The organism is Thioclava sp. ES.031 (assembly GCF_002563775.1).
GTDB lineage: Bacteria > Pseudomonadota > Alphaproteobacteria > Rhodobacterales > Rhodobacteraceae > Thioclava.
Genome location: NZ_PDJO01000001.1, coordinates 2,404,772 through 2,461,350, shown reverse-complemented (window position 1 = coordinate 2,461,350; position 56,579 = coordinate 2,404,772). Strand labels below are relative to the sequence as shown.

Annotated in this window: 50 protein-coding genes, 1 tRNA gene and 2 pseudogenes (2 of these 53 running past the window's edge); 31 read left to right on the top strand and 22 right to left on the bottom strand. The window is 60.9% G+C overall.

Going from position 1 to position 56,579, the window contains the following annotated elements; translation table 11 throughout:
- Window positions 1-174 carry the start of an aromatic ring-hydroxylating dioxygenase subunit alpha gene (locus AXZ77_RS11720; RefSeq protein ID WP_098411290.1) on the bottom strand. 1,056 nt of this gene lie to the left of the window's left edge, so only the first 174 of its 1,230 coding nucleotides appear in the window; the start codon lies at window positions 172-174; its stop codon lies off the left edge, out of view.
- A gap of 144 nt (window positions 175-318) precedes the next feature.
- Between AXZ77_RS11720 and AXZ77_RS11715 the strand changes: the two genes are divergently transcribed.
- On the top strand, window positions 319-1,215 hold the full coding sequence (locus AXZ77_RS11715; protein ID WP_098411289.1) for a LysR family transcriptional regulator: 897 nt from the start codon (window positions 319-321) through the stop codon (window positions 1,213-1,215).
- Between the two features lie 143 nt (window positions 1,216-1,358).
- The gene (locus tag AXZ77_RS11710) at window positions 1,359-1,826 is read left to right on the top strand and encodes an N-acetyltransferase (RefSeq protein WP_098411288.1); all 468 of its coding nucleotides are present in this window, start codon (window positions 1,359-1,361) and stop codon (window positions 1,824-1,826) included.
- Between the two features lie 90 nt (window positions 1,827-1,916).
- Here the strand turns inward: AXZ77_RS11710 and AXZ77_RS11705 are convergent, their stop codons facing one another.
- From AXZ77_RS11705 to AXZ77_RS11690, 4 genes are all read right to left on the bottom strand, one after another.
- Window positions 1,917-3,122 carry an ABC transporter permease gene (locus tag AXZ77_RS11705; protein ID WP_098412530.1) on the bottom strand — a complete coding sequence of 402 codons (1,206 nt, stop codon included), beginning with the start codon at window positions 3,120-3,122 and terminating at the stop codon, window positions 1,917-1,919.
- Window positions 3,122-3,826 carry an ABC transporter ATP-binding protein gene (locus AXZ77_RS11700; RefSeq protein ID WP_078541903.1) on the bottom strand — a complete coding sequence of 235 codons (705 nt, stop codon included), beginning with the start codon at window positions 3,824-3,826 and terminating at the stop codon, window positions 3,122-3,124. Before AXZ77_RS11700 ends, AXZ77_RS11705 begins: the two co-directional genes overlap by 1 nt.
- A complete protein-coding gene (locus AXZ77_RS11695) occupies window positions 3,823-5,040 on the bottom strand; it encodes an efflux RND transporter periplasmic adaptor subunit (RefSeq protein WP_255266486.1) in 1,218 nt (405 codons plus the stop codon). The genes AXZ77_RS11700 and AXZ77_RS11695 overlap by 4 nt, the downstream gene beginning before the upstream one ends.
- 223 nt (window positions 5,041-5,263) lie before the next feature.
- Entirely contained in the window at window positions 5,264-7,336 is a 2,073-nt protein-coding gene (locus AXZ77_RS11690) for a [FeFe] hydrogenase, group A (RefSeq protein ID WP_098411286.1), read from the bottom strand.
- Window positions 7,337-7,499: 163 nt separating this feature from the next.
- On the opposite strand from AXZ77_RS11690, the gene AXZ77_RS11685 reads away from it, so the two are divergent.
- On the top strand, window positions 7,500-8,348 hold the full coding sequence (locus AXZ77_RS11685; protein WP_098411285.1) for a hypothetical protein: 849 nt from the start codon (window positions 7,500-7,502) through the stop codon (window positions 8,346-8,348).
- 59 nt (window positions 8,349-8,407) lie between these two features.
- Here AXZ77_RS11685 and AXZ77_RS11680 read toward each other — a convergent pair whose 3' ends face one another.
- A complete protein-coding gene (locus tag AXZ77_RS11680; protein WP_098411284.1) occupies window positions 8,408-9,253 on the bottom strand; it encodes a hypothetical protein in 846 nt (281 codons plus the stop codon).
- Window positions 9,254-9,584: 331 nt separating this feature from the next.
- Here AXZ77_RS11680 and AXZ77_RS11675 point away from each other — a divergent pair, with 331 nt between their 5' ends.
- A complete protein-coding gene (locus AXZ77_RS11675; protein WP_098411283.1) occupies window positions 9,585-10,514 on the top strand; it encodes a hypothetical protein in 930 nt (309 codons plus the stop codon).
- 47 nt (window positions 10,515-10,561) lie between these two features.
- Here the strand turns inward: AXZ77_RS11675 and AXZ77_RS11670 are convergent, their stop codons facing one another.
- Window positions 10,562-11,482, bottom strand: a complete 921-nt coding sequence (locus AXZ77_RS11670) for a LysR substrate-binding domain-containing protein (RefSeq protein ID WP_098411282.1) — start codon at window positions 11,480-11,482, stop codon at window positions 10,562-10,564.
- A gap of 76 nt (window positions 11,483-11,558) precedes the next feature.
- Here AXZ77_RS11670 and pcaD point away from each other — a divergent pair, with 76 nt between their 5' ends.
- Genes pcaD through AXZ77_RS11630 form a run of 8 tightly spaced genes read left to right on the top strand, consistent with a single transcriptional unit; the run spans window position 11,559 to window position 19,038 of the window.
- Window positions 11,559-12,344: a 3-oxoadipate enol-lactonase gene (gene pcaD / locus AXZ77_RS11665; protein ID WP_098411281.1), complete on the top strand. Its 786-nt coding sequence runs from the start codon at window positions 11,559-11,561 to the stop codon at window positions 12,342-12,344.
- Complete coding sequence (gene pcaC / locus AXZ77_RS11660) at window positions 12,337-12,711, top strand: 4-carboxymuconolactone decarboxylase (protein WP_210402154.1); 375 nt, start codon at window positions 12,337-12,339, stop codon at window positions 12,709-12,711. The genes pcaD and pcaC overlap by 8 nt, the downstream gene beginning before the upstream one ends.
- Window positions 12,712-12,758: 47 nt before the next feature.
- A complete protein-coding gene (locus tag AXZ77_RS11655) occupies window positions 12,759-13,601 on the top strand; it encodes a 3-keto-5-aminohexanoate cleavage protein (protein ID WP_098411279.1) in 843 nt (280 codons plus the stop codon).
- A complete protein-coding gene (locus tag AXZ77_RS11650) occupies window positions 13,598-14,917 on the top strand; it encodes a lyase family protein (protein WP_176536032.1) in 1,320 nt (439 codons plus the stop codon). Before AXZ77_RS11655 ends, AXZ77_RS11650 begins: the two co-directional genes overlap by 4 nt.
- A complete protein-coding gene (gene pobA / locus AXZ77_RS11645; RefSeq protein WP_098411277.1) occupies window positions 14,914-16,083 on the top strand; it encodes a 4-hydroxybenzoate 3-monooxygenase in 1,170 nt (389 codons plus the stop codon). Before AXZ77_RS11650 ends, pobA begins: the two co-directional genes overlap by 4 nt.
- Window positions 16,084-16,130: 47 nt before the next feature.
- Entirely contained in the window at window positions 16,131-17,180 is a 1,050-nt protein-coding gene (locus AXZ77_RS11640; protein WP_098411276.1) for a TRAP transporter substrate-binding protein, read from the top strand.
- A gap of 20 nt (window positions 17,181-17,200) precedes the next feature.
- Entirely contained in the window at window positions 17,201-17,683 is a 483-nt protein-coding gene (locus AXZ77_RS11635) for a TRAP transporter small permease (protein WP_098411275.1), read from the top strand.
- The gene (locus tag AXZ77_RS11630) at window positions 17,683-19,038 is read left to right on the top strand and encodes a TRAP transporter large permease (protein WP_218000485.1); all 1,356 of its coding nucleotides are present in this window, start codon (window positions 17,683-17,685) and stop codon (window positions 19,036-19,038) included. Before AXZ77_RS11635 ends, AXZ77_RS11630 begins: the two co-directional genes overlap by 1 nt.
- Before the next feature lie 328 nt (window positions 19,039-19,366).
- Here AXZ77_RS11630 and AXZ77_RS11625 read toward each other — a convergent pair.
- A tRNA-Ser gene (locus AXZ77_RS11625) sits at window positions 19,367-19,456 on the bottom strand.
- Between the two features lie 281 nt (window positions 19,457-19,737).
- Here AXZ77_RS11625 and AXZ77_RS19370 point away from each other — a divergent pair.
- The 3 genes from AXZ77_RS19370 (at window position 19,738) to AXZ77_RS11610 (ending at window position 23,878) form a co-directional block, all read left to right on the top strand.
- Window positions 19,738-20,247 (top strand): hypothetical protein, encoded by a 510-nt coding sequence (locus AXZ77_RS19370; protein WP_141536266.1) that lies wholly within the window; start codon window positions 19,738-19,740, stop codon window positions 20,245-20,247.
- A gap of 150 nt (window positions 20,248-20,397) precedes the next feature.
- Entirely contained in the window at window positions 20,398-22,230 is a 1,833-nt protein-coding gene (locus tag AXZ77_RS11615; RefSeq protein WP_098411273.1) for a hypothetical protein, read from the top strand.
- A complete protein-coding gene (locus AXZ77_RS11610; RefSeq protein WP_098411272.1) occupies window positions 22,220-23,878 on the top strand; it encodes a hypothetical protein in 1,659 nt (552 codons plus the stop codon). Before AXZ77_RS11615 ends, AXZ77_RS11610 begins: the two co-directional genes overlap by 11 nt.
- Before the next feature lie 834 nt (window positions 23,879-24,712).
- Here the strand turns inward: AXZ77_RS11610 and AXZ77_RS11605 are convergent.
- Together AXZ77_RS11605 and AXZ77_RS19685 are read right to left on the bottom strand one after the other, a co-directional pair.
- Window positions 24,713-25,741, bottom strand: a complete 1,029-nt coding sequence (locus AXZ77_RS11605; RefSeq protein ID WP_098411271.1) for a serine/threonine-protein kinase — start codon at window positions 25,739-25,741, stop codon at window positions 24,713-24,715.
- Complete coding sequence (locus AXZ77_RS19685; RefSeq protein ID WP_218000484.1) at window positions 25,734-26,015, bottom strand: hypothetical protein; 282 nt, start codon at window positions 26,013-26,015, stop codon at window positions 25,734-25,736. The genes AXZ77_RS11605 and AXZ77_RS19685 overlap by 8 nt, the downstream gene beginning before the upstream one ends.
- A gap of 554 nt (window positions 26,016-26,569) precedes the next feature.
- On the opposite strand from AXZ77_RS19685, the gene AXZ77_RS11595 reads away from it, so the two are divergent.
- The 5 genes from AXZ77_RS11595 to AXZ77_RS11570 all read left to right on the top strand — a co-directional run bounded on the left by AXZ77_RS11595 (window position 26,570) and on the right by AXZ77_RS11570 (window position 33,107).
- Window positions 26,570-29,560, top strand: coding sequence for a UvrD-helicase domain-containing protein (locus tag AXZ77_RS11595; protein WP_255266485.1), 2,991 nt, complete (start codon window positions 26,570-26,572; stop codon window positions 29,558-29,560).
- Window positions 29,561-30,049: 489 nt separating this feature from the next.
- Window positions 30,050-30,475, top strand: coding sequence for a transposase (locus tag AXZ77_RS11585; RefSeq protein WP_098410087.1), 426 nt, complete (start codon window positions 30,050-30,052; stop codon window positions 30,473-30,475).
- Window positions 30,472-30,822 (top strand): IS66 family insertion sequence element accessory protein TnpB, encoded by a 351-nt coding sequence (gene tnpB / locus AXZ77_RS11580; RefSeq protein WP_098410086.1) that lies wholly within the window; start codon window positions 30,472-30,474, stop codon window positions 30,820-30,822. Before AXZ77_RS11585 ends, tnpB begins: the two co-directional genes overlap by 4 nt.
- A gap of 60 nt (window positions 30,823-30,882) precedes the next feature.
- Window positions 30,883-32,508, top strand: a complete 1,626-nt coding sequence (locus tag AXZ77_RS11575) for an IS66 family transposase (RefSeq protein ID WP_098410085.1) — start codon at window positions 30,883-30,885, stop codon at window positions 32,506-32,508.
- Window positions 32,505-33,107 (top strand): plasmid pRiA4b ORF-3 family protein, encoded by a 603-nt coding sequence (locus tag AXZ77_RS11570; RefSeq protein WP_098410084.1) that lies wholly within the window; start codon window positions 32,505-32,507, stop codon window positions 33,105-33,107. Before AXZ77_RS11575 ends, AXZ77_RS11570 begins: the two co-directional genes overlap by 4 nt.
- A gap of 375 nt (window positions 33,108-33,482) precedes the next feature.
- On the opposite strand, the gene AXZ77_RS11565 is transcribed toward AXZ77_RS11570, so the two are convergent.
- The 4 genes and pseudogenes from AXZ77_RS11565 to AXZ77_RS11550 all read right to left on the bottom strand — a co-directional run.
- Window positions 33,483-34,790, bottom strand: coding sequence for a peptidoglycan-binding protein (locus AXZ77_RS11565; protein WP_255266484.1), 1,308 nt, complete (start codon window positions 34,788-34,790; stop codon window positions 33,483-33,485).
- A 522-nt stretch (window positions 34,791-35,312) separates the two neighbouring features.
- Complete coding sequence (locus tag AXZ77_RS11560) at window positions 35,313-37,421, bottom strand: DUF262 and DUF1524 domain-containing protein (protein ID WP_098411268.1); 2,109 nt, start codon at window positions 37,419-37,421, stop codon at window positions 35,313-35,315.
- A 130-nt stretch (window positions 37,422-37,551) separates the two neighbouring features.
- Window positions 37,552-37,965, bottom strand: a complete 414-nt coding sequence (locus tag AXZ77_RS11555; protein WP_141536265.1) for a DUF6804 family protein — start codon at window positions 37,963-37,965, stop codon at window positions 37,552-37,554.
- Between the two features lie 237 nt (window positions 37,966-38,202).
- Window positions 38,203-38,355: pseudogene (locus AXZ77_RS11550) on the bottom strand (transposase); the annotation flags it as partial.
- Window positions 38,356-38,471: 116 nt separating this feature from the next.
- Between AXZ77_RS11550 and AXZ77_RS19365 the strand changes: the two are divergent.
- The gene (locus tag AXZ77_RS19365; protein ID WP_141536264.1) at window positions 38,472-38,678 is read left to right on the top strand and encodes a hypothetical protein; all 207 of its coding nucleotides are present in this window, start codon (window positions 38,472-38,474) and stop codon (window positions 38,676-38,678) included.
- 413 nt (window positions 38,679-39,091) lie between these two features.
- Here AXZ77_RS19365 and AXZ77_RS11545 read toward each other — a convergent pair whose 3' ends face one another.
- From AXZ77_RS11545 to AXZ77_RS11510, 8 genes and pseudogenes are all read right to left on the bottom strand, one after another.
- Window positions 39,092-39,787, bottom strand: a complete 696-nt coding sequence (locus AXZ77_RS11545) for a helix-turn-helix domain-containing protein (protein WP_098411266.1) — start codon at window positions 39,785-39,787, stop codon at window positions 39,092-39,094.
- A 54-nt stretch (window positions 39,788-39,841) separates the two neighbouring features.
- Window positions 39,842-39,985, bottom strand: a complete 144-nt coding sequence (locus tag AXZ77_RS19595) for a hypothetical protein (RefSeq protein ID WP_176535923.1) — start codon at window positions 39,983-39,985, stop codon at window positions 39,842-39,844.
- Window positions 39,986-40,207: 222 nt separating this feature from the next.
- A complete protein-coding gene (locus AXZ77_RS11535; RefSeq protein WP_141536263.1) occupies window positions 40,208-40,573 on the bottom strand; it encodes a hypothetical protein in 366 nt (121 codons plus the stop codon).
- Window positions 40,548-40,898: a hypothetical protein gene (locus AXZ77_RS11530; protein WP_098411263.1), complete on the bottom strand. Its 351-nt coding sequence runs from the start codon at window positions 40,896-40,898 to the stop codon at window positions 40,548-40,550. The genes AXZ77_RS11535 and AXZ77_RS11530 overlap by 26 nt, the downstream gene beginning before the upstream one ends.
- Before the next feature lie 298 nt (window positions 40,899-41,196).
- Window positions 41,197-41,610, bottom strand: a complete 414-nt coding sequence (locus tag AXZ77_RS11525; protein WP_098411262.1) for a hypothetical protein — start codon at window positions 41,608-41,610, stop codon at window positions 41,197-41,199.
- Between the two features lie 566 nt (window positions 41,611-42,176).
- On the bottom strand, window positions 42,177-43,175 hold the full coding sequence (locus AXZ77_RS11520; RefSeq protein ID WP_098411261.1) for a tyrosine-type recombinase/integrase: 999 nt from the start codon (window positions 43,173-43,175) through the stop codon (window positions 42,177-42,179).
- Window positions 43,176-43,415: 240 nt separating this feature from the next.
- A pseudogene (locus AXZ77_RS11515) lies at window positions 43,416-44,607 on the bottom strand (IS3 family transposase).
- 585 nt (window positions 44,608-45,192) lie between these two features.
- A complete protein-coding gene (locus AXZ77_RS11510) occupies window positions 45,193-46,191 on the bottom strand; it encodes a GntR family transcriptional regulator (RefSeq protein ID WP_176536031.1) in 999 nt (332 codons plus the stop codon).
- Between the two features lie 297 nt (window positions 46,192-46,488).
- On the opposite strand from AXZ77_RS11510, the gene AXZ77_RS11505 reads away from it, so the two are divergent.
- From AXZ77_RS11505 to AXZ77_RS11455, 10 genes are all read left to right on the top strand, one after another.
- A complete protein-coding gene (locus tag AXZ77_RS11505; protein WP_255266483.1) occupies window positions 46,489-47,559 on the top strand; it encodes an ABC transporter ATP-binding protein in 1,071 nt (356 codons plus the stop codon).
- Window positions 47,559-48,491, top strand: coding sequence for an ABC transporter permease (locus AXZ77_RS11500; protein ID WP_176536030.1), 933 nt, complete (start codon window positions 47,559-47,561; stop codon window positions 48,489-48,491). Before AXZ77_RS11505 ends, AXZ77_RS11500 begins: the two co-directional genes overlap by 1 nt.
- Before the next feature lie 2 nt (window positions 48,492-48,493).
- Window positions 48,494-49,339 (top strand): ABC transporter permease, encoded by an 846-nt coding sequence (locus AXZ77_RS11495; RefSeq protein ID WP_075777462.1) that lies wholly within the window; start codon window positions 48,494-48,496, stop codon window positions 49,337-49,339.
- A complete protein-coding gene (locus AXZ77_RS11490; RefSeq protein ID WP_098411258.1) occupies window positions 49,336-50,064 on the top strand; it encodes an SDR family NAD(P)-dependent oxidoreductase in 729 nt (242 codons plus the stop codon). The genes AXZ77_RS11495 and AXZ77_RS11490 overlap by 4 nt, the downstream gene beginning before the upstream one ends.
- Window positions 50,065-50,072: 8 nt before the next feature.
- Window positions 50,073-50,825: an SDR family NAD(P)-dependent oxidoreductase gene (locus AXZ77_RS11485; protein ID WP_088726393.1), complete on the top strand. Its 753-nt coding sequence runs from the start codon at window positions 50,073-50,075 to the stop codon at window positions 50,823-50,825.
- Between the two features lie 32 nt (window positions 50,826-50,857).
- Window positions 50,858-52,075 carry a PotD/PotF family extracellular solute-binding protein gene (locus AXZ77_RS11480; RefSeq protein ID WP_075777465.1) on the top strand — a complete coding sequence of 406 codons (1,218 nt, stop codon included), beginning with the start codon at window positions 50,858-50,860 and terminating at the stop codon, window positions 52,073-52,075.
- Between the two features lie 74 nt (window positions 52,076-52,149).
- Window positions 52,150-53,217 (top strand): ABC transporter ATP-binding protein, encoded by a 1,068-nt coding sequence (locus AXZ77_RS11475; protein ID WP_098411257.1) that lies wholly within the window; start codon window positions 52,150-52,152, stop codon window positions 53,215-53,217.
- A gap of 19 nt (window positions 53,218-53,236) precedes the next feature.
- Window positions 53,237-54,115 (top strand): polysaccharide deacetylase, encoded by an 879-nt coding sequence (locus AXZ77_RS11470; RefSeq protein ID WP_075777467.1) that lies wholly within the window; start codon window positions 53,237-53,239, stop codon window positions 54,113-54,115.
- Between the two features lie 390 nt (window positions 54,116-54,505).
- On the top strand, window positions 54,506-55,495 hold the full coding sequence (locus AXZ77_RS11460) for a GTP-binding protein (protein ID WP_075777469.1): 990 nt from the start codon (window positions 54,506-54,508) through the stop codon (window positions 55,493-55,495).
- Window positions 55,495-56,579: the 5' portion of a PotD/PotF family extracellular solute-binding protein gene (locus AXZ77_RS11455; protein WP_166504508.1), read on the top strand. It continues 136 nt past the right edge of the window; only the first 1,085 of its 1,221 coding nucleotides appear in the window; it begins with the start codon at window positions 55,495-55,497; its stop codon lies off the right edge, out of view. Before AXZ77_RS11460 ends, AXZ77_RS11455 begins: the two co-directional genes overlap by 1 nt.

The window sequence follows — 56,579 nt, the reverse complement described above, 5'->3', positions numbered from 1 at the left end:
GCGTGCATAGTCGCCGGTCTTGACCAGCTGGCAGGTCGGGATCGCATAAAGCCACTCGCGGTAGTAGATATGCTCGAGATCCGCCTCGAAGATGCCCGGGTCGGTGTAGAAGGCCCGGTCGAGCGAATATCCGGGTTTGCGATGTGCGAGCAGATCGGCAAGAGGAGGTGTCACGGACGCGGCCTTTCCTATCCAAGCGTGATTTCACCTCATTTCAAATTTGCTTTTCTACACCGCTCAATGGCATAAAAACTCATCATGGATGAGTTCAGTTCATCTTTGTAATATTTCGACGCAGAATGGTTCGAAACCGACATCATGCAACGTCCTTATGATCTGCCCTCGCTCACCTCGCTGAATTGTTTTGAGGCGGCTGCCCGAAAATTAAGCTTCAAGGCGGCCGCGTCGGAGCTGAACGTGACCCCGACCGCCGTCAGCCATCAGATTCGGGCGCTCGAGACCGAGCTGGGCCAAGATCTGTTCCGGCGCCAGCACCGCGGCGTCGAACTGACGGAGGCCGGGGCCTATCTCTTCAATGCCGTGCAGCGCAGTTTTGAGGCGATATCCGACGTGGTCCGGGATATGCGGGGCCCTGCCGCGGAGGATGACGTGATGGTGCTCGCCTCGACCGCGGTCAGTTCTTTGTGGCTCACGCCCAGATTGTCAGAATTCTGGCTGCATCATCCTGACATCAACGTCTCGCAGATCGTGAGCGATGCCGCCGACCTCGACGCGATCGTCGATCTGAGCCTTCACTATGGCGTGTTGCCCGAGGGCGACCAAAGCTGTGCGCAGCTCTTTCAGGATCGCATTTGCGCGGTCAGCTCGCCGGGTTTTGCCGAGCATCATGCAATACGCTCCGCGCGGGACCTGTACTGTGTCCCGCTGATCCATGTCACGCGTGAGCGTCATCCCTGGACCGAATGGCCCGATTGGCTGTCCGAGCTTGCCTGTCCGCAACCGACAGGCAAGCGGGTTACGGTCAACAATTACATGATCGGGCTTCAAATGGCGAAGGAGGGCATGGGCGCCTTGCTGGGCTGGGACGGCCTTGTGGGGCACCTCATCGAAGCTGGGGAGCTGGTCACGCTGGGCACGGAAAGCGTCGTGTCGCCCCAGTGTTTCTACATCAAGACCCACCGTCGAGCATCCGCGAAGGCGAAGAAATTCCGCGACTGGCTCGTCGCGCAAAGCGCCAAGGGGGAGGGCGGCTGACCCACGACGCCCGCGTCGAGCTGACGGCTATCCAGCACTGCAAGGCCCCCCGGTTGACCCTGATGGGTCTTCCGTGTCAGGCACGCGACCTTTCATGATGCACCTCGGCGCGCCTGTGCCGGGCCCAGCCGAAGGAAGGACACATGGCACTCACCCTCCGTCGCAACCGCGAGCGCGACCTGACCCCCTTGGCGGCGATGCTGCCGGACGCGGAAATCCCCTTGCTCAATCCCAATGCGAAAGTTCCCTTCGATGAGATGGAATGGCATCGCAAATGGCTTGGAGAGCATGAGGATGTCTCCTTCTACCTTCAGGATGCTGCGGGACGGGATGTGGGGTTTTTCGCCCTGCGCGAGGGTGTCGGGCCGGAAGTGCGCCACCTCACCTATGTCTATCTCGTCGAAGAGGCGCGCGGGGGCGCTGGCGCGGAGCTGACGGAACATGTGGAGCAGGCGGCGCGGGACCTTGGGGCGCTGACCCTGACCTTGAAGGTGGAGCTCGACAACGCGCCCGCCCTCAACGCCTATCTCTCGGCGGGCTACGAGGAGCTGTCGCGTCGTCAGGGCATGGCCACGATGCGGCTCGATCTGGAGGAACGGCGCGCCGTGTAAGCGGTGCGTGGCCCGCGCGCGCCACAAGCGCCGTCCGTGCCGTCCGGTGCCGGGGGCGCAATAACTCGCCCCCGTCAGCCTGAAAGCCATCTACTGATAATGCAGGGCGTCAATCGGATCGAGCCGGGCCGCCCGTCGTGCAGGGAAGTAGCCGAAGACCATCCCCACCACGGCGGAGAAGCCGAAGGCGAGCGCGATGACGTCCAGGCTGGGCGAGAAGGGGATCGCCATGATCTGCGCCGCGACATAGGCGAGGCCGAGGCCGAAGAGGATCCCGATGATCCCGCCCAGAACCGACAGCACCACCGCCTCGACCAGAAACTGCATCAGGACCTGATGGGCCTGCGCGCCGACCGAGAGGCGGATGCCGATCTCGCGGGTGCGCTCGGTCACCGAGACCAGCATGATGTTCATGATGCCGATCCCGCCCACGAGCAGGCTGACCGCCGCGACGGAGGAGAGCAGGCCGGTAAGAACCGAGTTGACCGAATTGAGCATCGAACTCAGTTCGGCCATGTCGAAGACCGAGAAATCGTCGTCTTCGCCGATGGCGATGCGGCGGCGCTCGCGCATCAGAGCCTCGATGTCGGAGGTCGCCCGCTCCACGGAGGCCGTCCGGGCCACCTGAAGCGAGATCGAAGAGACGTCCTGACTGCCCATCAGCCGCCTTTGCACCGTTCGGACCGGCATCAGCACGAGGTCGTCCTGATCCTGCCCGAAGGACCCGGCGCCCTTTGATTTCAGCACGCCGATCACCTCGCAGGAGATCGACTTGATGCGGATTTTCTCGCCGGTCGGATCGGTCGCGCCGAACAGGGTTGTCCGCACGGTCTCGCCGATGATGCAAAGATTGGCGCCGCTGCGATCCTCCGCCGGGGTGAAGCTGCGCCCGAGCGCGATCGTCCAGCCTCCGATCTCGAGATAGGGCGACGTCGTGCCGGTGATCGATGTCGTGCGATTGTTGTTGCCGAAGACCACGGTCGCTCCGGTCGAGACGACAGGCGCGACGGCCGAGAGGCTGCTGAGGTCCTCCAGCGCTTCTGCATCCGAGAGCTTGAAGGGCGGCGCGGTATCGCGCGATCCGGGCCCCATCATCCGCGCTCCCGAGCGCAGGACCAGCACATTCGTCCCGAGCGATTCCACATTGGCCGAGACCTGCTCGGAGGAGCCTTGCCCGACGGTCACCATCGCGATGACGGCGGCGACCCCGATCACCACGCCCAGCACGGTGAGAAAGGACCGAAGCGCGTTGCGGATGATCGCGGTCAGTGCGAGGCGGATGGTTTCCCAGAGCATCATAGGGCTCCTTCGTGCATCTTTTCGTCGCGCACGACGCGACCGTCGGTGAAGACGACCAGACGGGAGGCATAGGCGGCCATGTCCTCTTCATGTGTGACCATCACGATGGTCAGCCCGGACTCGCGGTTGAGGTCCTGCATCAGGTTCATGATCTCGACGCTGCGTTTGGTGTCGAGGTTGCCGGTGGGCTCGTCGGCGAGCATCACCATCGGCTCGCCCGCAAGCGCCCGCGCGATGGCGACGCGTTGCTGCTGACCGCCCGAGAGCTGCGACGGCGTGTGATCCTCGCGCCCCTCAAGCCCGACCCGCGCCAGCGCCTGACGGGCCCGCGCCACACGCTCGGCCTTGCGCATCCCCTTGTAGATCAGGGGAAGTTCGACATTTTCCAGCGCGGTGGTGCGGGGCAAAAGGTTGTAGCCCTGAAAGACGAAGCCGAGGTAGTGCCGGCGAAGAAGCGCGCGTTGATCGCGGTTCAGGGTCGCGACCTCGACACCGTTGAACAGGTAGTTGCCCGCGGTCGGCCGGTCGAGACAGCCGATGATGTTCATCGCGGTCGATTTTCCCGACCCCGAGGGCCCCATGATCGCGAGGAATTCCCCCGGTTCGACGCGAAGATCGACGCCATCGAGGGCGCGCACGAGGGTTTCGTCGTGGCCATAGTGGCGCTCGATCCCGCGCAGCTCGAGAAGCGGCTCACTCATCGCGACATATCCCGCTGATCGGTGATGACCTGATCGCCGACGGCCAGATCGCCCGCGGTGACGATCGTGAACTTGCCGTTCGTCGCCCCCGGCGTGACCGCCACTTCGACGGGGGTGCCGTCGCGAAGAACCCAGACGGATTTGCCGCTCGCGGTGCCGCTCTCCGAACTCGGTCGGCTCGGTATCACGAGCCCGATGAGCCCGCTCGCGCCATTGCCCGCATCTTCGACCTCTTGCGGGGGCGCGTAGCGCAGCGCCGCATTCGGGATCAGCAGCGCGTCCTTGGCCTCGTCCACGGTGATCGTCGCCGTCGCGGTCATGCCGGGGCGCAGGAGAAGATCGGAGTTGTCGACCGCCAGCACGCCCTTGTAGGTCACGACATCGTCGGTGGTCTCGGGGGCGTAGCGCACCTGCGTGATCGTCGCCGGGAAGGAGCGACCGGAATAGGCGTCGACGGTGAATGTCGCGTCATTGCCGACCGCGACCTGACCGATATCCGCCTCGTCGATATCGACCAGCAACTGCATCCGGCGCAGGTCCTCGGCCAGCGTGAACAGGGTGGGCGCGGACAGCGAGGCGGCCACGATCTGACCGGCCGAGACATTGCGGTCCAGAACGACGCCATTGATCGGGGAGCGGATCACCGATTTCTCCAGATCGTCCTTCTCCAATGCAAGGTTCGCCTCGGCCAGCGTCAGCGACGCTTTCGCGGCCTGAACGGCGGCCACGGCGCGATCGCGCTGCGCGATATAGGTGACGAAGGTGCTATGGGTCGAGACGCCGCGCCGGTCCAGTTCGGCTTGTGTCTCATAAAGCGCCGTCGCTTCTTTCTGGGTGGCCTCGGCCTGCGCGAGCTGCGCCTTGGCGGCGGCAAGCGCGGCTTCGGCATTGGCGACCTGCGCCTTGAATTTCGTGTCGTCGAGCCGCGCGAGCACCTGACCCACTTTGACCTCGTCGTTGTAATCGACATCGATGCTATCGAGCGTGCCCGACAGCTCCGAGGATACCTCAACCTCCGTCGTGGGCTGCACCGTGCCGGTCGCGGTGACCGTGACGGTCAGATCGCCGCGCGTGACGGCTTGCGTCACATAGCTCGTGCCGGTGGTGTCGCCGGAGGGCGCAAGCCAGAGCCACGCGCCGATCGCGATCACCACGGCACCCGCGCCGAAAGCCCAGAGTCGCCAAGGGCGTCCACTCTTCGCAGTGGACAGCATTTGTTCGATTTCGTCGCGGCTCTGGCTTGGCATAGGTCTTCCGTTCCGGTGTCTCTTCCCGCGGGGCAGGGCAGGTTTACTACGTGCCGGAGCATGAACCCCGTCGCCCGCTATGGCTTTGCTCTAGAACAAGAAAGGAAAAAGAAACGCGCTTGTGATCGTCGGAATGATGAATTTGTGACCTGTCTTCGCCCGCTGCGCGGAAAGCCTGCGCAGCAGAGTGTCAAAGGACGTTGCGTGTGAGGGTCTGGATCACCGTCTGAGAATAGCCGTCAGCTTCCACGGTACTCAGCTCCAGATCGAAGCGGCTGCGGCTCCCGTCGGGCGCGAGGACCGTGAGGTCGTCGATATCCGAGGCGCGCTCCATCTGGTGACGCGCATATTTCGCGCCGCGCAGGTTCGGCGGCAGCTTAGCGTTGATGAGCCCCGCGATCTCGTTCGCGCCAGTCAGCACGCCGAAGGGAGAGGCGGTCGACCAAACCCCGTCGGGATGAAACAGCTTTGCGGCCGCCGCACCGTCGCGCCGGTCCACGCAATCCAGAAAGCGCATCAGCAGCGAGCGCTTGGAATGTCTGTCGGCGTAATGGGTGTGAAGCAGACGGTGCGCGGTCGGGGAATTCGGCGCACCCAGTTCCGAGGCATAAAGCGCCTGCACATCCGCATTCTCATAAGAGCGGCGGCGCGGTGCCTTCGCGTCGACGCTGTAGATCGCCTTGGCGCGTTTTTGCAGAATATGCGGGTCCATGGATTTCGGCTCACCGCCGCCGCCGAGGCAGCCGCCGACGCAGGCCATGACTTCGATCGCGACATAATCGTCGCGCCAGTCCTCGTCTTCCAGCATGCGCTGGGCCGACGCGATCCCGTTGCACACGGCCACGGTGCCGACGCCGGGAATGGTCGCGGTTTTCACGCCCTCACGGACGCCGCGCAGCGCCTCCCATTCCAGCGGCAGATCGTGCTCGACCCCTTTGAAATGCGCAGCCGTGCGGACCATCGCCTCCATGACCCCGCCGGAGGCGCCGAATATCTGGGCGGCCCCGGTGCTCTCGCCCAGCGGGCTGTCGAATTGCCCGTCTTCGGAGAGCGCCCCGAACGGGATGCCGCGCGACCGGATCATCCGCGCCAGTTCGCGGGTGGTGAGCACATGATCCACATCGCCGGAGACGCCGGGGCGCTGGGCCTCGTCCTTCTTGGCGGTGCAGGGCATCACGCTCACGACATAGGGCTCGGCTTTGCCGTCCGCGAAATCGGGCCCCAGAGACCGTGCAAAGCGGCCCCGTTTCGCAATCGCGCCATGCATCTGCTGGGGGGATTTGGTCGTGCTCAGATGCGGCAGAAGATCGGGGCGGTTCAACTCGACCCAATTTACCCAACCCGGACAGCAGGAGGTGAACAGCGGCAGCTCCGTCCCGGCCTCGAGCCGCGACAGCAGCTCGGTGCCTTCCTCCATGATCGTCAGATCGGCGGCGAAATTGGTGTCGAACACGTAATCGAACCCCAAAAGCCGCAGCGCGTTGATCAAGCGCCCCGTGCTGACGGTGCCCGGCTCCAGCCCGAATTCCTCGCTGATGGCGATGCGGGTCGCCGGGGCCACCTGAACCACGGAGACGCGCCGATGAGCGTCGAGCGTTTGCAGCACCGCGTGCCAATGCGGCGCCTCGATCAGCGCGCCGACCGGGCAGACGAGCGTGCACTGGCCGCAGGAGATGCAATTGGTCTGCGACAGTGGCACGTCGAAGACCGTGACCGGGCGGCGGTCAAATCCGCGATTGGCGAACCCGATGACATTCTGGTTCTGGACGGCGTCGCCGCAGACCTCCGCACACAACCCGCATTCGATACATTTCGACAGATCGCGCCAGATGCTGGGGGAGGTGTGATCGGTTGCGAGCTCTTCCGAGGCGGCAGGCGCCCCGGCGGGCATCTTCGGCCAGCGCTCCTCCCATTGGTTCTCATGGACGAGACGCTGGAGCTGGCACGCCCCGTTCACCTCGCAGCGCATGCAGTCATTGGGGTGACGCGCGAGCAGCCATTGCGCATCGGCTTTCCGAAAGGCCGCCAGCGCCTCGGTGTCCGTCGCGACGACATCGCCCTCTTTCGCCAAGGTGCGGCAGGCCGGTTGCGGATGGGGGGTGCCCTCGATCTCCACGAGGCACATGCGGCACACGGCATGGGCGGGCAGGCCGGGGTAATAGCACAGCGTCGGGATATGGATGCCAGCCTGCTTCGCCGCATCCAGCAAGCTGGTGCCCTCGTCGACTTCGACGTGCCGCCCGTTGATCGTAAGCGTGATCATGCGAAGGGACCTCCCGTCTCCTAAGTATAGCAGAGGCCCTCGCCGTGGCAGAAGGCCTGCGTCTTCAGCACTGTCTCACAGTGCCGTCACTTTCGGCAAATTCCCATTTTCGGGGCCAGCTATGCTAGACTGAGGCTCGATGGTGCTCGAAAGGACGGCGTAAATGGCCCGAGCCACCCGGATATTTCAGCCTGCCTCGCACTGGGGGCTCGGCAGCTACTGGCAGGGCGACTGCCCGCCTTGGATCGCGCTCGTCGTGGTGCTGATCGGTGGGCGGTTGGCGGTCGCCGAGCTGTGGCAAGCCATGTCGTCGCCGCTCTCGATGCCGCTTTTCGCGTTGCTCTTCCTCGCAGATATGACGCTGGCGCTGTGGCAGCTGGTGGGCGCGTGGCGCAGCCTGTCGCATTGGATCGACGCGCAGGCGCGGGGCCATGTGCTGCTCGCCGGACGCGTGGCGGTGGTGGCGGTCGCGGTGGTGACGGTGACCCATGCGCTCGATCAGGCCGCGCGACAGACAGCGGCCTTGGTGCCGGCCGCCTATGCCGGGCCGCAGCCGCTGGAGGTGCGCAACGGCGTTGCTTATCTGACCGGCGATATCGGCTACGATCTTCTCGCGCGGTTCGAGGCAACCCCGGCGACAGGCGTCTCGGCGGTCGAGCTCGACAGTGCCGGCGGGCAGGTCTTCGCCGCGCGGGCGCTGGCGCAACGCGTGCTGGCGCGGGGGCTGAACACGCAGGTGACGAAGCGCTGCTATTCCGCCTGCACGCTGATCTTCATGGCGGGCGCGCATCGCGATCTTGGCCCTGAGGGCACGCTGGGCTTTCACGGCTATAGCCTGGAAGCCTATCCGCTGCCGATCGACGTCGCGAAAGAGGAAGCGATCGACCGCGCCTTTCTGCGTGATCGGGGCGTGACGCCCAGCTTCGCCACGCGCGCCTTCGCGACGCCACACCGCGATATCTGGCGCCCGGACCGCCGCGCGCTGGTCGCCGCCGGTGTGCTGCGCGACTAACGCTCGATTAAGCTTCGTGTCTCCGCATTCGGCCTGACCGGCGAGGACCGCCGCCCGCTTCAGGCGTCGACGGGTTTCACCTTGGGCGGGATCGGGGCCTCGGACGGGGTGATGCCGTGTTTGAGCAGCGCCTTGTGCATGTAGCTGCCGCGCCGGGGGCGGTTGTTCTCGGCCTCTTCCAGACGGGGTTTCATCCGGCGCGCCCACATATGCACCGCATAGGTGTCGTCTGTCAGGAAATCCTTCTCGACGTCGAAGCGCGACATGATCATCTTGTTCCGGTCCTTGAACGAGATCGGGTAGAAGGCCTGTTGCGAGAGCGCATGGTCCCATTCGCCGGTCTCGCGCAGGAAGTGGCTCAACGCGGCAGGGCCGGTCAGCCCCCATTCCTGCTCGGAGAAATGCACCGGCGCGCCGCGATCGCGGGCCGCGCGCAATTCCGCTTGCTGCTCTTCCTTCAGCCACGGCCCGATCGCATAGGGATCGGCCACGAAATCCAGCAGCCCGCGCAGCGTCTTCGACTCCGCGGGCAGGCGCATCACCGCGTTGCAGATCAGGTGCGGCTTCTCCAGCCCGAAGACGTAATCGTCTTGGAAATCAAAGGGCTTCACGCAAAGCACATCGGCATCGACCCAGATGTAATCGGTCTTCTCCATCAGATGCAGGCGCCACAGATCGGCATGGATCGCGGGGCTTCCGGTGCGCTTGTGGCGGATGATCTCGTCGCCCGGAAAGATGTCGCGCGCATCGCGCAGCGTCACCCCGGGCGGGGCGTTCGGGATCAGGTTGTAGCAATAGAGCAGCGTGTCATGTCCCGCATCGACGAAGGATTTCAGGCTCAGCTGTTCGAGCCAGGACAGGCGGTCTCCGATCCACAGGGTCGCGATCGTCGGCAGTTGGGACAAGGGAAGGCTCCTGTTTGGGAAGGTCTTTCGCGGCGGTCAGGCTGCGGGAGGGCGGTGTCCGGTATGTCCGGTGGAGGTGTCGAGCGTCCAACGGGGGCGAGAATGCACGAAATAGCGTTCACAATATGACGGGTTCGACCCACTCCGCAGCCTGCGGCTCAGGCCACGTTCTGCGCTCCGCTTCACTGTTGCCATAAATGTGCCCGATCTCTCTGGTTTTTCTTATGTCGTTCTCGCCGTAACGATAGCATCAAAACATCCGTATGTAATTGATCGGCGCAAGAAAAAATGTCAGACCTCAACCGATCCCGAGCAGCAAAAAGCGATCCCGATGGCCGATGATTTCGAAGACGACGCCGCAGGTAATGAGTCCGGGCTCGAGGAGAAGCTGCCCGATTGGTATCGCGAGATTTTCCCGGCAGGTCCCCGCGACGGGTTCTATGAAAAGCTGGGGGAGCACGCGCTGATCCATGTCGCGCGCGACCCGGCCACGCTGGTCGTGACGTTCGACAACCTCTCGGATGCGGGCTATCCGGGCTATGACATCCGGCCCTGGGCCGAGAAATTCATCCGCGACAATGGCTGGAGCCATCTGGGCGTGGTCGCGCAGGGCCCGACTTGGTTTCGCGACGCGCGGCTGATCGCCCGGATGGAGGCTTTGCGCGATCAGGGCTTTTTCGAAGGATACGCGCGCGTCGTGATGGCGGGCACCTCGATGGGCGGTTTCGGCGCACTGGCCTTCGCCGATCTCGCGCCGGGCTGCGAGGTGGTGGCCTTCAGCCCGCAGACGACGCTCGCGCGGGCGCTTGTCCCGTGGGAGCGGCGCTTCGCCCGTGGGCGCGATCAGGACTGGTCGCTGCCGCGCTCGGATGCGGCCGAACATAGCGGGAAGGCGGCCAAGGTCTGGGTGATCTGCGATCCCTTCCTGCAAGAGGATATGCGACAGTTCGGGCGTCTGCCGCGCGATAACGTCACGCTGCTCAAGGCGTTCGGGCAGGGGCACAAGACGGCGCTGGTGTTGCGCCGGATGGAGCTTCTGAAGGCGGTCCTTGCGCGCGCGATCACGGGCGAACTGAGCGAGGCCTGGTATTATCAGTCGACCCGAGGCCGCAAGGACATCTACCTTTATCGCAAGGTGATGGAAGACCATCTCGCGAGTCGCGGCAAGGAGCATCGCATCCCGCGTCTGGTCGCGGCTTTCAAGGCGCGCAGGCAAGCGCAAAGGCAGGCCCGCGCCGCGACGACTTCGCCCGGGTCATAACGCCTTCCGAGGCTTGATACGCCGGGGCAGGGCAGCTTGGTCGCACCTCAGCGTGTCGTCGCTTCGCGCACGCGGGCGGCCTCATGCATCATCGCTGTCAGCCGGGCGACTTCGGGGCGTTCGGTCATCTCGTGTTTCATCGTCAGCCCGACCGCGCCCGACATGAACTGCGCGCCCAGCGGCAGGCTCACCAGAAGCCCGGAGGCCAGCTCGCGCGCCACCACGCCGCGCGAGATGAACCACAGCATATCCGACCCTTCCAGCAGCCCGAGCCCGGTCGCGAGCGAGACGGTCTCGATCGGGCAGCGCGGCTCGGTGATGCCTTGTGCGCCCAGGTAATCGTCGACGATGCGCCGGATGATCGCGCCGCGCGTCGGCAGGATCACGTCGCATTGGCGCAGCGCCTCGGGGGCGGGGCTGTTCGCGAAAGGATGGCCCGCGCGCGCCGCGAGGATGACCTCTTCCTCATAGAGGAAATCGAAGCGCAGCCCCGGCATGTCTCCCGCCGCCGGCATCCGCCCGATCATCAGGTCCAGCGCGCCGGAGCGGATCCGGTCGAGCAGATACAGGTTCGGCCCGGTGCTGATCGAGAGCCGCGTGCCAGGATGGGCGCGGCTGAAGTCGAGCGCCACGCCCGGAAAGATCGAGCCCGCCACGGTCGGCAGCGCGCCCACATTGATCACGTCGCCGATTCCGTCGCCGCTCAGCGCGGCCGCCCCGGCTTCCAGTTCCTGCAGCGCCTGTATCGCGTGGCGGCGAAACGCCTCGCCCGCGGGCGTCACGGTCAGCCGCCGTCCGCGCCGCTCGAGTAGTGCGCCGCCCAGCATCGCCTCCATCTCGGAGAGGGTTTTCGACAGGGCGGGCTGTGAAATCCCCTGTTTGCGCGCCGCAGCCGACACGCCGCCTGCCTCGATCGTGTCGAGAAAGGCGCGGATGTGCCGCAGCTTGAGACCTTTATGCATAGCCATGAGGTTATGGATTAACGTGCATTTTATATTTGGCTCAAGCGAAAACTTCAGAAAAGATTATAGCGGGAGGACGAGGATGCACGCACTTATTTGCGACTGGGGGCATATCCATTACCGCGAAGACGGTGTGGCACAGGGCGTTCCGGTTATATGTCTGAACTCGCTGGGCACCGATCTGCGGATGTGGGATGGGCTTGTCGCCCCGCTTTCCGGCTATCGTCTGGTGCGCATGGACAAGCGCGGCCACGGGCTGAGCGCGACCTCTGACGCTGCCCCCACGATCACCGATCTGGCGCGCGATGCGCTGGCGGTGGCCGATCATCTGGGCATCGACGCAGCGGTCTTCGTCGGCTGTTCGATCGGCGGCATGATCGCGCAGGAGATCGCGCGGATCGCCCCTGAACGCGTGCGTGCGCTGGTTCTCAGCAACACGGCGGCCAAGATCGGCACCGAGGAAAGCTGGGCCGAGCGGATCGCCACCGTGGAAACTCAGGGACTGCCCGCGATGGCGCAGGGCGTGATCGAGCGCTGGTTCGGTCCCACCTTCCGCGCCCATCCCGATTGTGCGCTCTGGGTGACGGAGGTCGCGCGCACCGATGCCAAGGGCTATGCGAATTGCTGCGCGGCGCTCGCCGGGGCCGATCTGCGCGACGCGCTGCCCGAGATTTCCGCCCCGACGCTGGTGATCGCGGGCAGCCATGACGGTGCGACCCCGCCCGAGCAGGTCATGGAAATGGCCGCCGCCATTCCCGGCGCGCGGGCCGAATTGATTAAAGGCGCGGGGCATATTCCCGCAATCGAGGCGCCCGAGCAGGTGGCGCGCCTCATCACTGAATTTCTGAAGGAGCACGAGCGTGTCTGAGCGATATGAAGCAGGGATGGAAACGCGCCGTCGCGTGTTGGGCGATGCCCATGTCGACCGCGCCGATGCGGGCAAGACCGAGTTCGATGCGCCGTTTCAGGAATTCATCACCGAAGGCGCCTGGGGCTCGGTCTGGTCGCGGCCCGATCTGACGCCGCGCGAACGTTCCATCGTGACGATCGCGCTTTTGGCGGCGCAGGGCAATCACGAGGAGATCGCGATGCATACCCGCGCCACCGCCAACACGGGCGCCTCCCCCGAGGACCTGCGCGAAGCGATGCTGCATGTCGCGGTCTATGCGGGCGTGCCGCGCGCCAATCACGCGATCAAGATCATCAAGGAAACGCTGAAGGAGATGGGCCAATGACATTCAACCTGATCCCGCGCGCAACCGTTAGCGTCGACATCTGAGCCATGACCCAGGACCCTTGCATCATCTGTGTCGCGATCACCGGCTCAGTGCCGCAGCAATCCGACAACCCCGCCGTGCCGATCACGATCTCCGAGCAGATCGAGTCGACGCAGGCCGCGTTCGAGGCGGGCGCGACCATCGCGCATTGCCATGTGCGCAACGAGGACGGCTCGCCCAGCTCCGACCCCGACCGCTTCGCGCGGCTGATGGAGGGGCTGCACCAGCATTGCCCCGGCATGATCGTTCAGCTCTCCACCGGCGGCCGGTCCGGCGTGGGCAAGACGCGCGGTGGGATGCTGCCCTTGCGGCCCGACATGGCCTCGCTCTCGGTCGGGTCGAACAACTTCCCGACGCGGGTCTATGAGAACCCGCCGGATCTGGTCGATTGGCTGGCCTCCGAGATGAAGACCTACGACGTGCGCCCCGAGATCGAGTGTTTCGACCTCAGCCACATCTTTCAGGCCGCGAAACTGGTCGGCGACGGGCGGCTGCCCGCGAATGTCCATGTGCAATTCGTGATGGGCGTGAAGAACGCGATGCCGGTCGACCGCGCGGCGTTCGATTTCATGCGCGAGACCCGTGCGCGGGTGCTGCCCGAGGCGACATGGTGCGCGGCGGGCGTCGGGCCGGGGCAGGCGATCGTCAATCAATGGTGCATCGAGACCGGCGGGCATTGCCGCACGGGGCTGGAGGACAACATCCGGCTCGATCGCGAAACGCTCGCGCCGTCGAATGCGGCGCTGGTCCAGCGCACGGTCGATCTGTGCGAAAAGGCGGGCCGTCCGGTTGCCACATGGCAGCAGGCGCGCGAGATCCTCGCGCTGCCGATGAAGGGGGCCGCATGAGCCTGTCGCCCCTCGACAGCCCGCTCTGGTCCGGTCTCTACGGCGATCCGGAACTGGGTGCGATGCTTGGCGATGCCGCATTGCTGGCTGCAATGGTGCGTGTCGAGGTGGCATTGGCCGAGGCCTGTGCGGCCGAAGGGGTCGTGCCCGAGAGCGCGGCTGCCGAGATCGCGCAGCAGTTGACCGGCTATCAACCCGATCCGGCGGCACTGGCCGCAGGAGCTGCGCGCGATGGCGTGCCGGTTCCGGCGCTGCTGAGCGATCTGCGCGCCAAGCTGTCGGAAGAGGCGGGGCAGGCGCTCCATTGGGGGGCGACCTCGCAGGACATTATCGACAGCGCAACGGCGCTTGTGATGACGCAGGCGCTTACCGTGATCGTAGAGCGGCTGCGGCGCTTGATCCGCGTGACCGGCGCGCTGGCCGGGCGCGAGGCGGAGACGGTGATGGCCGGGCGCACCCGTAGCCAGATCGGCCTGCCGGTCACCTTCGGCGCGCTGGTCGCGTCGTGGGGTCAGCCGCTGATCGACGCGGCGGCGCGGATGGCAATGTTGCAAGGCGCGGGGCGGATCTCTCTGCATGGCGCGGTCGGCACGGATGCGGCGCTGGGCGACAAGGCGCAGGCGGTGCGCAATCGCATGGCTGCGGCGCTGGGCCTGCAGGCCGAGGATCAGCCGTGGCACAGCCGCCGCGACGCGATGGCCGCGACCGGGGCGCAGGCGGTGCTGCTGACCGGTTCGCTGGGCAAGATCGGCACGGATGTCGTGACGCTCGCCCAATCTGGCATCAACGAGGTGCGGATCGCGGGCGGGGGCTCGTCCACCATGCCGCATAAATCGAACCCCGTGGCCGCCGAGGCGCTGGTGGCGCTGGCGCGTCACGCCGCGCATCTGCAAGTGAGCCTTTTCGAATCCGCGCTGCACGGTCAGTTCCGCGACGGTGCCACCTGGGCGCTGGAATGGATGAGCCTGCGCCCGATCCTCGTGGCCTGCGGCGCGTCGCTGCGCCTCGCCGAGGAGATGCTGAACGGGCTCGAGGCCGACGCGCCCCGGATGCGCGCCAATCTCGAGGCGGCGGGCTTCGGCCCCTATGCCGAGCGCGCGATTTTCACGCTGGCCGAGACGCTGCCGCGCAACGTGGCGAAGACAGCGGTGCAAGAGGCGATGGCCGCACCCGATCCGGTGGCGGCGCTTCTGGCCGCCCATCCCGAACTCGACGGGGACACCCTGACCGATCCGCTTCTCGCGGCAGGGCAAGCCCCGGCGCAGGCGCGCGCTTTTGCGCAGCGCTGCAATGACCTTTGCGGAGGAGACGCATGAAGACCCAAGTCGCTATCATCGGTGGGGGCCCGGCCGGGCTGCTGCTGTCGCAATTGCTCGACCTGCATGGGATCGAGAGCGTCGTGCTGGAACGTCGCTCGCGCGACTATGTTCTGTCGCGGATCCGGGCCGGGGTGCTCGAACAGGGCACCGTCGATCTGCTGCGCGCCGCCGAAGTGGGTGCGCGGATGGACCGTCAGGGCGAAATTCATGACGGGGTCGAGATCTCGTGGCATGACGAGCGGCTCAATATCGACATCAAGGACCTGACGGGCCGCGGGGTGATGGTCTATGGCCAGACCGAGGTGACGCAGGACCTGTATACCGCCCGCGATGCGCGCGGCGGCACCGTGTTGCACGAGGCCGAGGTGACCGCGATCGAGGGGATCGAAGGCGACGGCGTCACCGTGCATTTCACCCATGAGGGCGAGGCCAAGACCCTGACCGCCGATTTCGTCGCGGGCTGCGACGGCTTCCACGGCCCCTCGCGCAAGGCGATCCCGGAAAGCCATCGTCAGGAATTCGAGCGCGCCTATCCGTTCGGCTGGCTCGGCCTTCTGTCCGAGACGCCGCCCGCCGCGCCCGAGCTGATCTACGCCGCCCATGATCGGGGCTTTGCGCTGTGTTCGATGCGCTCGCCCACGCTGAGCCGCTATTACGTTCAGGTGCCTCTCAGCGAGAAGCTGGAAGACTGGCCCGCCGAGCGGTTCTGGGACGAGCTGCGCACCCGCATCCCGGCCGATGTGGCCGAGACGCTGGTCACCGGCGAGCCGCTGGAGATGTCGATCGCGCCGCTGCGCAGCTTCGTCTCCGAGCCGATGCGCCACGGGCGTCTGTTCCTTGCGGGCGACAGCGCCCATATCGTGCCGCCGACCGGCGCGAAGGGTCTCAACCTCGCGGCCTCGGATGTCTATTATTTGCACCGCGCCTTCGATCGGTTCTACAACCACGGCACGTCCGAAGGGCTCGACGCTTATTCCGAGACGGCGCTGTCGCGGGTCTGGAAATGCGAGCGCTTCTCGTGGTGGATGACCTCGATGCTGCATGATTTCCCGGAAACGGGTGCGTTCGAGCGCCGGATGCAGCGCGCGGAGTTCGAATATCTCCAGATGTCGGAGACCGCACGCAAGAGCTTTGCTGAAAACTACGTGGGCCTGCCTTACTGACGGGCCGAACCGCCCCCGCGCGCGGGGCATAAAGGGAGGAAATAACGATGAAATTTACGAAACTGCTGGGCCTGAGCGCCGCGGCCATGCTTTGGGCAAGCGGGAGCTTCGCACAGGAGATCACCCTCAAGCTGCACCATTTCCTTGGCGCCAAGGCGCCGGTGCAGACGCAGATGCTGGAGCCCTGGGCCAAGCGCGTCGAAGAGCTGTCGAACGGCAAGGTCAAGATCGAAATCTACCCGGCGATGACGCTGGGCGGTCGCCCGCCCGAGCTGGTGCAGCAGGCGCGTGACGGCGTGGTGGATCTGGTCTGGACGCTCAACGGCTACACGCCGGGCCTCTTCCCGCGCACCGAGGTGTTCGAACTGCCGACCGTCTTCAACAACGACCCGGCCGCGACCAACCTCGCGATGCGCGACATGTTCGACAAAGAGCTGAAGCAGGAATACGAGGACAAGGGCCTCGAAGTGATGTTCCTGCACGCCCATGCGGGCAACGGCATCCATACCGTGGATACCCCGGTTCACAGCCCCGCCGACGTGAAGGGCATGAAACTGCGCACGCCGTCGCGCACGGGCGCCTGGGTAATCGAGGCGCTGAACGCGCAGCCGGTCGCGATGCCAGTGCCGGAACTGCCGCAGGCGCTCTCGAAGAAGGTCGTGGACGGGGCGCTGATCCCGTGGGAGATCATCCCCGCGCTGAAGCTGCAGCAGCAGACCGAGTATCAGGTCGAAGGGCAGGACCATTGGCGTCTGGGCACCTCGATCTTCCAGGTGTCGATGAACAAGGCGAAATGGGACAGCCTGCCCGATGACGTCAAAGCGGCGTTCCGCAAGGCCTCCGACGAGGAGTGGCTGAAGCAGGTCGGTGATATCTGGCGCACCAGCGACAATAACGGGATCAAGGCCGCCGAAGCGGACGGCAACGAGCTGATCACGCTCTCGGCCGATGAGACCCAAGCCTTCAAGGATGCGATGCAGCCGGTCGTCACCCGTTGGGAAGACGAGGTGAAAGGCCAAGGCATCGACGGTCCGGCGCTGGTGAAAGAAGCCCGCGAGCTGACCGCTGAAGAAGAAAAGAACCTGGCGAGCCAGTAACCAACGGAGCGGCGACGATCATGCATTCTGCAACTGAGACTTTCTTGCGCAAGGCGATCTATGCCTGGGCCCTCGCCGGAGGCGGGGTGCTTGCAGCGATCGTCGCCGTAAACGTCTGGACCGTGGTGGGCGGCTTTATCGGGCTGCCCTTCGCGGGAGACTTCGAGCTGACGGAGATGGGGGTCGCCATCGCGGCCTTCATGTTCCTGCCCTATTGCCAACTCGCCGATCAGAACGTGACGGCGGATATCTTCACCTCGAAACTGAGCGCCGCCGTGCAGCGCCGCTTCTCGTCGATCGGCTCGGTGCTGGCGCTGGGCTTCGCGGCGCTTCTGCTGTGGCGGATGTATTTCGGGATGCTTGACCAGAAATCCTATTCGCTCGCCACCACGATCCTGCAGATCCCGGTCTGGTGGGCCTACCTTCCCGCGCTTGCTTCGCTGGCGCTACTTTTCATCGCCGCAGCGCTGAGCCTGCGGGACAACTGGACGGGGCGTGCCTGATGGACCCGATTACTCTCGGCCTGCTGGGCCTCGCCATTCTCGTGGGGCTCATCGTGATGCGTGTGCCCATTGCCTACGCGATGATCCTCGTGGGTGCTGGCGGCACCGCGATCATCAACGGCCCGGCGATCCTGCTGAGCCAGCTCAAGACGCTCGCTTACGGCCAGTTCTCGATCTATGACCTCTCGGTCGTGCCGATGTTCGTCCTGATGGGGGCGCTGGCCACCAAGACAGGCCTGTCGCGCGACATGTTCCGCGCCGCGAACGCGTGGTTCGGCTGGATGCGCGGCGGCACCGCGATGGCTTCGATCGCCGCCTGTGCGGGCTTCGGCGCGGTCTGCGGCTCCTCGCTCGCCACGGCCTCGACGATGGGCAAGGTCGCCCTGCCGGAGCTGGATCGCTACAACTACTCGCCGGCGCTCGCGACCGGTTCGGTCGCCGCGGGCGGCGTGCTGGGCATCCTGATCCCGCCCTCGGTGATCCTCGTGATCTACGCGGTGATCGTGGAGGCCAATATCGTCACCATGTTCATGGCTGCGCTGATCCCCGGTCTGATCGCCGTCGTGCTGTTCCTGATGACCATCGCGATCTATGTCCGCCTCGTGCCGAGCGCGGGCCCCGCGCAGGGCGTGTCGGACAAGGAAGAGTTCTGGGCGGCCACGCGCGGCGTGCTGCCGGTGCTGGGCATCTTCGGCGTGGTGATCGGCGGCATCTATGCGGGCTTCTACAACCCGACGCCCGCCGCTGCGATCGGCGTCTTCGCGGTGTTCGTCTACGGGCTCTTCCGCGGGCTGATGTCGCGCGAGGCGATGCGCTCGTCGATCCTCGAGACGGCGGGCACTACGGGCATGATCTACCTGATCCTGCTGGGCGCAGAGCTTCTGAAGATATTCATGTCGCGGGCAGGGGTGCCGCAGGCGGCCGCCGATATGGCGGTGAATTCGGGCCTGCCGCCGATGATGGTGATGGCGATCCTGCTGATCGCGCTGATCGTGCTGGGCTGCCTGATGGACTCGATGTCGATGATCCTGCTGGTGCTGCCCTTCTTCTGGCCGGTGCTGGTCGAGATCAATGGCGGGCTTTACCAGATGGCGGACGGCTCTGGCTTCGGCCTCTCGACCGACGAGCTGAAGGTCTGGTTCGGTATCCTCGCGCTTGTCGTGGTGGAGCTAGGCCTGATCACGCCGCCGGTGGGGATGAATGTCTTCGTGATCTCGGCGCTGGCGAAGAACGTGCCGATGGGCACCACCTTCCGCGGTGTCTTCCCGTTCTTCCTGTCCGAGCTGGTGCGCGTCGCGCTGCTGCTGGGCTTCCCGGCGCTGACGCTGTGGTTGCCACGGGTGCTGGGCGGCTGAGCCACCTCAGACAAGCGGATGAGACAAAACGGGGGGCGATTGCGCCCCCCGTTTCGCATTCAGCCCGCGCGCATCGGGGCGAGGGCTTGCCCGCAACCAGAGGCCGCTGTCGCCGGGCAGTGCTTCGAATGGGTCTGGAAACGGCGCGGAAGCGACTGAAAACTGGCGATCTTCGCGGGCAGATGCGCGGATGTGGCGCGCGAAGGCGATCCGAGGCGGATCCGCCCGCGAACGGATCGCGTCTGCCGGAAACTGATGCACTGCGTCAAACGCCAGTTTCCGTCGCTTTTTGCAAAGCGTGGGTAAGGCGCGTGTTTTCAGGGGGTAATGGCGGAGACGAAGGGATTCGAACCCTCGAGACCCTTCCGGGCCTACTCCCTTAGCAGGGGAGCGCCTTCGACCACTCGGCCACGTCTCCGTCGACGCGTATAGCCAAGGAAACGTGGGGGTTACAAGGCGAAACTGCCCTTCATCGCAAAAAACTCTCCACCCCTTAAAATTCGCTCAAAGTGCACCGAAAAGCACTGGAAAGCACCGAGTTTGGGCAAGATCTGGTCAATTTCCCTCACGGCAAAAGCGCCCTCGGACGCGTCAAGCGTTTTGTGAAGTCGCGCAGACCCAACGCGCCCGTGGACCCGCCACAGCCATTTCTGGCCGGGCCTGCACGATCCGATCTCCTTTCCACAAGGAGGCTCGGACATGAAGACCAACAGCAAAGACCCGGGTTCAGCGAGCGTCGAAGAGCTTGCCAAGTATTGGAGACTGCCGTCGACCAGGGCTGCCCGGGAGCTCGCGCGAGCGGATGGCATTCGTCATGTCGGCGGCCGCTATCCGTGGCATTCCATTTGGAAGGCCGAGGGTCTTGCGCCACCGCCGCGTGCGCGCTGGGACGAGCTGAAGCTGCCACACTGCACGGTTGACGACGTCGCGGGCATCCTGGGGGAGTCGCCGCGTTCCGCCAGGCGGCGCGGTTTGGCGAAGCCCGATTCGAGCTTTCCAGACCCTATCCCGCTCCGGAAAAAGCCAATGCTCTGGCGAAGGGCGCAGCTACGCGCCTGGCAGGCAGGATTGCCGGTGCCTCATTATACGCGCGCCTCAAAGACAGCGGATCTCTCGCCGGACGTCTCGAAGCTCCGGCGGAAAAAGGCCGTCTGCAACTCATTCGATCCCTGGGCTGCAGCGCGATCTGCGGCCAGAGGGAACGATTAAATGACACCCCCAGCGAAGAACGGAAAAGATGACAAACACCCGGCAAGATTGTTGCGACCCTTCTTGCTGGCTGCCTGTCAATTTCCGCTTCGTCACAACGAAGAACGGCCAATCTGAACGATGAACGGCCAAATCAAGGAAATGACACCCATGACTTTCAATCCCTTTGAAGATAGTTTCCAGGGCCTTGGCGACAAAGCGACATCCGGAGCGAAGAATCTCCAGGATGTGCTCGAGTGGCTCGAAAGCGAAGACTGCCCTCTCAAAGACGCCGCTCGACGAACCTATGCTCAAGCCGTCCGAAAGGCAGCAAGGCTGATTGGTCGGACGGCCGACCGAATCCCAGCTTGCACAAGGCAGTTTCAGAGCAACTTTCCGAACAAGGACTACAATCGCTCGTGGGGCAAGACCTTCTGCGCTGCCAAGCGCTGGAAGCGCAACGTCTCGGCGGCAATCAATGGCGCGACTGGCACCATTGCAGCTCAGAAGGAGCGGAGGTCGCGGCGCGACGATTGGGCCACGGTTATGTGTGTGCTGGGGGAAATCGCAGAGACGGTCTGTCCCTCTCCGTTCGAGCTTCATCCGAAGCAGCTCATCTGCATCCAAAGTTGCGCGGATACTGCCAGAAAGCTGGATGTTTGCCTGGCCGACATCGATCCGGATCTCGCATTGTGCCTTTACCGAGCTGCGCCCACGAAAGCCGCGAAGGAAGCTGTCGTAGAGGCGCTTGATCTCATCGATCAGTCACGCGTGATAACGGATCGGCGGATACAGAGTATATTGCCAGCACAACCCATCGGCTTTGTTCGGCCGGAACGAGCTGACCAAGTCACAATTCCATTATCCTTGATGCAGGAGCTGGAGGCTTGGGTAGATCTTGCGTCACGGGGGCGTTGGTCGATAACAGACAAAGCTTTTACGGGCGGCGTCTCCCCATTGCCTTACCTCAACGCCGCCAAGAAGATTATCACCACTGCGGAACGCGCGGGCGTATTGAAGCTCGGTGAACTGAACACCATCGCGTCTGCCTTCGATGAGCGGGTCTTGGTTGCCGTCGTTCAAATGCTCCGCGACCTGCACACGAATGATGGGGCGGGTGCGATCACGCCTCGCACTGCTCGGGGGTATTTCGAATGCCTCACTCCGCTTTTGGAGCGTAACGGCGAAGATACTTCGTCCGTCAGAATGATCCTCGACACAGACCGATGGCTGAAGACGGGCCGCCGCAGTCGGACCGAAATGGCCCCGCACGTCCGCACCTTCTGTCGGAATGTCGTCACCGACATGAACGCGCGAATTCGGTTCCTATCTCTTCACATCCAACTCAGGAAAAAGTCGGTCCTCCACCTAAAATCTGCACAAGTGACGGGTGGGCGTGCAGCCGAGCGGCACCTCGAAAAGGCGCGTCGCTTCGGCACTTGCGCAGCCTTCGCGGCGCTGGAAACTGACGCAATCCCGGCGCGTGTTTCGAACGTCTTGAAGATGACCTTCCGCGGCAGGGCAGCCTGGCTATGCCTTGGACATCGCAAGACTGAAGACGGGCGGCTCATGATCCCTGCTGGATACGTGAAGAACCGCAAGCCGCTTTTTGCGACGATATCGGCGACAAGCCGGTTGCGCGGTCTGGAAACGCTTCGCTGGTATGAAACGGTCATCCGGCCGCTCTTTAGTAATAATCAGGAAAACGATTATTTCTTTCCGGCAGTCCAGAACCTAAGGCGGCCGCTACCTTACGCAACGTTCAAGTCGTGGTGGTCCGACTGTGCCGCCGAATGTGGGTTTCCCGGCCTGAATCCACACATGTTCCGTCACGGCCAAGCCTCGATCCTCGTGGCAGAAAATCCCGGAAACTGGTCTCTCGTCACCGCTCGTCTCGGGGACACAGAAGCGGTCTGTCGGGAAAATTACGCTTGGATCGATCACGAAAAACTGGTGCTTGCCGGCCAGCAGGAACTGACGAAGGAGTTCCCCAATGCAGCATGATCCGATCGCGTCGTTCGATCTCCTCAGGATCGAACCGGAAGGCGGCCTGAATAGCAAGCACCACCTTCGTATCCAGCGCTTTCAGCGCTGGTTGAAGGATCGCGACCTCCCGCATGTTGATCGCTTCGTCTTCTTGGATTTCGCTGAGGATGTAGCAACCCGCGGCGTCCTGGCTGACCTTCAAAAATCTCTTCTCCGCGTGTTGCCAGATTGGGAATTTGTGCGAGGGGAATTACACGCGGCCGTGGTCGACCACAGGCGACGCGTCGATGGCGTTCGAATGAGAAGCGACATCCTGCAAGCCGAGTGGTGGCTACCGTTCCTGCCGCAGAACAGGATGGACAAGCTCCACATCCATGAGGTCAACCGCCTTGATGAGTGGCTACGGTTTCTTCACGAACGCGATATCCGTTTGCCCAAATCGCAGGACTACATCGAGTTTGCCGGAAAGTGGGCTTCGGAAGCCCCGCTGACCGCACTAAAGACGACGTTCGGTAAACTCGAGATACCCAAAATCCCGTGGGTGGCGGAAGAACTCGACCTGGCGATTTCGGCCATACGAGCAAAAAGGTTTGGGTCAGGAAAAAGGAACCGTTCCTCGTGGCCGCTCAAGAAGTCGGTGACCAGGGATGCCTTGCCGACAGAATGGCAGTCTCTTCTCAATGACGTCGAGGCGGGCGGCGGTGAAGGCTCACCACTTTCGACGGGTTTTCTTCCTACTGTGGAGGTAGCGCTCCGAACGTTGTGTTTCTGTTGCCAGGATATCGGATTGCCGTGCGAGATAAATAGGGAAACTACACTGGCGCTTGTGGAAGAACTCAAGCAGCGCGGAGCAAGAAACGCGACGATCGAGATCAACATTTCTGCCCTCAGAAGGTTTGCGAAGTTGCTTGGTTTGGATGAAACAGTCATGGCGGACTTGCGTAACATTGAGCGAGATTTCTTCTGCAAGAAGCAGTCGGACATTCCCAAGAAGTTTAAGAAGCTGGAACAGGTAGGCTCGGTAGGCAAAGTCCTTGGGCGCGCAACAGATTTGCTCGCCGCTTCGAGATTCGAACAATCACTCGAGCTCCGCATGGCGAAATTGAACGCGGCAGCAACGCTGGCGCTTTTTTCGCTAATCCCGCTTCGTGTTCGGGACACAAACCTGCTCTGGGGCGTTCATGTGACCCACACCGGAGGGCGGTATCGAATTGACGTCCGGACCAGCAAGACCGGATCGGAATTCCATGGGGAAATCTCTGACTTCGTTACGCCATTTCTCGACGCCCTTTTGTTGCGTGGATGTGACGAGGCATTTCTTGGGGAGAAGCGAGTGGAGGCTATTAAGTCGAGACGGTCACTCTTCGCACACGCAAATGGTCGGCATATGTCGGATAAGCGCGTCGCGAACCTCTGGAAACGTCACCTCAAATGTGGCCCACACATCGCCCGCAGCATCGTTCACACGGAACTCGGACGCATGGGCCGAGAAGGTGTAGAGATGGCACTTTCACTGTGCGCACAGCGAGACCAGAGGACTGCAAAGTTTTACCAAGGAAAGGCGATGCATGACGCGCTGCTGCTCGAAACTAACGGACTGCTGCTCTCTGGGTTCTCGAATGATTTAATCGAAGAACACTTCCCGCCGTTATGCTCTGCCCAGTGAAAATTGGGTTATTTGAAACTGGCGATTTCCGCTTAGGTCGCCCGGCCGGACGAGTGAACCCTTCCAGGTCACTTGAGCAAACCGGTTCCTTTCAGCTGGAAACCGTTCGCCTCTGCCGTCTTGATGCTCGCTACCTGCGCATTTCGGCGTTTCGGCGCGTACCGGATCAGGGCGCGTTCGCAAACAATCCGGTCGCACCATAGCCCCAGGCTCAAGCTTCCGAATTCGCGTCAATTCCGGCCGTTCGCCAAGCGCGATGCGGACGCCGCGACCTTGTTGCGCCCGTGAGTTTGACGTTATCGGCTCGGTGCTGCCGTTCAGGCCGACTTTCATGCTGTACTCGGCGCGCCCAAGCGGACTTTCGCCGCGGGAATGCTGCCCTGCCGGTTTCTAAGGTCACGACTCAAGCTTTTGCCATTCGTGGCAAGGCTTTGCGACGGCGCATGCGTACGAGGGGTAGGCGGAACTCTGTCACACAAGGAGCGGCGCCGTCGTGTTGAATAGTTCAAATCTCAAGAGCGGCCTCCGCTACCACGTATAACCTGAAGGGCCTGAGCCGGTAGAGGATAAACGTCGTAGGCGTGTCCAGCTCCGAACCGAGAAGTCCCTCTTACGGGTCAATCGAAATTCGCAGGGGGCTGTCACACGAAGACTCTGGCGTTCAGTGCGCATCATCCTGGCTATCGGCGACAATTACAATGTAGCGGTCGGAGTCCATCTGAGCGGAAACAAACTTGTCGCGGGCGGCCTGCAATTGCAACTTGCCACGCGGCATCCTCTGGGGGGCCTTTACCTCCCGCTTTTGATATAACTGTGGGTCGTTCCTAACGTGTTTCATTGCTCAACCCTGAGAACACGGCGTATAGCGGTCTTAGTCATTCTATTTTGACAGTGCGCATTCTTCCGGCGAGATCGCCCGTTTCTGTTGGTAGTGGTGAAGACAGTGGAACCGTCAGCGTCAACTTCGAACCGCTTCACTGAACCGTCTTTCGATAGGCTCCAAACCTTCCTTGCACCATTGTGTTCGTAGGACCAATCCAGGCATTGATCCACCTTTCCCAAATCGTTCGCGACTGCGAGCGCAGAGTCATAACGATCCTCCGGATCGGGCTCCAAACATCGTACCACCGCACGCCGCAGTCTATCCGGTATGTGTTCAGGAAAGGCGTTCCGATCTGGGAAGGTTCCGTTCTGCAGGGCCGTAGCGAATGCTTCCCTGCTACTGTGAGCTGCATCGAACTGAGCACGGAAGTTGCCCTCGCCGCAACACATGCGATACATGAGCAAACCAAGTTGATAGATATCGTATCGAAGGTCGTAGGGAGGTCCGGTTAACACCTCCGGCGCAACGATGGGTGTATAGAACCGCGTCTGCCACGCCTCACCGAGATACATTTGTTTGGCCAATCCGAAATCGGAGAGCAGCGGCTCGCCTCGTCCTGAAAGCAGGACGTTATCTGGCTTTATATCGAAATGAACCAAATTTTTTGAGTGAATGTTGTGTAGGCCGGAAATCAACTGACACGATATCTTCACGATTTCACGCACAGTTAAGTTCCGGGCGGAGATTACGGGCTTGAGGGAACCATTCTCATAGTAGGGTAGAGCGATAAATACATGATCATCATCGGCACATGCATAGAGAACAGGCACCACATTCTGATGCGCGGTGGAGTATAATGCTCTTGCCTCCGCGAAATACTCGTCAGAAGAATTAAGATTCACCTTGTCTATTCTCTTCATCACGATCTCCGCATCAAGCTGCAAGTCGTGGACGATGTACGCTGTAGAGTTCCGACCTTCGTGACCAATCTCTCGTATAAGGCGAAATTCGACGTCGGCGACGTTGTGCGGTTTAAGCATTTTCTGCCCCCATTGCACAAAGAATAGCCTCGCGTTCTTCCTTAGGTAGATCCGCCCAGCCCGGAATGCCAGGGTCGGTGTCTCCATCGATGTGAGGTTTGATTTCCTCCCTTTGAATGCCCAGTCTGGCCGCCATCGAAGAGATCTGGCCGAAGTAGAAGCGCTTCATCGAACTGCTTGCGAAAGCTTCGATAATCACACCTTCAATTTGAATTCGTTCAATGTTCTTGCGCTGCGAATTTGGCTCGGTTGTTCTAACTCCAGCTTGTTCCACGGAGTATTCTCTTAGAATATCGAGGATGTTGCTGCGAACGTATTTTAGAGCGTCCGGAGTTTCGAACGCGATTGGAATTACGATCTGATCGCTGTTTAATATGACCTCGTTGGCAGAATCGTATATAGAGTAAAATACTGTCTTAGGGGTGGCCCGAAAACCTATCGTGTTCAAAGTGCTCTCCAATTGCGCCGATCTCAGAACATTTGGAGAACTTAGCGCAGTCTCGTCAATATATCAACGTGAACTTTCAATTGAAGCCACTATCCAAAATGCGGTGGGAATATGACGCGAAGAGGGGGCCCTGACGAATGCCATCTTTCCGTGGAACGCGCGATCCATCTCGCTGAGGCGGCGAAAGTCCGGACGCCGCCCTTCCTGCTCCAGCGCAGTGAATGGCCTTTTTCTGTCATTAGCCGAAGCGCGGACCGCTGCGGTGCAGTTCCCCCACTCAAGACATTCGCCAGACAGACTTTGGCTGTGTCGCTGACGCCTGAACTCGAGGCCCTTGTTGAGCCGGAACTTTCAACATTCGGCAGAGAGAACCGATATGAATGGAACGCCTGAAATGTGTCCTACAGAGTTCCCCGCTGCCTTTTATCTGCTACACTTCGAGAAAGATTAGCTATGTCGTGTACATGAATCTCGCCTCGAAATCCTTCCTCGCGTTCCTGAGTGACCCTCTTGGCCGACACCCGAGGTCCCTGAGCCTCCAAGACAAGGGTATCGAGGCCCGCGGGGCTGGTTCACCCTGGATAGGGTTTGGAGAAATATCGACCCGTCCATCGGTGAGGAAGGGGTTTCTATCGTGGTCGCTTTCGCTCGATCTTGGGGACGGCCGAAACCTAACCTTGCCAGCGGTGAATACGCCTGCGGCCGAGAAATTCGCGGATGCGGCTGCCACCGCCTGGACGGATTTCAATCGGGCGGAGCTGGAGAAGGAGGACGCCGCGGTCCGACGCATCCTGCATGCGCTCGATGAGTTCAAGGTGCCGAATGTCTATCCTGCCGCATGCCATGTAGCGCCGCTGGCGCGCGACGCAGCCGATCTGAACTGCCGCGTGCTTTCCAAGCTGAACGCCGAGGCCGTTGGCAACGAGGTGATGTCCCGGATCGCCCCGATCGTGGCCTTCGCTGCCGATCCGAACACAGTCCGGGACGCGGCTATCGAGACGTTCGTGGAAGCTCAGCTGCTTCGGTGGAAAGACTCCTTCGACACGGTCGAATCCATGCCGCTGACACCGGAGCAGCGCCTGTCGGTGGTCGTCGACGAGGACGCAACGTTGGTTCTGGCCGGCGCCGGGTCCGGCAAGACCAGCGTTATCACGGCCAAGGCCGCATACCTGGTGAAGACGGAGATACGGAAGCCAAGCGAGCTCCTGCTCCTGGCCTTCGCCAAAGATGCTGCAACCGAGATGTCCGAGCGCATCGAGGCGCGGTGCGGGGTCCCCGTGGCGGCGCGCACCTTCCACGCATTGGCCTACGAGATCATCGGTGACGTGGAAGGGGAGAAGCCCCCCTTGGCGCCGACCGCGACGGACGACAAGGCCTTCCTATCCCTTATGAAGGAGATCCTTCGGCACATCGTGGCGACCGCCAGTGACATCGCGCAGACCGTGATCGGATGGTTCGCCGGTTTTTTCGACGACTTCCCGACAGAGTGGGACTTCAAGACCAAGCACGAATGGTATGCGCAGGTCGAAAGTCGCAACCTGCGGACGCTGCAAGGGGAGACGGTGAACAGCTTCGAAGAGCTGCTGATCGCCAACTGGCTGTTCCGGAACGGCATCGCCTACGAATATGAGCCGAGCTACGAGCACAAGCTCCAGAAGACCGGGCGTCGCGTCTACACGCCAGATTTCCGGCTGACAGAAAGCGGCGTCTACATCGAGCATTTCGGCGTGCGCAAGAAACGCGACAGGGATGGTAAGGAGGAGTTGACCACGGCGCCCTATGTCGACCGCGATGAATACCTTGAGGGCATGGATTGGAAGCGGCAAGTCCATGCCGAGCACGAGACGATTCTGGTCGAGACCTACAGCTGGGAGCGTGAAGAAGGTCGGTTGCTCGACGCGCTCGCCGAGAAACTCGAGCCCCACGTCACGCTGCGTCCGGTCCCTGATATCGAGATCTATGATCGTGTCGCCGAGGTCGGGGTGGTAGACAGCTTCACCTCGCTCATGGGCACCTTCCTGCGGCACTTCAAGAACGGAGGCTATCGGGTCGAGGACTGCTCAGACAAGGCGCAGACGCTCAAGATGGGCAAGCGTGCGGAGGCATTCCTGAAGATCTTTGGCGCCGTCTTCCGGGAATATCAATCTCGCTTGGGCGATCGGATCGACTTCGAGGACATGGTGAACCGCGCCACCGCTCTTGTCGAGAGCGGGCACTATCAAAGCCCATTCAAGCATATTCTCGTCGATGAGTTTCAGGATATCTCGACCGGGCGAGCGAAGCTGATCCAAGCGCTCAAGCGACAGCACTCCGATGTCAAGGTATTTGCCGTCGGCGACGACTGGCAGTCGATCTACCGCTTTGCCGGGTCGGACATCCACATCATGCGCAACTTCGGCGCGGAATTCGGCGGCACCTATGCAGGAGCCACCGGGGTCCATCGTACCGTCGATCTTGGTCGAACCTTCCGATCTGTCGACAAGATTGCCCTGGCGGCTCGCCGTTTCGTTCTTCGCAACCCCGCGCAGATCACCAAGACGGTGATCCCGGCAGGCGAGACGGACGAGCAGTCGATCAGGATCGCCTGGACGCGCCGCGACACCGGGGAGACGGCCTTGAACGACGCGGTGGCAGCTCTCGCCGCCACAGAAGGAAAGGGTGGTGGGAAGCCGTCCATCCTCATCCTCGGGCGTTATCGTTTCCTGCGGCCTGATGTGGCGCGGCTCCAGCGTCAGAACCCCGGGGCGACGATCACCTTCAAGACCATCCATGCATCAAAGGGCCTCGAGGCTGATCACGTGATCCTCCTTGGCGTCGACAACGCCAGGATGGGCTTCCCGTCGATGATCGTCGACGACCCCCTGCTCAGCCTGGTATCGCCCGAGGCCGAGCCATATCCGAACGCCGAAGAACGGCGCGTCATGTATGTCGCCGTGACCCGGGCCCGTCGGACCGTGACCATCCTTGCATCGGAGGCGCGACCCTCCGTCTTCGTCGAAGAGCTGGTGAAAGAGCCGGAGTTCGGCGTGACTGTGCCCTTGGAGGCCCAGAAGCACGCCCACACCTGTCCGGTTTGCGGCGGGCGTCTGCTTCACATGGCAGGCAAGGACGGTCGCGACTGGTATCGCTGCGAGCATGTGAAGTTGTGCGGCAGTCGCATGCCAGCTTGCCCGGCCTGCGGTGTCGGCCTTCCGGTCCGTTCCCGGACCAGTGGAGATCTGGTTTGCGCTGATTGCGGCGAGAGCCAGCGGGCCTGCCCCAGTTGCGAAGCAGGATGGTTAGTCGAACGGCGCGGCCGATATGGAGCATTCCTCAGTTGTGTCCGCTTCCCAGACTGCGATGGAAAAGCCAAGCTGCAAATGGGCGCATGACACTCGCGCGCTGGTCAAACGAGAAGCGCTGCAACTTGATGTATGAGTTACTCCCGATCTCTTGGGCAGGACCCGACGTAAATTAAGCTACTCGTTGCACCTGCTGACCGGGTTGGTTGATATCATTTCGTTGCCAATAGACCAGCGCCGGTAGCTTGCCGCCGAGGGCTTCAGCTTTCGTTCCAAAAAAGAGTTGGCCACCGCCAGCTCCCCGATCTTGGCGTGGGGCTCCTTCACCTGCTCCTCGTCGATCTCGGGTTTCTTTCGGCCCCTGCGCTCGAACACGCCGGACGCGCCTGCGAGCAGGGCGTTGGTCGGAGAAACGGTTCACTGGATCGTTTTCTGATCCTCCCAACTCCATTGATGGATCATCGTCGGATGCACCCCGAACCGGTTCGCCAGCTCGGCCGCTGTTTCTTCACCCTTCAGGGTAAGGCTCCGGGGAGGACCGTCTTTCGGACTTGAGGCTGGCGGCGTAGGTCCGGAGCTATGTCCGACCATAGATACAGACCCGAAATTGAGATCCTTTCTGTCACCGATACCGGGCGCCGTCGGCGTTGGACGGATGAAGAGAAGGTGCGCATCGTTGAAGAAAGCTTTGGCGGTAGAGGGCGTGTCGCCGAGACAGCCCGGCGTCATGATATTGGCCGCACCCTGCTGGTGCGCTGGCGTCGCCAATACCGCGAAGGCAGGCTGACGAGCGGCGATGCACGACCGCAGTTCACACCGTTGGCCATCGCCGCTCCTGAAGAAGCGGAGGATCAAGGCGGACCGTTTGCACCGGTTCCGACGCCAGAGACAGCCGAGGTCCTGATGGCAGATATTACCCTCGCGAATGGCCGTCGCCTGTCTGTGGCGGCCACGATTGACCCGATGGTGCTGGCGCGCCTCGTGCAAGCCCTGGATCCGTCATGATCGCGTTCCCGGCGGGGGTGCGCGTCTGGATCGCGGGCGGAGTGACTGACATGCGGCGCGGTATGAACACCTTGGCGTTGACGGTGCAGCAGGGTCTGGGGCGCGATCCCCATGCCGGCGAGATCTTCTGCTTTCGCGGGCGCAAGGGCGAGCTGGTCAAGCTTCTCTGGCACGACGGGGTGGGCATGTCGCTCTATACGAAGCGGCTGGAGGCGGGGAAGTTCATCTGGCCGACCAGTGGAAGCGGCGAGGCGGTGCAGATCTCCGCGGCCCAGCTCGGTTATCTTCTGGAGGGGATCGACTGGCGCAATCCACGCTGGACCCAACGCCCTGCAAAGGCGGGATAAATTGGCCTCATCGACCTTATTTGCATGGGCTTTCCGATGCCGGCATGGTAGGTCTTGGCCATGTCGAACAACGCTTCCGAGATTGCCAGATTGCGCGCCGCGCTCGCGGCCTCCGAGGCCCGTGCCGAGGCCGCCGAGAGCGAGCTGGCGCAGACCCGGGCGGTGGTCTCGACCTCCGAGGCGATGATCAAGCATCTCCGGCTCGAGATCGCCAAGCTCCGACGCGAGCAATACGGCCACAGCTCGGAACGCCGCGCCCGACTGATCGACCAGATGGAATTGCAGCTCGAGGAACTCGAAGCCGCGGCCACCGAAGACGAGATTGCCGCCGAGAAGCTGGCGAAGACCACGATCGTCGCGGGGCTCAAACGTCGCCGCCCGGCGCGCAAGCCTTTCCCGGAGCATCTGCCGCGCGAGCGCGTGGTGATCGCGGCGCCCACGGCCTGTTCCTGCTGCGGCTCGGATCGCATCGTGAAGATGGGGGAAGACGTCACCGAGACGTTGGAGGTGATCCCGCGGCAGTGGAAGGTGATCCAGACCGTCCGCGAGAAGTTCACCTGCCGGACCTGCGAGAAGATCAGCCAACCGCCGGCGCCCTTCCACGCCACGCCGCGCGGATGGGCTGGCCCGAACCTGCTGGCGACGATCCTCTTTGAGAAGTTTGGACAGCATCAGCCGCTCAATCGCCAGGCCGAACGCTATGCCCGGGAAGGCGTCGATCTCAGCCTGTCGACCCTCGCCGACCAGGTTGGCGCCTGCGCCGCCGCGCTGGAGCCGATCCATGCGTTGATCGGTGCCCATGTTCTGGATGGCGACCGCTTGCATGGCGACGATACGACAGTGCCGCTGTTGGCGAAGGGCGGGACAAAAACCGCCCGGCTCTGGACCTATGTCAGGGATGACCGACCCTTCGGCGGCGGGGCTCCACCTGCCGCGCTGTTCCAGTTCTCCCGCGACCGAGGAATGACCAACCCGAACCGGCATCTCGCCGGATGGCAGGGTATCCTGCAAGCCGATGCCTATGGGGGCTACAACGACCTCTACCGCGCCGACCGTGACCCGGGGCCGGTCGAGTCTGCGCTATGCTGGAGCCACGCCCGGCGCAAGTTCTTCGAGCTCGCCGACATCAAGGGGAACGCCCGGAAGGGCAAGCCGGCCCATGATATCTCCCCCGTCGCGCTGGAGGCCGTGGCCCGTATCGACGCGATCTTCGACATCGAGCGCGGAATCAACGGGCTGACGGCTGCAAAACGGCAGGCGGCCAGGCACCAGCTGTCCCGGCCTCTGGTCGAGGAGCTTCATGACTGGCTGCGTGCCGAGCGCGACCGGCTGTCGAAGCACAACCCGGTCGCCAAGGCGATCGACTACATGTTCAAGGCGGAGCGCTGGCCAGCCTTTACCGGGTTCCTCGAGGACGGCAGGATCTGCCTGACGAACAATGCCGCGGAGCGGGCGCTGCGCGGCATCGCCCTTGGCCGCAAGTCCTGGCTCTTCGCTGGCTCCGAGCGCGGCGGGGACCGCGCCGCCTTCATGTATTCCCTGATCGTTACCGCCAAGATGAACGATGTCGACCCTCAGGCCTGGCTCGCCGATGTCCTCGTCCGGTTGCCTGGCACGACCGCCTCCCGGGTGCCGGATCTGTTGCCCTGGAACTGGGCCCGGGCTGAGCAAAGGATAGCCGCATGACCCTGATCGCCCGCCTCCGGATCATCCTGAACGACGTCGACCCGCAGCCGATGCGCCATATCGAGGTGCCGCTGAAGATCAGGCTCGACCGGCTGCATGCGGTCATACAGGCTGCCATGGGCTGGACAGATACCCACCTCTACGAGTTCCGCGCCGGTGATGCCGGTTGGGGCGTGCCCGACCCGGACGGGTTCTACGACGGCCCCATGGACGCGAAGAAGACGACGTTGGAAAAGGTGCTCGAGGACACCGGCGCCAGGACGATCCAGTATATCTATGACTTCGGCGATGACTGGGACCACAGCATCCGTATCGAGCGGGTCTACGAGGCCATCCCCGGCATGATCTACCCACGGCTTCTCAAGGCGACCGGTGCCTGTCCACCCGAGGACGTCGGCGGTGCCTGGGGCTACGAGGAGTTCCTCGAAGCCCTCGCCGATCCCGATCACGAGCAACACGAGGACATGCTCCACTGGTCCGGTGGGGACTTCGACGCCGAAGATGCCGGGATCGACAGCATCCTTGAACGCTTCAACCGGCTTGCCAAGAAATGGGCCCCGCGGGCTCGCAAACCCAAAGCCCCCAAGGGCACGACCTGAGAATTGCTCCCATGTGCGGTCCACGCCGGATGGTTACCCTTCAGGGCTTCCAGCGCGACCTTTGCCTTGAACTCGGGAGCGTGCTGCTTGTGCTCTGCACCCTGAAAATTGGACCGTTTGAAACTGGAGCTTTCAGCGAAGCTTTCCTGGATGGGAGAGGAGCGGAAACGCATGAAAGCATCGAAGTTCACGGAAGCGCGGCTGACTGGCCGCCGCCTCATGGCGCGCGTCGCGCCCAAACCCGAAGTGGCCGGTTATTGCGCCGCCCAATGGCGGATTTTACTCCGCCGATGACACGCTTCTTCGGCCCGTCGATGACTTCGTAGTCGCAAACGGAGCGGCAAATACGTCCGCCCCGTTTCTCAAAAACTGGGTTTAGCCCGAGATCTCGATGCCCATTGCCGTGAGCGTTTCTTCATTAGGAGTACCGGTTTCCTCGAGCCCGTTGGCGGATTGATAAGCCCGCATTGCCTTACTCGAGCCCGCGCCCCAGACACCGTCCGGCGTCCCGGCATCAAACCCGCCTGCATTCAGCAGGGTCTGGATCGCGCGGTAGTCCTCGCGCCTAAGCGCAAGTAAACTAAAGCCGCAGGCATCGGCGGTGTCCTTGAAGGCGCGCTCTGAACCTGCAAGATCGAGTTCCAGGTCATGACTTGCGTTGTTTCTCTCGCGAAGCCTCAGGAAGAGTTTTTTCGCACCCCTCAATTCCCGAATGAACGCTTCCGCTTTCGCCCCGAACAGGCCTGCGCCTTCGCTGGTCGTCAACTCTGACCAAGATTCATTGCGCGCATCTGCATTATCGACCCTCACCGTGACCTTCATCCGATGAGAGTTGAAATCGGAAAGCAGGTATTCGTCGGTGTCGTAGATGACACGCGCCTCGTGCTCAATGCAGCCGATAATCAGGGAGGGGTGATGCATCGCCAAACCCTCCCCGTAGCCAGAAACATTCATTGCAACGACTTCCGCGCTATCGTCGATCGCAGCTTTGCTGTGCTGGATACCCCACCATCCAGACATGACATAATCGCTATCGTGTAGTGAGGAGAAAATGGCCATGGAGTAATCGATCTCGGGATGATCAGGATCAGCCCACGCCACTCCGGGTTTAGCGTCTTGCGGTGACTGAGATTGATCAGGAGCTGCGTTGAATTGGACGGTCTGCTGCGCGTCCCCCGGGAAGGCAATTCCGTATTGCGCACGTAGCCAGCCCTGCCGAAGCTGGGCAAGAGTGAGCTTCTCAGTCTCATAGCGCGTCATCGCAAGCGCACCCATGAGGCCACCCGCATCTTGCGCTTCCTTGAGGGCGTCGTTGACAGTTTTCTGTTGTTTTTGAAATTCACCAAGAATTTTTGCCGCGAGATCCGGCTCGGGCTTCACTGCTGGCACTTTGATTTCGATTGGTGCGCCTGTTTCTTCCGCAGCAACTCTGGCCTCGAGGAGAGACTTTGTCAGTCGCAGCGTTTGCGTGTTGAGATCAGCCATCGCAGCGAGAGCGCCGCCATCATATTTCGACGCCGCTGCCTCAGATTTCGATATCTCTTTCTCCAGGTTTGCGATTTCAGCGCGCATGTCTGACATCTGAGAGGAAGATGTGCTCTGGGCGAACGCCGGCGCAATTGGTGCAAGGCAAGTGGTGCCAGCAAGCAAGGCCACCAGGCAAATCGAATAAGAACGGATCATGTTTTCTCCACAACAAGTCGCCTCGGTGACGAGGCAGTAATCACGAGCTATTCTGGCTCGAAACAGGTCAAGCGCCGCAAGGCGGTGGAGAAGCGGCCGATGCGGCGCACAAAAGATAAATTGGCCAATATTACAAACAACGAAATCGCTGAAAGAATTCCACCTGAAGACGGACAGAAAGTGCCCCTTAAGTGACCTATGCGTCAAGAGCCGAGAAAGGTTCACGAGCCGCTATAGTTCCGGAGCAACTCTTTCATATTTCTATAGCAGGTTCCCTCTCGGTCCTGAAGGGAAACACCGAAATTACAGCTTTCACGGATCGCCTCGAGATTGAAATTTTCTCGCAAGTATCGTGATGTCGAGTTTCAGGCATCACCCCGGCTTTGGCTGAGAAGGGGTGACCTATATCCTGTATTCCGCCGAAGTGATGATTACCTTACAGATGACTAAGAAGACCGAAGACGAGAACCTGGCAGAGGTGGCAAATCCCCGACCATTCAATTGCCCATCTCAAAGAAATTCTCAAGTGTAAGCGAGCACTTCCTCTCCAGAGAGCTGCGTCTCGAGGGCCTGCCTTACCAATCCTACGACATATTGCAGATCTTCAGGGTTGCTAAGTTTCACTTCCGAGTTTCCGTTCCCCCAGCGCCCGACGCCAGTGACATCGACCACCATGCCCCTGGGATCAGATATCGTGCCAGGGTCAATGTTCAGTGACAGGCGAAGTGCTTTTGCCTGTGGCACGACATCGACGAAATTCGTTTCGGCTTTATAGGCAACATAAAGCTTGAGGAATTGTTCGGTGACGCATTCATCGAGCGCGAGAACTTCTTTTCGGAAGGCTTCGAACAACGCGCTCATCTTTCCTTCCGTCAGGTGGGGATGATCATCGATCGAATATCCGTTCACCACGGTGTCAGGCGTCCGATAAGCGCTTAGGATCTCTTGCGAGAGATCTGGAAGCTCCCAGACGCGCGCGGCATGACGCGCTATTCTGTCGGCACGGTTCTTGATCTCTGCTTCGCTCCAGACCTTGATCTGACCGAGCCCCTGGTTTACGCGAAGAGGGCTGTCCTTGAAGCCTCCTTCCATGTCCCTCTTCTCCTTGAAAGGGCGATCGCTGTACTGGGCGTTGTATCCTGTCAGGGTCAGATTTCCGATTGTGTGCAGCCATTTTTCCTGCACCTCTCTGTAATCCTGACCCAGATCGTCTTTCCATTGCTGTGACAGATTTTCGTTCTGAGGCAGGATATGCTCAATCGTGTAGTCATCGATATAGACACGCTCTCTGCGGCCATGGTTTTCGAACTTTCTAAGCCAATATGAGCGGTTTCGGAAGTTGTAGAGATCGCGGTCCTGTATCCTTGCAATGAACTCCTCATCCCGCGGAAAACGCCGATAGGATCGCATCAACAGGAAGTGAGCTTTGACGCTTTCCAGATAACAGTCCTTTTTGAGTTCGCGCGAAAAATTCGCAAAAGTCTTGTTAAGCGAATTCGTCGGAACAGCACAGATCGCGCGCCGAAATACATACGCCTCCACCATCCGGGCGATTTCCAGAAACTCGTCGGCTGTGACAAGGCCGTCGTCGTAGTCGCGGTAAACTTCCAGAAGGAAGGGATAGGCTACGTCGACCTTCATTTCACGAAGATCCTTGAATGCTTGGGCGAGCGGAACGTTCTTTTCCTGACCCAATGCCAAAGCCCCATAACGCTTTGAGAACTCCCAGACCTCTCTAACGAGATCCGTAACCTCTTTGCCTTTGGCGACTTGCTGATGTGAATAGGTCTTATAGGCTGTGTAAACGTCTCCCTGCCGGGGAATGCTTCCTGTCACGACAGTCAGGTAGTGACGCATGAAACCATCGAAATGGGCGACGTAGGCGCTCTGCCCAAAGCCCTCCTCCATCTTGCGCCAATATTGCTCATAGAGCCGCGTCTGCAAGTCAGGCTTCAGTCCCATCAGCACGAAGTTCCGGATCAAATCCGCCTGAGACAGCTCCTTTCCTGTCGAATTCATACTTTCGAAGATCAGCTGCGGATTGTCGTGCTCCCGGCTAAGGGCAACGTCTACGATCATCAACTTGTTCAAGCCGGCGCAGATTTCCACCACAGCATCAGGTTCGCTTTCCAGCCAGTGACGGAAAAGCTCAAAGTTCTGCTCGACACGTAGCGAGGGCTTCTCAGGCAAATCGTCTCCGGTAACAATCGCATTCAGTGTCGTGCGATCAGTCTTCGACAGAAGGAGCTTGAAAGCGCGCTCTCCATTCTCATCCGGGTCGAGTAAGTATCTATTTCGGATTTTCTTTGTTGAAAAACCGTCGACAGGTTCAGTATCCCCGATCACAAGTGCAAGAGCCGAAAGCAACAATAGAACGGACGTCAGTCGCTGTTGTCCATCGATCACGAGATCCGGCGAGCGACTGGAATTGTTCGAGAGCTTTTCCTCAATATAGACAACAGATCCCAGGAAGTGAACTTGAACATAGTCGCTACTTCCCGCGCGGCGCACATCGTCCCAGAGTTGCCTGCATTCCTGCTCTGTCCAACTGTAAGTTCGCTGGTAGATCGGAATGACGAACTGCGTTGAGTTGTTGATGAAGGACAAAAAGTTCGCGTCGGTCGCTTTCATTTCGACACCTCGGTAAGGTTGAAGTCACGCCCCTGTGTCCTGACGAGAGATGCCCGAGACGTGTTGTTTTGACCTAACATAAGGATCCTTGATGGTATGAAATATTCATTGGATATAGTGGTTTGGTACATCAAATCTGCCGCAATCGAAGCCGGAAGTGACCAATGAATGTCAATGCTGCGATGATGTTGAATACGACCCAAATCAGCTTGAAAAGGTGAACCGGAATGAGCGGATTAAAGAGAACTGCAATTACTCCAAATATCCATGAAAAGCTGTTCGATCTCTTCCCGTTGAGGGAGTATTCTTTCCATGAAATGACGCCTGCTGCGGCACAAACTACCAAGCGCAGCAGCATGTAGTAGCCATACGGCAGGGGCAGGATTGCAACAAGAAGAGCGATGGCTGGAACCCACCAGAGCCAAGCAGAAATGTCCCGTCCCGGGATCAACCCGTCCGGCGTCGACCGATAGTGGTCGTATTCAGGATTACGCAAGATCAAAAATACCTTCTCATAGTCTTTCTGGAACGCACGATGCCTCATCGTCTCCCGCCAGACAAGACTGATTGAGCCCTTTTGCGCTCTTCCGAACATAAGCGGAAAAAGTTAGTATTGTTATTTTTCAAGCTCCGATTTTTCTCTACGATCACGACGATAAATTGAGCTGTCATGCACCGCATCCAGACTTCATTTTTCAAAATCAAATTGCCGGCCTGGCTGTCTCCTTGGAAATGTGTCGGTTTGAGCGCCACAGTAAGAGTGAATAGCCCCGCGTTTCTTAGACGCCTTCGCGAACTTCTTCTTCCAGGAGTAGGGAGAGTATTGGCTCACGCCCAAGCGCTCGGCCACCTCCCTGACCGGGTAGCCTCTCTCCGTGATCTGCGCGACGGCATCTCTTTTGAAATCGTCGCTGAACTTGGTGCTGCTCATCATGGCCTCCTTGCCTTAAAATTAGCAAAGAAGGCGTCCACGATACACGGCGCTATTCAGCCGGTACTCTTAGGCCTTTTCAAAGGCTGACCTTGGTGCCGTAGATGGAGGTATTAGCGATGAACAGTCGGACAGTGAATTTCGACAGCTACGGCGATTATTACCGCGCCGTAGCTGAGGAAATTTCGGATGCAGAGCTCCGCGAACGCGGGATGTCCGCACATGAGCTGCTGCGGGTGCGCAGACTAAATGATTTTGAGCGCTGCGAAGCGATCACGGCATTTTTAGTCAGAGACTCGCTGAGCGGATTAAGTTCTCGACATTGACTGCCGTATGCTTTCGAGAGGGCGCGCACTCACGCCGATTGATGGCTTACATACCAGGACACAGAAGCACAGAGGGGAGGGGAGGTCGACGCTTAGTTGCCGCTTGTGCCAGGTCGATGTCAAATCGAAGAAAATGGCCTGCGGAACGTCGAGGGCATTTGCCCCCGAGGTCCCGCAGGCTCCCACCCCATACCCCTTGGAGAGGAGGAAGTGCGCGACCTGTTAGATACGCGCCTTGCCCCTCCCGTTCGGTCCTTCGAGATCGCAGCGGCGCAGGAGCGTAACGGCCCACCGCGCGGCGTTGCCTTGCAGCAGCGACCCCTGACGCGTTCAACCCTCCGGGTTAACGCCATAAGTAGCCAGTTCGGCGATCAGTGGGTGTTCCGGATCGCTATTCGCGCCTCGTAGGAATCTCAAGCGGAATCGGCTCCGCTCACTTCTTCGGTCAGGGTTTGAAGCCCGTTGACCTTGTAACCATGCTTGAGCAAAGCGAGCGTTGTTAGGAGGCCGAGACGCTCAATTCCGAAAAAACTGTCCTGCCATTGTTGTTTAACACTCTCAGGTAGGCTGATGACCCAAGAGAGAAGCTCTTCTTGGTTTAGAAGAAACGCGTTTCCGGTTTCCGGCAGGTGCCAAGGCATATCCCTACTGCGAAGATCGATCGCTCCGCTCTTTTCGCGCTTCTTCGGCATCGCGCCTGAGGCATTTTCGAGGACAAGCGCGAAGCGCCCGCGCGAAACTTCCTGAACGGAGACGCGTATCGCTCGGTCTATTGCACAGCCTGGCTTCCGATCCTGTGTATTGTCATAGGCTTCTCGTAATAAGAGGCGGCCGTCCACCTTTAGGAACTGCGAGACAGAGGTGCCCGAGTCGCGCGTATTGGTCCGCCGATACAGCTGGAAGGGTGGTCGCTCCATCCTTTCCCCGAAACGCTGGAGCAGGGGAGTAACCTGGTGCAGCTTGGCGCGGCGTTCATTCCTTTTCCACCTGCTAACCGTCGATTGGTCGACGCGGCATAGCTTCGCGATCTCGTCTTGAGTCATTCCCGACTTCATTGCGATGTTCACGAGCTTCTGTGTCTGCTCGTACTCTGGTCCCTTTGATGACATTCTGCTCCTCTTTCTACTATCGTTGGTGGGGTGCAGTGCACCCCACCAACGTTCTCATGCCTTTTTGGGATTGGATGGGCGCTGGTTTGGGTTCAATTGCTTGCCCCGATTGCCCTCATTCTTGGCATGGGTCTGGTTCTGTCCAGACGTGCCTTTGTTTGCGTTCTTCATGTCAGCGGCGTGGTTCGGTTTTTTCATCGTGTGCTCCATCGGCATATGGTTGAAGATGGACACTTAATCGCTTGGCCTGGTCACTGATTGAACCCGCACGATCATCATAATTACGCATACTTCTGCATACTGTGAATGTATTGCGATTTCGCGCATTTCTGTGAAAAATCCTTTAGGCCTTGGGCCGAGGAACGAGGAGCTTAAAAAGGGCGGCCTTTGCCGCCCTTTTGCGGGATGCACCTGATTTCTCTATGCCGATCGCCAGATGCGCAGCGCATTTTCGACGCGCGCATAGGCCTGAATGGCGTCGTGTTTCGAATGCGTGTCTCGGCTGGATTGATGGACGTAGATGTCCGCGGCCCAACTTTCGAAAACGTAGCCGAGCGCGAGAAATGCTTCGTGCGCCGCTTCAATCAGCCCTGGTGGAGGACTGGATAGGAGCATCACGGCGATGCCCGCGAGATCTCGGTCGATTTGCGTGAAGTGTCGTTCAACCGAGACGTGGATACGAGCAACGCCGTACGTTTCAATGAGCCAGAGCGTTACGTCGCGTATATCCCGCTCCAGTGTGTCACAGGTCGCCTCGGCCTCAGCTCCCATGGCGAAACCGGGCAATTATCTCACTGACGCGTGCGCCATGCCAGCGCGTCATGTCGCTGGCGGGCAGTCCTCTTTCTTGAGTGATCCGTTCGAGCGAAGAAGGTGCCTGATCCGCAAGAGCTCGGTGGATGCCCTGTAGCGCCATTTCGACAGCATCAGGATCGGCGACCGGCTGTCCGAATGCGCTGTGCAGGTCGCAAAGAGATGCGAACCCGCTCTTATCTTCGAGCGCGTCGAGTAGGTCGCAGAGGCTCGCGCCGTGACGGCGAAGATATTGCTCTGCAGTGTATGCGGCCGCGTGACGGACCTCTGCGGTTTCGAGGTTGGTGGTTTTGAGCATGTGTTCTCCTCTCATGTGTAGCAGCAACGGTGGTGGGCGCCTATTCTTCGGCTTCACTGCGGATGCATCAGGAGACATTGTGTGAGTTCGAGTTGGTCTTTTCGGCTGTTTCGCGCCGGTCTTCTTGCTGTTGGAAAGAAGGGCATTCGTGGGCGACGAAAAAGAAGTTTTCCGGGCGCTCCATTTTAGGCCTCAAGCCGTGCTGACAAAGTCGTTGTAAGCTTTCGGAGTGGATCTCTTACTCATTCCCTGGCGTGTGGCGCCGGCCGTGCGGTCTGCAGATGGCCGGCGCACCGTCTCAGGCAGCGTCTTCCGCTGGGAGGGCGAGCGCCAGTGCGTCGTGGTCTTCATCGAGCTCCCCAATTTCGACCAATAGCTCGAACAGCTGGTCCGTGAGGAGGCAAAGCTCTTCTACTTCAGGGCTTTCGGGGTCGAGAAGGACGTAACACGAAAAATCGGGCTCGCATGCGTCGATAAAGGGATCCAAGGACAGGAGACGATGAAGATCTACGAGCTTACCCCGCGTCGTTCGGTCGAGACGCGATGCTTCGCGCAGGCTGGACATAATGCGTAGAACGCGAGCAGTTCCAGCATCGCCGTCGATGAGCTTCGCCGCGTTGCACAGCGCGGTGCCGTGCTCGGCGAAATGGGCGCGAACGGCGCTAAGTTGCGGTTCAGTGGACAGGGTCCGGTTGGGGAGCGTGCGCAGCATGGTGGTTCTCCTTTTGTTGCGCGACTGCCAGTCGTGGCAGCTTTCAAGCCTGTCCGGTCACTCGTGTCTGGATGCCTTTCTTGGTCTGGCCCTGAGCTGAAGGGCTGCTTTTCGTCTCTCAATATGGAGGTTGGCCAACAGGTCGCGAGACGAAGAAAAAAGTTCTCCTAATCGCCGCGACGAGGAGCCGCTCTGCAGCGGCCCTGTGGCGAGCTGGTAAAGACGCGTCACGCCCTGAAACCCACCGACCGGCCGAGGCCTTCACAAAGAAAAAAATTGTCAGCCGTCCGGCGCATCTTGAGGGTGATTTTGATAGCTGCATTGATGAAATGGTTCGCATCGGTCCTGGGGAAAGGGTGAAGCCCGGGCGAAAAGGTCGTCCATCTCGCTCGTCGTTACCGGTGAGGTCGGGGAGCCGCTCCAGACGCAGACCGCCCACTCTGTTCAGAAAGCGATCCCCAGGCATGCTGCCCTCGACAAACCGGGCGGCCAAGGCGGGGAGCAATTATGTGCTTCGCTTCATGAAGAATTTGAGCCTAACGCGGTTGTAGAGCACAAGGCGAAGATCAGTCCGGTTCTTCCGGGCGAAACCGAACCGATACCAGCTCTCCGAAACGAACCGGCTCACTTTCCTCGGGCCGAAAGTCCCAACCATAGGCAAGAAGCTGGTTCGCCAGGTCTTTTGGCGCGATCTTCCTGTAACGATTTGCGGTGTCTGAGCGCCCCCAACCACCATAATCGAGCAAAGCGGCCCAGTCCTTGGTTTGAGCGTAAAACCAGGTCGCCCAAGTATGGCGAAGCGTGTAGGGGACGACGTCTGTGCCTAAACCGGCCGCATCGCGCACCTTCCCGAAGGCGACCGCCATCTGCGCTCCCCGGTTTGCATGAAGTTTGTAGGGGTAGCCATTCGGAGCAGGGAAGGCCGGTCCGCTGGCCGGTATCTCGCCGACAAGCTCAAGCGCGCGCTGCGGCAAGAAGACAAAGCGCGGTCTAAACGTCGTCTTGGTGCCCGGCAGCCACCACTCCCGTGTGGCGGGGTTCCAACCTTTTCCATCGAGCGCCATCGTCTCTCCGGGTCCCGCACCGGTGCCGAGCATGAAGGCGATCTTGCGCAGGGTCTCGCGTCGGGGATCACGCAAACCGATCACGTGAGGGGCGCTGGCAGCCTCGAGCATCCTTTCCGCCTCTTCCGGGCTTAGCCATCGAACTCTCCGCGTATCGGTCGACTTCTGTCGACGCTTCCCGGCGACGAAATTCTGTATCGAGCGAACAGGCACACGAACCTGACGTCGGATCGTATCGGGTCGCGCTTCGGGGTATAGAGCCGCCGCAGCTTCCATGATGCGAACTTCGTCGATGTCCTCGATGAAGGTGTCGTGGCCAAAAAAGCGCTTGAGTTTAGGCAGAAACCGGGCTTCCCCGCCGCCTGCTTCGTATAGCTCGGCTGCTTTGACGAAGGATGTCTTCCTCGGCCCTTTTTCCGCCTGTAGCTCGTTCTGCCAAGCCGATTGATAGATTTTCTCTGCCAGCTTCTCGGCGATCTTGCGTTGGGACTTGTCGCGCACCGGGAGTCTTCGGCGGATGCGACGTGACCCGACGCGAAAGTCGATGGCCCAGGTTGCGTGTTTTTCGTGCCAGACTGGTGTCCACGGATTTGCCAAGCGTTTGTGCCCTCCATATCGTCCTTAGCGACCCTGGGCGTCGTGGTGACATGCCCAGCCTTCTCGGTTCTGCTAAGAGGAGGTTGGCTACTTCGCTCGGGCACGAAGAAGAAAGTTGGGAGCGGGTGACCTGCCACGGGTCTTTCATCCAGCCACGACCGGAGCCCGGTTGGTGTTTACGCCGATCGGCGCAGGTTGAGCAATCGCCCGACGCGCGGAGTTATCATCTCGCGTAGCGGGGCGGGCGATTGCGGTGGTTAGGGCCCGCGCGTAGTCAGCCGGGGTCTGGTAGTCCAGGGCCGAATGCGGACGCTCGGTGTTGTAGTCGGCAGCCCAAGCGGCGATCACGACGCGCGCATGAACCAGGTTACGAAACATGGTCTCGTTGAGTAGCTCGTCGCGCATCCGGCCGTTGAAACTCTCCACGAAACCGTTCTGCATCGGCTTGCCCGGCGCGATGTAGTGCCATTCGATCCGGTGCTCGGAACACCACCGCAGGATGGCATTCGAGGTCAGTTCTGTGCCGTTGTCGCTGACGATCATTCCCGGCTTGCCGCGGCGCTCGATCAAAGCCGTCAGTTCGCGCGCCACCCGGCGCCCCGAAATCGAAGTGTCCGGGATGGCGGCGAGGCACTCCCGGGTAACATCGTCGACCACGTTGAGCACTCGGAAGCGCTGGCCGCTGGCGAACTGGTCGTGGACGAAATCCAGCGACCAACGGGCATTGGGACGCGCCGCGACCAAGATCGGGGCCCGTGTTCCGACCGCCTTACGCCTGGCCTTCCTTTTGCGCACCGTCAGGCCTTCTTCGCGGTAGAGCCGATAGATCCGGTTGATCCCGGATGGCTCGCCCTCGCGGCGCGAGCCGGCACGAAGAGCCGCCGATAGCCGAACCGTCTGCGTTCGTTGGCCAGCTCGCGCAGACGGCCACGCAGCTCCGTATCCGAAGCTCGCTGCGCCTGATAGCGGACCATCTTGCGATCCGCCCCAGCAATCCGGCACGCCCGCCGTTCCGAGAGCCCGAGCAGGGACCTCAGATGCGCGACCGCCTCGCGCTTCACGGCAGGCGTCACCACTTTTTTGAAACCAGTTCCTTCATCGCCGCCAAGTCCAGCATCTGCTCGGCCAGCAGCTTCTTCAGCTTGGCGTTCTCGTCTTCGAGCGTCTTCAGCCGCTTTGCCTCCGGCACTGTCATGCCGCCGAACTTCGCCTTCCAGTTATAGAAGGTCCCTTCCGACATGCCGTGCTTGCGGCACAGGTCCGCGCACTTCGCGCCTGCCTCGTGTTCGGCCAGGATGCCGATGATCTGCTCGTCCGTGAATCTCATTCGCTTCATTGTCCGTCCTCAAGTTGGGTCGGACTCTAATCGATGGTGGAGGAAAAATCCCGTGGCAGGTCAGATCCTGTCCAAGAGACGGGGAGTAGCTCACAGCACAGAAGAGGCGATAGAAGAAGGGATGGGTATCGCCATCGCTGGGAGTCTAAAGGCGACGGTCGACCTTGCCGAGATGGGGTACAAGGTTGCAACCTCACGCCCAAGTCGCTTCATCGGCCGCCAAATCGTGAGAGCTATTGATGGAAGTGATCGTTCCGCCGAAACCCATCCACGCGATGGCTGTCAAACGACACGCAATATTGAGCCTTAGTCTGCTTCCAGACATGGATGCCGATTACCCTAAAATGGGGAGTGCGCACACCGATGCATCCGGTCGGGCATTCCGACAACATCCGGTCAGCTGTTCCGGATATCCGGTCACCGCGAGACGTCGCCACTGAGCGTGCTTTCTTGATGTCGCCTCTGGTTGATGCGGTCAAGCTTTTCGAGGCTTGCGATAGGGGAGCCGCGCGCGGCGCAGTGCGCGCCCTCCGACTCTGGCGCGGCATCGCGCATGGCGGTGCCCTGTCGCGCGGGCGCAGCCCCTTAGGTCGGAACAAGATAGGGTGCGAAATCTACAGGCGGGTTTATCACCGAGACGATCTTGAGCTGCGCAATGGTTCGGCGCAGAGCGTTTTCCAGATGCGTCGAAAGCATGCTGGCAGCCGCGGTGGTGGTCCCCGCGCGCAGCAGGTCGATTACCATGCACAACTCCATCAGCGATTGCCGGTCCGGCGGCAGACCGATAGAGAACAGCACGCTGCGCAACGCCCAAAGGCCGCTGCGGTTTCTGTTGACGTAATGCGCCAGGTCGCGGTTCGGGGTAGACAGGATTGCCAGCTGGAAGAACCGATGATCCAGGTCGAACCACGTCCGCGGTTTGACCGGGTCATCCTGCGGCAGTGCCCTGATCTCGTCCGCCAATTGCGCCAGCGCTTCGGCGTCCACCTCGGAGGATTGAAGAGCGGCGACCTCCAGGATCATGCAGAGTTCAAACTTGTTCTTGATCCGCTGGGCCGTCAGCGGCTCCACCACCCAGCGGGAACTTGCGCTTTTCTCGACCAGGCCGCGTTCCTGGAGGCGGGAAAGGACATCTCGCACCACGGTTCGGCTCACATCGAACTCCTGTGCCAGAAGGGCCTCCACCACGCGGTAGCGGCCGAACACAAGACAGCGCGAAAGCTCCTTTTCCACGACGTCCTGAATGCGTTGCCAGTTCGGCTGGCCGACGGATTGGTCAAGTAATTCGAGGTCCAATTCGACAGTGCGCAAATCGAGTCGGCGGGGCGTTTCGTCCGACCCTGCGACAAGGTATCCACGGCCCGAGAAGCGCCGAATTAGTCCCTCCTCCGCCAAAAGTGCCAGGGAGCGCTTCACAGTTGCGCGCGACATCGACAGCCGTTCAGCCAATGCGCTTTCCTGAAGCACGACGCCGGGCGCGAGTTTGCCGTGTGAGATATTCGCGCGGATCAGGTCGGCGGCCGCTTCGAAAAGTGTTGACGGGTGCGGCTCGGACGCGCGCACGAGGGTCGCCTTCCGGGTCATCGAATCGTTCTCCCACTGCCGCTGCATAGTGTTCAGGACGCCAGCATAGCGCGTTTTTCACCGGTCAAGGTTTGAATATTGTATGCAAACGACGCTGCAATCAAGTGCCTCCCGCGTCTTTTGTGTCTGAAAAAAGCGGGGGTCATGCGTGTGTTGCCATTCGATTAAGCACCTTATGGCATGTTTCATCAGCTAATGCGCAAGATAAATGCATCTTGCATACACAAATCAAATTTTTCTTGCATGGGTGAAAAAATGGTGTTTGCATGCAAAGAGCGATTAACGCAGGAGGGGCAGTTGCTTGAGCTAAATGGCGTCACCAGGCTTTACGGGGATGTAGTGGCCCTGGACGGCCTTGATCTGAGCGTTCCGGACGACACCTATCTGTCGTTGCTGGGCGCGTCGGGAGCGGGCAAGACCACGTTGTTGCGCCTCATCGCTGGATTCGAGGAGCCCAATCGCGGTGAGTTGCTGCTCAATGGTGAGCGGCTCGACGGCAAGCCACCGCACCTTCGCGACATTGGGTTCGTTTTCCAAAACTTCGCACTGTTTTCCCATCTTTCCGTGGCGGAGAACGTCGCCTTCGGCTTGCGCTACCGCGAGGTCGGCCGGCTCGAGAACGAGGCCGAGATTCGGGAAAGAACCCAGCATGCGCTGGAGCTGGTCGGGCTCGAGGATTTTGGCCATCGCGGCGTCGGTGAAATTTCGGGTGGCCAGCGTCAGCGCGTCGCCTTAGCCCGCACACTTGTGACAGAGCCGCAGATCGTACTGCTCGACGAGCCGCTCGGCGCGCTGGATGCCAATCTCCGAGCGCGCATGTGCGATGAACTGCGAGCCATCCGGGAGCGGCTGAAGGTCAGTTTTCTTCACGTCACCGGTTCCGAGACCGAAGCGTTGACCATGGGGGACACGGTTGCAGTTCTGGCCGAGGGCCGGATCGCACAGGTCGATAATTCCCGCTCGCTTTTCACGCAGCCGAAAAATCCGGCCTCGGCACGCCACCTCAATGCTTGGAATCTACTGTCGGGCGTGGTGGAAAACGGCGCCCTGCGCACCTCGGTCGGGCTACTGCCGATCGGCGAGAAGGTGGCCGACGACACGCCGGTTCAACTGGCCGTCCGGTTCGACGATATCGGTGTTTGCGCGCCGTCAGACGTTCCGCTGGGACATGATCACTTCGAAGCGACCTATGTGACCGGTGAGTTCAACGGTCCCACGGCGCTTTCGTTCTTCCGCACACCCGACGGGGAACTGATCCAGGTGGTGGACCACCTGAGCGATCCACGCCTGCCGCAGCTCGAGGAGGGCAAGAGCTACGCGCTGTTCTTCTCGCCGGACTCTGCGGTGCTGTTCAAGGGAGCCGCTTGATGAAAACGACCAGCAAAGAAACGCTTCGCACGCCAGTCTCCGGCACTGATGCGTCAGCCGTCAGTCCCGCCGTCATGCGAGAGACCAAGGATCGGCGCCGGGCCTTCCTGCTTTTGACCCCCGGCGTGCTTTGGATGCTGCTTTTCATGCTGCTGCCGCTGGGGATGGTGATCTACGTGTCCTTCTGGACGCAGACCACCTTCGCGGTGAAGCCCGAGCTGACCACCGCAAGCTGGGAACGTTTCCTGAGTTCTTCCACCTATCTGACAGCAATCGGCACTACGCTCAGGGTCTGGGTCATCGTGCTTCTCGCGACGCTGATCGTGGGCTACCCGGTCGCGCTTTTCATCGGTCTCTTCGTCAAGAACAGGACGCTTCAGACAGCCCTTCTGGTGGCATGCGTGATCCCCTTCTGGACATCGTTTCTGATCCGCGTGATCGCGTGGCGCCCTATGCTCGGCACAGAAGGGGCGATCAACATCATTCTGATGAAGCTCGGCATCATATCCGAGCCTCTGAGCTTCCTGCTCTTCTCGGAGTTCTCGGTCATCGTGGGCATGACGCAGATCTACTGCGTGTTCATGGTCGGTCCGATCACGTTCATGATAGCCCGCATAGACGAGTCGGTGATCGAGGCCGCGCGCGATCTTGGCGCGTCATTCGGGACGATCTTCCGGCGCATCGTTCTACCCCTGTCCCTTCCAGGCGTGATCGTGGGCACGATCTTCGTTTCGGTCATGGTCTTGGGTGAGTTCGCTACCGCAGCATCCCTGTCGGGTCGGAAGGTCAATCTTCTGGGCAACATCATCGTCAGCCAAGTCGGATCGCTCAAATGGGCCTTCGCCGCCGTCGCAGGCGTGGTGCTGACAATCATCATCACTGCGGTCATTGCGCTCGCCTTGCGCGTCGTTGACCTCCGGAAGGAGATGTAATCGTGGAAGTCCGTCTGCTCCGCCCCGTGCTGGTTCTCTACACCGCTCTGTTCCTGCTGTTCCTTTACGGGCCGATGATCATCCTTGCCATTCTTAGTTTCCAGGGAGAGGGCGGGGGCCCCCAGTTCCCGATCCAAGAGTGGTCGATCTACTGGTACAAGCATCTTCTCGGCCTGGCCGAAACCTCACGCGTGTCGCAACTTCCGGTGGGCGCGAGCCTGGTGCGGTCGCTGGTGCTGGCTTTCATGACTACGGTCGTGTCGGTCACTTTGGGTACGATGAGCGCAGAAGCCTTCCGCACCCGTTTCAAGGGGGCCGGGCCGATCTTCTACCTTATCATCTTGGGCATGATGGTCCCGGGTGTTTTGGTTGGGCTTGGAGTGGCGCTACTGTCGAACTTCCTGGACATCGGCAGGGCTTGGTGGAGCACCTCTTTCGTGCTGCATGTTGTCTATACCTTTCCCTTCGCATTCCTCGTGATGCTCGCCATCTTCAACCGCTTCGACCGATCGGTCGAGGAAGCTTCGCTCTCGCTCGGCGTCAGCCCGGCGCAGACTTTCCGGCGCGTGACATTCCCGCTGATCTTTCCTGGGGTGCTCTCGGCCATGCTGTTTAGCTTCACGCTAAGCTATGACGAGTTTTCTCGCACGCTGTTTACCGCCGGTGCCGATCTGACGCTGCCGCTTTCGATCTATGGCACCTTCTCCGTCGAGATTTACCCCAATGTGTTCGCGTTCGGCGTGCTAACTACGCTGTTCAGTTTCACTCTGCTGGTGATCTACGGTCTGCTGATGAAACGCTTTACTGCGCGTTCGAAAAGCCGCTTTGCCGGCCAGGAGGAAGCATGATTGCCTTGGTGACAGGCGCCGGCTCCGGCATCGGCGCGGCGATTGCTGAACGGCTGGCGCGCGACGGCTACCGGGTCGCCGTTAACGACCTTCACCTTGAGGCCGCCGAAAAGGTGACCGCCGGAATCCGGGCCGCAGGCGGCCAAGCGAATGCCTTTGCAGCCGATGTCAGCGACGAGGCCGCGGTCGATGCGATGATGCACCGCGTGAGGAAGGAAATGGGAGCGCCGGGCATCGTAGTGAACAATGCGGGGTTCGGGCATCAGGCGCCGTTCGTCGATATTCTGCCAGCTGAGTTCGACCGCATGTTCGCGGTGCATGTCCGCGGAACCTATCTGGTGACCCGTGCCGCCCTGCCTGCAATGCTCGAGGCCGGCGAGGGGATCATCGTCAACGTGGCGTCCCAGCTCGGACAGATCGGCGGTGTGGAGCTGGCCCATTATTCGGGCGCTAAGGCCGCGATCATCGGAATGACGAAATCTCTGGCGCGCGAAGTGTCGGCGCGGGGGGTGCGGGTTAATGCTATCGCGCCTGGTCCAATTAATACGCCACTGGTCGAGGGGCTGTCGGAAGACTGGAAAAGCGCCAAGCGGGCCGAGCTCCCACTGGGACGGTTCGGCGAGCCCGCGGAGATCGGTGGCGTGGTGTCCTTTCTTTGTTCGGATGATGCCGCACTATTCGTGGGTCAGACGCTGGGGCCGAATTCTGGGGACGTGATGCTGTGAGGGACGATATGGACAGAAGAGTTGTAATTTTGACGGGCGCTGGGATCGGGATCGGCCGAGCCTCCGCCAAGAAATTTGCCGCGCAGGGTGATCACGTCGTCGTCACCGACGTGCTGACCGACGAGGGCGCGGCTACCGCCGCGGAAATCGTCAACGCTGGCGGTAGCGCCGAATTCATGCCGCTTGACGTGCGCGATACCGCGGCCGCGGATGCTCTCGTGGCGGATGTTGCCGAGCGCCATGGTCGCATCGACGTGATCGTGGCGAATGCGGGGATCGCCCACCGCGTCCCAATCGCCGAGATGACTGACGAGAAGTGGGATATGACCTTCGACATTGATCTGAAGGGCATGTTGCGGGTCATCCGCCCTTCATTGCCGGTAATGAAGGAGGGAGGCGCCATCATCTGTCTCAGCTCCATTATGGGCGTGGCGTATGGCTGGGACGAGCATGTCCACTACTCCTCCGCGAAGGCCGGGGTCGTAGGGCTTGTGCGGGGCCTGGCCGTGGAGATCGCCAAGCGTGGTATCCGGGTGAACGGCGTTGCGCCTGGCTATACGCGCACCGCTCAGCTTCTGAGCGAAAAGAACAGTCTTGGGCCGAACGCGGATGAGATCGCGTCGCCCTACATTCCGATGGGCAGATTGGGCGAACCAGAAGAAATCGCGAGCGTCATCGGTTTTCTTGCATCTTCCGAAGCCTCCTACCTGACAGGGCAGGTGATTGCGGTTGATGGCGGCTTATTGCCGGGCCGCTACTGAATACTAACCAACTAAATCAGGGAGTTTTAATCATGACGTCAACGAACCGTCGGACCTTCATGAAAGGCACCGCCGCGCTCGGCGCGGCAGCGCTGGGGTCGGGTATGCACCCATGGACCCGCTGGGCTCAGGCACAGGATTTGTCTAATCAGGCACTTCGAACGACCGGCCTTTCGACCACGGTGCAGGATCGCATCCTCGAGAAATTCCAGAAAGCAAGCGGCGTCGGCTCGGTCTCCGGCACACCGGCGACCTTCCCGGATTCGCAGACCAAGATTCTTTCGGGCGCGTCGGACTTCGACACCTGGGAAATCATCGCCGAGCGTCTGCCCGCGCTGATCGCTACTGACAATGTCGAGACCATTCCAGTTTCGGCGGTTCCGAACTGGGCCAACATCCGCGACACCTTCACTAAGGTGAACCCCAAATGGGAACGGCGGTCCCAGATCGTCGGGCAGATTTGGGCGGATGATGCGCAGACCGAACTTTACATGGTTCCAGCGGTCTACAACTACGACTCCATCGGCTATAACCCCGATGTTCTGACGGACGAGGAAGCCAATACCTGGACCGCGATCTTCGACGACAAGTGGCGGGGTAAATCGGGCCTCAACGTCGACCCGCTGATCGCATTTGGGCAAGCCATCCTTGCTATGAATTCCTTGGGGATGCTGGAGGTTGAAAACCCGGGCAATCCCAGCGTCTCGGACATCGACGAAGCGACCAAGTTCCTGATCTCAAAGAAAAAAGGTGGTCAATTCCGTGCGCTTTGGGGGGATTTCGGTGAGCTGGTGAACCTCATGGCCTCGGGCGAGATGGTTGTGTGTGACGCTTGGCAGCCCGCAGTCATGGCTGTCAAGGCGCAGGGCAAGCCCGCCAAATATGCGCGTCCGAAAGAGGGCTATCGCGCCTGGGCTATCGGCCCGTCGATGCTCAAGGGCACGCCGAACCGCGAAGCGGTGATCGCCTATGCGAATTTCTGGCTGTCCGGTGAACCAGGCATCACCGTGACTGAGCAGGGCTACTATTCGCCTTCGACCAACATCAAAAAGGTGATGGATCCGAAGAAATACGCGTTTTGGTATGAGGGACAGCCGTGGGAAGGTGAACCGGAGCGCGGCATCAACCCTGGCGACCTGCGTGATGGCGGATCGCTTGAAGAGCGTGCTGCGAACGTCGCCTACTGGCATCAGTGGCCCGATGAGTATGACCACCTGATCCAGCGCTGGGACGAGTTCCTTAACGCCTGATCCAAGGCCCGGGCGTGCAGCGGATCGGCTGTGCGCCCGGCGCACTATGAACCAATACCCGAGGCAAGGTGGAAATGCTCTACGATCTTGAACTTAAATCGGTCGGCAAGACCTACCCCGACGGCACGGTCGCCGTGTCGGATTTCGACCTCAAGGTCGAGAAGGGTGAATTCGTGGCCTTCCTTGGGCCATCGGGCTGCGGAAAGTCTACCACTTTGCGGATGATTGCCGGCTTCGAGGAGATCACGAACGGCGAAATCTTCATCATGGGGCAGAACATCTCGCACACGCCGCCGGAAAAGCGCCCGACATCCATGATTTTCCAAAACTACGCGCTGTTCCCGCACATGACGGTTCGCCAGAACATCGCCTTCGGGCTGGACATCAAGGGCATGCCGAAGTCCGAGAAGGATCGCAAGGTTGATCGAATCCTCGACATGTTCGATCTGACCGAATTCGCGGACCGCAAGGCCGACAAGCTTTCCGGCGGGCAGCGCCAGCGAATTGCGCTGGCCCGCGGCCTTGTGGTCGAACCAGAGATCCTGCTGCTCGACGAACCGTTAGGGGCGCTGGACGCCAACCTGCGGCGCATCATCCAGAACGAGCTGAAATTGCTTCAGCGCGATCTGGGGATCACCTTCGTCTTTGTAACCCACGCGCAATCGGAAGCACTGGGCCTGTCAGATCGCGTCGTGGTCATGTCGAACGGCGTGGTCGAGCAAATCTCGGCGCCGAAAGAGCTTTACACGCGCCCGGCGACGCCCTTCGTGGCCGAATTCATCGGCTCGAACACGATCATCGAAGGCAAGCCCGCGCAGGGCGGCGACAAAGGATTGCGGCTGATTGAAACGCCATATGGCCCTATTTCGGGAGTCGGCGCAGCCGGCGCCAACCTTGCGGTGATCCCCGCTGAAGCCTTTAACCTCGGCCTGCGTAATACGCCCGGCGAGATCAGGCTTGAAGGCACCGTGACCGCCAAGCAGCTCGTCGGCTCCATCGGCTATCTCAGGGTCAAGCTCAGCGACGGTCGCGAGATTGACGCGGAAACCCATGTCGGCGCGCTTGAGGCGCACAGCTATTCGCCCGGTTCACCCGTGACCTTGGGGATCGACCCCACGTCGGTCACGCTGATCCATAACTGATCCAACAAGGAGACTAAACATGGCAAAGGATATTCTGGTCGGCTTCGGCATCGACGTGGACGCGGTTGCGGGCTGGCTTGGCTCGTATGGCGGGGAGGACAGCCCCGACGACATCTCGCGCGGTCTTTTCGCAGGCGAGGTCGGCTCGCCGCGGCTTCTCGACCTCTTCGACAAAACCGGACTGAAAACCACTTGGTTCATTCCGGGCCACTCCGCCGAAACCTTCCCCGAGCAGATGCACGATGTCGCAAAGCGTGGCCACGAAATTGGGATTCATGGCTATAGTCATGAAAACCCGATCGCGATGACGCGAGAGCAGGAAGAGGCGGTGCTCGATAAGGGGATTGAACTGGTCACCAAAATCTCGGGTAAGCGCCCCACCGGCTACGTCGCCCCGTGGTGGGAGTTTTCCAACGTCACGAACGAGCTGCTACTCAAAAAGGGTATTAAGTACGACCACTCGCTGATGCACAACGATTTCACTCCCTACCGGGTGCGCGTTGGCGACAAGTGGACGAAAATTGACTATTCCGCCAAGCCCGAGGACTGGATGAAGCCGCTGGTACGCGGCGAGGAGACCGACCTCATTGAGATCCCGGCGAACTGGTATCTCGACGATCTGCCGCCGATGATGTTCATCAAGAAGTCGCCCAACAGCCATGGTTTCGTGAACCCGCGCGACATTGAGCAGATGTGGCGCGACCAGTTTGATTGGGTTTACCGGAATATGGATTACGCGGTCTTCCCGATCACTATCCACCCCGACGTTTCGGGCCGTCCGCAGGTGCTGATGATGCTCGAGCGCTTGATTGCGCACATTAAGTCGCACGAAGGCGTGCGCTTCGTTACGATGAATGAAATGGCGGACGACTACGACAAGCGCTTCCCGCGAGGCTGATCACGCGGATCAATCATCGGGTCGCCCTCGATCGGGCGGCCCCTCACAAACAACAAAGGCAGAACCGATCATGTGCTCGCTATGCGGAATACTGGGGTGCGACGACCACTGGACCCATGCGGTGGACCGTCCAGGCGTCTTCACCCGCAACACCGACCGCCGCTCGCGGCGGGTCGAAAGCGCGCGGCGGGTCGCGGCGGCCAATCGCGTGTTGTCCTGCCGTAGGGTAAAGCTGGCTGAGTGGCAAGGCACGTCATACGTCGTTTCGAATGCCACCGGAGCATCCTCGGTCTTCGAATCCTTCTCTCACCTCTGGCCCGAGGCCGAGGCTCTCGCGGGGTGCGAGATCGATCCGCTTGATGATGCGCTCATCGATTGGGTGGGCGGACAATGATTCCGGTTACGCTGCTCACCGGCTTCCTGGGATCCGGGAAAACCACGCTCCTGCAGCGTCTCTTGACCGATCCGGGAATGGCCCGCGCTGCGGTGCTGATAAACGAATTCGGCGAGGTGGGGCTGGATCACCATTTGCTGGACCGTATCGACGACAATGTAGTGCTTATGAAATCCGGCTGCATCTGCTGCACCGTGCGCGGTGAGGTAGCCGACGCATTGATGAACCTTCACAGCCTACTGACGCGGGGCGAGATCGACTTCGACCGTGTCGTGATCGAGACGACCGGGCTGGCTGATCCCTACCCGGTGCTTCAGACCCTGCGCGCACATCCCGTGCTGCGCAGCCACTTCGATAACGGAGGCGTTCTGACTACGGTCGATGCCGTCAATGCGACACGCCAGGTCGAGCATCGAGCCGAGGCCGTGCGCCAGATCGCGGCAGCCGACCGGATTGTTCTGACTAAGACGGATCTGGCAGAGGATGGAGAGATCGCTGCGCTGCGGGCAACGCTCTCGCGGTTGAATCCCTCGGCGCGGGTGCTAACCAACATGGACGCTGCGGATGCGATAGTCCGCGATCTCGATCCCGGCGTGCCGCCGCTGCCGGAGGCGGAGAAAATCGACGGGCATCATCACCACCATGATCACGACCTAAATGAAGACCTGGGTGTCGTGACGTTTTCCCTGACCGTCGAGGAAAACGTGGACTGGACCGATTTTGGCATCTGGCTCACGCTTTTGTTGCACCGCTATGGTGACCGCATATTCCGGTTTAAGGGGATTCTGGCCATCGCCGGCGAGGAGCGACCGGTGGCAGTTCACGGGGTGCAGCACCTGGTTCATGCGCCGGTCCATATGGAACACTGGCCGGAGGGCGCGCGGGTTTCGCGGATGGTTTTTATCCTCGAGGGGCTTGATCCCGAACGCATCCGTCGTTCATTTGCGGCTTTCATGCGTTTGAAGAGTGTGAAAGCCGTAGCCTGATGGAACCGTTACGAATCCTGTGCACTGAGATTCTGCCTTGGCGGCTTCTGAAGGAACGCGCTGAGGCCGACCTCGGCTTTCCGATAGAATTCATGGAACAGGACTTCGTGACCGCCCAGCGAACGGCGGCGATGCGATCAGATTCCTATGATGTGTATGACCAGTGCTTTCACAACCTCGATATCGTCTGGCACTGGCGCGCGATTCAACCGATCGAGATTTCCCGGATCGACGCTTGGGAGGAGATGAGCGATCTTGCTCGTTGTGTTGGCGCCAACGGGACGGGCGGCGGTTTAGGCGACACACCCGCCAGCCGTCTATATGTGCAACCCGACGCCACCTTGTCGGCGAACCCGACGGGGCGGATCTCGATGCTACCTACGGTCTACAACTTCGACAGTTTCGCCATCAATCAGGGTGAGGCGGCGCTGGACGTGGATCGCGACGTCGTCAGCTGGTCCGAATTGCTCAACCCGCGATGGCAAGGGCGCGTCGCATTGGTGGATGAACCCGCGATCGGGGCGTTCGACCTGACTATGGCGCTTGTTGCAGCTGGCCGCATGGAGGTGCGCGACCTGGGCAACATGACGGTAGAAGAAATTGATGAGATGTATGGCCACGCAGTGGAGCTGGTCAATTCTGGGCATTTCGCCCCGTTCTGGCGGCGAGCGTCGGAACCCGTTGACCGGTTCTCGGATGGTGACCTGTGCATTTCGTCAATCTGGTCGCCCTCTGTGGTGGCAATGAAAGCGCGCGGCATGAAGGTGCGCCAGGCGTCCCCGACCGAGGGTTACCGCGCCTGGCATGGCGGGCTTTGTCTGGCGCAGCATTTGCAGGGGAAACGGCTGGACATGGCCTATGCTTGGTTCAACTGGTTCCTCGACGGCTGGGCGGGGGCATGCATGGCGCGGCAGGGCTATTACATGTCTGTCCCTGAACGCGTGCGCGCGGTACTGGATTCGGACGAATGGGATTACTGGTACGAGGGCAAGCCCGCCGCGCGCAATCTGCCCGATCCTCACGGGCGGGAGGCGATCCGCGCGGGCGATGTCCGCTCGGGCGGCTCCTACCGGGCGCGCGCTAA

What these genes read in the sequence shown, in the direction of transcription:
- AXZ77_RS11715 (WP_098411289.1), top strand. Translation starts at nt 319, where the DNA reads ATGCAACGTCCTTATGATCTGCCCTCGCTCACCTCGCTGAATTGTTTT.
- AXZ77_RS11710 (WP_098411288.1), top strand. Translation starts at nt 1,359, where the DNA reads ATGGCACTCACCCTCCGTCGCAACCGCGAGCGCGACCTGACCCCCTTG.
- AXZ77_RS11705 (WP_098412530.1), bottom strand. Translation starts at nt 3,122, where the DNA reads ATGCTCTGGGAAACCATCCGCCTCGCACTGACCGCGATCATCCGCAAC.
- AXZ77_RS11700 (WP_078541903.1), bottom strand. Translation starts at nt 3,826, where the DNA reads ATGAGTGAGCCGCTTCTCGAGCTGCGCGGGATCGAGCGCCACTATGGC.
- AXZ77_RS11695 (WP_255266486.1), bottom strand. Translation starts at nt 5,040, where the DNA reads ATGCTGTCCACTGCGAAGAGTGGACGCCCTTGGCGACTCTGGGCTTTC.
- AXZ77_RS11690 (WP_098411286.1), bottom strand. Translation starts at nt 7,336, where the DNA reads ATGATCACGCTTACGATCAACGGGCGGCACGTCGAAGTCGACGAGGGC.
- AXZ77_RS11685 (WP_098411285.1), top strand. Translation starts at nt 7,500, where the DNA reads ATGGCCCGAGCCACCCGGATATTTCAGCCTGCCTCGCACTGGGGGCTC.
- AXZ77_RS11675 (WP_098411283.1), top strand. Translation starts at nt 9,585, where the DNA reads ATGGCCGATGATTTCGAAGACGACGCCGCAGGTAATGAGTCCGGGCTC.
- AXZ77_RS11670 (WP_098411282.1), bottom strand. Translation starts at nt 11,482, where the DNA reads ATGGCTATGCATAAAGGTCTCAAGCTGCGGCACATCCGCGCCTTTCTC.
- pcaD (WP_098411281.1), top strand. Translation starts at nt 11,559, where the DNA reads ATGCACGCACTTATTTGCGACTGGGGGCATATCCATTACCGCGAAGAC.
- AXZ77_RS11655 (WP_098411279.1), top strand. Translation starts at nt 12,759, where the DNA reads ATGACCCAGGACCCTTGCATCATCTGTGTCGCGATCACCGGCTCAGTG.
- AXZ77_RS11650 (WP_176536032.1), top strand. Translation starts at nt 13,598, where the DNA reads ATGAGCCTGTCGCCCCTCGACAGCCCGCTCTGGTCCGGTCTCTACGGC.
- pobA (WP_098411277.1), top strand. Translation starts at nt 14,914, where the DNA reads ATGAAGACCCAAGTCGCTATCATCGGTGGGGGCCCGGCCGGGCTGCTG.
- AXZ77_RS11640 (WP_098411276.1), top strand. Translation starts at nt 16,131, where the DNA reads ATGAAATTTACGAAACTGCTGGGCCTGAGCGCCGCGGCCATGCTTTGG.
- AXZ77_RS11635 (WP_098411275.1), top strand. Translation starts at nt 17,201, where the DNA reads ATGCATTCTGCAACTGAGACTTTCTTGCGCAAGGCGATCTATGCCTGG.
- AXZ77_RS11630 (WP_218000485.1), top strand. Translation starts at nt 17,683, where the DNA reads ATGGACCCGATTACTCTCGGCCTGCTGGGCCTCGCCATTCTCGTGGGG.
- AXZ77_RS19370 (WP_141536266.1), top strand. Translation starts at nt 19,738, where the DNA reads ATGAAGACCAACAGCAAAGACCCGGGTTCAGCGAGCGTCGAAGAGCTT.
- AXZ77_RS11615 (WP_098411273.1), top strand. Translation starts at nt 20,398, where the DNA reads ATGACTTTCAATCCCTTTGAAGATAGTTTCCAGGGCCTTGGCGACAAA.
- AXZ77_RS11610 (WP_098411272.1), top strand. Translation starts at nt 22,220, where the DNA reads ATGCAGCATGATCCGATCGCGTCGTTCGATCTCCTCAGGATCGAACCG.
- AXZ77_RS11605 (WP_098411271.1), bottom strand. Translation starts at nt 25,741, where the DNA reads ATGCTTAAACCGCACAACGTCGCCGACGTCGAATTTCGCCTTATACGA.
- AXZ77_RS11595 (WP_255266485.1), top strand. Translation starts at nt 26,570, where the DNA reads ATGGAACGCCTGAAATGTGTCCTACAGAGTTCCCCGCTGCCTTTTATC.
- AXZ77_RS11585 (WP_098410087.1), top strand. Translation starts at nt 30,050, where the DNA reads ATGTCCGACCATAGATACAGACCCGAAATTGAGATCCTTTCTGTCACC.
- tnpB (WP_098410086.1), top strand. Translation starts at nt 30,472, where the DNA reads ATGATCGCGTTCCCGGCGGGGGTGCGCGTCTGGATCGCGGGCGGAGTG.
- AXZ77_RS11575 (WP_098410085.1), top strand. Translation starts at nt 30,883, where the DNA reads ATGTCGAACAACGCTTCCGAGATTGCCAGATTGCGCGCCGCGCTCGCG.
- AXZ77_RS11570 (WP_098410084.1), top strand. Translation starts at nt 32,505, where the DNA reads ATGACCCTGATCGCCCGCCTCCGGATCATCCTGAACGACGTCGACCCG.
- AXZ77_RS11565 (WP_255266484.1), bottom strand. Translation starts at nt 34,790, where the DNA reads ATGATCCGTTCTTATTCGATTTGCCTGGTGGCCTTGCTTGCTGGCACC.
- AXZ77_RS11560 (WP_098411268.1), bottom strand. Translation starts at nt 37,421, where the DNA reads ATGAAAGCGACCGACGCGAACTTTTTGTCCTTCATCAACAACTCAACG.
- AXZ77_RS11555 (WP_141536265.1), bottom strand. Translation starts at nt 37,965, where the DNA reads ATGAGGCATCGTGCGTTCCAGAAAGACTATGAGAAGGTATTTTTGATC.
- AXZ77_RS19365 (WP_141536264.1), top strand. Translation starts at nt 38,472, where the DNA reads ATGAACAGTCGGACAGTGAATTTCGACAGCTACGGCGATTATTACCGC.
- AXZ77_RS11545 (WP_098411266.1), bottom strand. Translation starts at nt 39,787, where the DNA reads ATGTCATCAAAGGGACCAGAGTACGAGCAGACACAGAAGCTCGTGAAC.
- AXZ77_RS19595 (WP_176535923.1), bottom strand. Translation starts at nt 39,985, where the DNA reads ATGAAAAAACCGAACCACGCCGCTGACATGAAGAACGCAAACAAAGGC.
- AXZ77_RS11530 (WP_098411263.1), bottom strand. Translation starts at nt 40,898, where the DNA reads ATGCTCAAAACCACCAACCTCGAAACCGCAGAGGTCCGTCACGCGGCC.
- AXZ77_RS11525 (WP_098411262.1), bottom strand. Translation starts at nt 41,610, where the DNA reads ATGCTGCGCACGCTCCCCAACCGGACCCTGTCCACTGAACCGCAACTT.
- AXZ77_RS11510 (WP_176536031.1), bottom strand. Translation starts at nt 46,191, where the DNA reads ATGACCCGGAAGGCGACCCTCGTGCGCGCGTCCGAGCCGCACCCGTCA.
- AXZ77_RS11500 (WP_176536030.1), top strand. Translation starts at nt 47,559, where the DNA reads ATGAAAACGACCAGCAAAGAAACGCTTCGCACGCCAGTCTCCGGCACT.
- AXZ77_RS11490 (WP_098411258.1), top strand. Translation starts at nt 49,336, where the DNA reads ATGATTGCCTTGGTGACAGGCGCCGGCTCCGGCATCGGCGCGGCGATT.
- AXZ77_RS11485 (WP_088726393.1), top strand. Translation starts at nt 50,073, where the DNA reads ATGGACAGAAGAGTTGTAATTTTGACGGGCGCTGGGATCGGGATCGGC.
- AXZ77_RS11480 (WP_075777465.1), top strand. Translation starts at nt 50,858, where the DNA reads ATGACGTCAACGAACCGTCGGACCTTCATGAAAGGCACCGCCGCGCTC.
- AXZ77_RS11475 (WP_098411257.1), top strand. Translation starts at nt 52,150, where the DNA reads ATGCTCTACGATCTTGAACTTAAATCGGTCGGCAAGACCTACCCCGAC.
- AXZ77_RS11470 (WP_075777467.1), top strand. Translation starts at nt 53,237, where the DNA reads ATGGCAAAGGATATTCTGGTCGGCTTCGGCATCGACGTGGACGCGGTT.
- AXZ77_RS11460 (WP_075777469.1), top strand. Translation starts at nt 54,506, where the DNA reads ATGATTCCGGTTACGCTGCTCACCGGCTTCCTGGGATCCGGGAAAACC.